At 40.4% G+C, this 57,671-nt stretch carries 49 protein-coding genes, 1 tRNA gene and 1 pseudogene (2 of these 51 running past the window's edge); 30 read left to right on the forward strand and 21 right to left on the reverse strand.

The window, feature by feature from the left end:
- The 5 genes from ACYVBM_RS05460 to ACYVBM_RS05480 form a co-directional block, all read left to right on the forward strand.
- Positions 1 to 1,401, forward strand: partial view of a glycoside hydrolase family 2 protein gene (locus tag ACYVBM_RS05460; RefSeq protein ID WP_460684617.1) — the 3' portion only. 1,368 nt of this gene lie to the left of the window's left edge; 1,401 of the gene's 2,769 nt are visible here — the last part of the coding sequence; its start codon lies off the left edge, out of view; the stop codon is at positions 1,399 to 1,401.
- A gap of 10 nt (positions 1,402 to 1,411) precedes the next feature.
- Positions 1,412 to 2,434 carry a DUF1016 N-terminal domain-containing protein gene (locus ACYVBM_RS05465; RefSeq protein WP_460684618.1) on the forward strand — a complete coding sequence of 341 codons (1,023 nt, stop codon included), beginning with the start codon at positions 1,412 to 1,414 and terminating at the stop codon, positions 2,432 to 2,434.
- Positions 2,435 to 2,496: 62 nt separating this feature from the next.
- Positions 2,497 to 5,247: a glycoside hydrolase family 78 protein gene (locus ACYVBM_RS05470; protein WP_460684619.1), complete on the forward strand. Its 2,751-nt coding sequence runs from the start codon at positions 2,497 to 2,499 to the stop codon at positions 5,245 to 5,247.
- Positions 5,248 to 5,785: 538 nt separating this feature from the next.
- Positions 5,786 to 6,817: a sulfatase/phosphatase domain-containing protein gene (locus ACYVBM_RS05475; protein WP_460684698.1), complete on the forward strand. Its 1,032-nt coding sequence runs from the start codon at positions 5,786 to 5,788 to the stop codon at positions 6,815 to 6,817.
- Positions 6,818 to 6,892: 75 nt separating this feature from the next.
- The gene (locus tag ACYVBM_RS05480) at positions 6,893 to 7,228 is read left to right on the forward strand and encodes a two-component regulator propeller domain-containing protein (protein WP_460684620.1); all 336 of its coding nucleotides are present in this window, start codon (positions 6,893 to 6,895) and stop codon (positions 7,226 to 7,228) included.
- A gap of 24 nt (positions 7,229 to 7,252) precedes the next feature.
- On the opposite strand, the gene ACYVBM_RS05485 is transcribed toward ACYVBM_RS05480, so the two are convergent.
- From ACYVBM_RS05485 to ACYVBM_RS05495, 3 genes are all read right to left on the reverse strand, one after another.
- A complete protein-coding gene (locus ACYVBM_RS05485) occupies positions 7,253 to 7,783 on the reverse strand; it encodes a threonine/serine exporter family protein (RefSeq protein WP_460684621.1) in 531 nt (176 codons plus the stop codon).
- 4 nt (positions 7,784 to 7,787) lie between these two features.
- Positions 7,788 to 8,573 carry a threonine/serine exporter family protein gene (locus tag ACYVBM_RS05490; protein ID WP_460684622.1) on the reverse strand — a complete coding sequence of 262 codons (786 nt, stop codon included), beginning with the start codon at positions 8,571 to 8,573 and terminating at the stop codon, positions 7,788 to 7,790.
- A 188-nt stretch (positions 8,574 to 8,761) separates the two neighbouring features.
- Positions 8,762 to 10,435 (reverse strand): putative transporter, encoded by a 1,674-nt coding sequence (locus tag ACYVBM_RS05495; RefSeq protein ID WP_460684623.1) that lies wholly within the window; start codon positions 10,433 to 10,435, stop codon positions 8,762 to 8,764.
- Positions 10,436 to 11,112: 677 nt separating this feature from the next.
- Between ACYVBM_RS05495 and ACYVBM_RS05500 the strand changes: the two genes are divergently transcribed.
- The 4 genes from ACYVBM_RS05500 to ACYVBM_RS05515 all read left to right on the forward strand — a co-directional run bounded on the left by ACYVBM_RS05500 (position 11,113) and on the right by ACYVBM_RS05515 (position 18,509).
- On the forward strand, positions 11,113 to 12,240 hold the full coding sequence (locus tag ACYVBM_RS05500) for a sialidase family protein (protein WP_460684624.1): 1,128 nt from the start codon (positions 11,113 to 11,115) through the stop codon (positions 12,238 to 12,240).
- A gap of 161 nt (positions 12,241 to 12,401) precedes the next feature.
- Positions 12,402 to 12,716 carry a DUF6660 family protein gene (locus tag ACYVBM_RS05505; RefSeq protein ID WP_460684625.1) on the forward strand — a complete coding sequence of 105 codons (315 nt, stop codon included), beginning with the start codon at positions 12,402 to 12,404 and terminating at the stop codon, positions 12,714 to 12,716.
- A gap of 142 nt (positions 12,717 to 12,858) precedes the next feature.
- Complete coding sequence (locus ACYVBM_RS05510; RefSeq protein ID WP_460684626.1) at positions 12,859 to 17,178, forward strand: CusA/CzcA family heavy metal efflux RND transporter; 4,320 nt, start codon at positions 12,859 to 12,861, stop codon at positions 17,176 to 17,178.
- An 11-nt stretch (positions 17,179 to 17,189) separates the two neighbouring features.
- Positions 17,190 to 18,509: an efflux RND transporter periplasmic adaptor subunit gene (locus ACYVBM_RS05515; RefSeq protein WP_460684627.1), complete on the forward strand. Its 1,320-nt coding sequence runs from the start codon at positions 17,190 to 17,192 to the stop codon at positions 18,507 to 18,509.
- Between the two features lie 182 nt (positions 18,510 to 18,691).
- Here the strand turns inward: ACYVBM_RS05515 and ACYVBM_RS05520 are convergent, their stop codons facing one another.
- Both ACYVBM_RS05520 and ACYVBM_RS05525 read right to left on the reverse strand, forming a co-directional pair.
- Positions 18,692 to 18,967, reverse strand: coding sequence for a hypothetical protein (locus ACYVBM_RS05520; RefSeq protein WP_460684628.1), 276 nt, complete (start codon positions 18,965 to 18,967; stop codon positions 18,692 to 18,694).
- A gap of 3 nt (positions 18,968 to 18,970) precedes the next feature.
- The gene (locus ACYVBM_RS05525) at positions 18,971 to 20,098 is read right to left on the reverse strand and encodes a thioredoxin-like domain-containing protein (protein WP_460684629.1); all 1,128 of its coding nucleotides are present in this window, start codon (positions 20,096 to 20,098) and stop codon (positions 18,971 to 18,973) included.
- A 443-nt stretch (positions 20,099 to 20,541) separates the two neighbouring features.
- On the opposite strand from ACYVBM_RS05525, the gene ACYVBM_RS05530 reads away from it, so the two are divergent.
- Both ACYVBM_RS05530 and ACYVBM_RS05535 read left to right on the forward strand, forming a co-directional pair.
- Positions 20,542 to 20,919 (forward strand): ISAon1 family transposase N-terminal region protein, encoded by a 378-nt coding sequence (locus tag ACYVBM_RS05530; RefSeq protein WP_460684630.1) that lies wholly within the window; start codon positions 20,542 to 20,544, stop codon positions 20,917 to 20,919.
- 22 nt (positions 20,920 to 20,941) lie between these two features.
- On the forward strand, positions 20,942 to 21,883 hold the full coding sequence (locus tag ACYVBM_RS05535) for an ISAon1 family transposase (RefSeq protein WP_460684699.1): 942 nt from the start codon (positions 20,942 to 20,944) through the stop codon (positions 21,881 to 21,883).
- Between the two features lie 108 nt (positions 21,884 to 21,991).
- Here the strand turns inward: ACYVBM_RS05535 and ACYVBM_RS05540 are convergent.
- Positions 21,992 to 22,065 (reverse strand) — tRNA-Asp (locus tag ACYVBM_RS05540).
- A gap of 275 nt (positions 22,066 to 22,340) precedes the next feature.
- Here ACYVBM_RS05540 and ACYVBM_RS05545 point away from each other — a divergent pair.
- From ACYVBM_RS05545 to ACYVBM_RS05565, 5 genes and pseudogenes are all read left to right on the forward strand, one after another.
- On the forward strand, positions 22,341 to 23,648 hold the full coding sequence (locus tag ACYVBM_RS05545) for an endonuclease Q family protein (protein WP_460684631.1): 1,308 nt from the start codon (positions 22,341 to 22,343) through the stop codon (positions 23,646 to 23,648).
- A gap of 150 nt (positions 23,649 to 23,798) precedes the next feature.
- Positions 23,799 to 24,212 (forward strand): annotated as a pseudogene (locus ACYVBM_RS05550) (UvrD-helicase domain-containing protein); the annotation flags it as partial.
- Positions 24,213 to 24,346: 134 nt separating this feature from the next.
- A complete protein-coding gene (locus ACYVBM_RS05555) occupies positions 24,347 to 25,930 on the forward strand; it encodes a hypothetical protein (protein ID WP_460684632.1) in 1,584 nt (527 codons plus the stop codon).
- A gap of 44 nt (positions 25,931 to 25,974) precedes the next feature.
- Positions 25,975 to 26,211, forward strand: a complete 237-nt coding sequence (locus tag ACYVBM_RS05560) for a hypothetical protein (RefSeq protein WP_460684633.1) — start codon at positions 25,975 to 25,977, stop codon at positions 26,209 to 26,211.
- Between the two features lie 8 nt (positions 26,212 to 26,219).
- Entirely contained in the window at positions 26,220 to 28,511 is a 2,292-nt protein-coding gene (locus ACYVBM_RS05565) for a DUF2357 domain-containing protein (protein WP_460684634.1), read from the forward strand.
- A gap of 521 nt (positions 28,512 to 29,032) precedes the next feature.
- Here ACYVBM_RS05565 and ACYVBM_RS05570 read toward each other — a convergent pair.
- From ACYVBM_RS05570 to ACYVBM_RS05580, 3 genes are all read right to left on the reverse strand, one after another.
- Positions 29,033 to 29,335 (reverse strand): type II toxin-antitoxin system RelE/ParE family toxin, encoded by a 303-nt coding sequence (locus ACYVBM_RS05570; protein WP_460684635.1) that lies wholly within the window; start codon positions 29,333 to 29,335, stop codon positions 29,033 to 29,035.
- Positions 29,335 to 29,586, reverse strand: coding sequence for a hypothetical protein (locus tag ACYVBM_RS05575; RefSeq protein WP_460684636.1), 252 nt, complete (start codon positions 29,584 to 29,586; stop codon positions 29,335 to 29,337). Before ACYVBM_RS05575 ends, ACYVBM_RS05570 begins: the two co-directional genes overlap by 1 nt.
- 290 nt (positions 29,587 to 29,876) lie before the next feature.
- Positions 29,877 to 30,836: an HNH endonuclease gene (locus tag ACYVBM_RS05580; protein ID WP_460684637.1), complete on the reverse strand. Its 960-nt coding sequence runs from the start codon at positions 30,834 to 30,836 to the stop codon at positions 29,877 to 29,879.
- A 239-nt stretch (positions 30,837 to 31,075) separates the two neighbouring features.
- Between ACYVBM_RS05580 and ACYVBM_RS05585 the strand changes: the two genes are divergently transcribed.
- The 5 genes from ACYVBM_RS05585 to ACYVBM_RS05605 are packed head-to-tail and all read left to right on the forward strand — an operon-like array spanning position 31,076 to position 36,921.
- On the forward strand, positions 31,076 to 32,296 hold the full coding sequence (locus ACYVBM_RS05585; RefSeq protein WP_460684638.1) for a hypothetical protein: 1,221 nt from the start codon (positions 31,076 to 31,078) through the stop codon (positions 32,294 to 32,296).
- The gene (locus tag ACYVBM_RS05590; protein ID WP_460684639.1) at positions 32,293 to 33,312 is read left to right on the forward strand and encodes a hypothetical protein; all 1,020 of its coding nucleotides are present in this window, start codon (positions 32,293 to 32,295) and stop codon (positions 33,310 to 33,312) included. The genes ACYVBM_RS05585 and ACYVBM_RS05590 overlap by 4 nt, the downstream gene beginning before the upstream one ends.
- Complete coding sequence (locus tag ACYVBM_RS05595; protein ID WP_460684640.1) at positions 33,312 to 35,138, forward strand: metallophosphoesterase; 1,827 nt, start codon at positions 33,312 to 33,314, stop codon at positions 35,136 to 35,138. Before ACYVBM_RS05590 ends, ACYVBM_RS05595 begins: the two co-directional genes overlap by 1 nt.
- A gap of 60 nt (positions 35,139 to 35,198) precedes the next feature.
- Entirely contained in the window at positions 35,199 to 36,347 is a 1,149-nt protein-coding gene (locus tag ACYVBM_RS05600) for an ImmA/IrrE family metallo-endopeptidase (RefSeq protein ID WP_460684641.1), read from the forward strand.
- On the forward strand, positions 36,337 to 36,921 hold the full coding sequence (locus tag ACYVBM_RS05605) for a hypothetical protein (RefSeq protein WP_460684642.1): 585 nt from the start codon (positions 36,337 to 36,339) through the stop codon (positions 36,919 to 36,921). Before ACYVBM_RS05600 ends, ACYVBM_RS05605 begins: the two co-directional genes overlap by 11 nt.
- A 129-nt stretch (positions 36,922 to 37,050) precedes the next feature.
- On the opposite strand, the gene ACYVBM_RS05610 is transcribed toward ACYVBM_RS05605, so the two are convergent.
- The 4 genes from ACYVBM_RS05610 to ACYVBM_RS05625 form a co-directional block, all read right to left on the reverse strand.
- Complete coding sequence (locus ACYVBM_RS05610) at positions 37,051 to 37,404, reverse strand: hypothetical protein (RefSeq protein ID WP_460684643.1); 354 nt, start codon at positions 37,402 to 37,404, stop codon at positions 37,051 to 37,053.
- Between the two features lie 161 nt (positions 37,405 to 37,565).
- Complete coding sequence (locus ACYVBM_RS05615; protein ID WP_460684644.1) at positions 37,566 to 37,994, reverse strand: helix-turn-helix domain-containing protein; 429 nt, start codon at positions 37,992 to 37,994, stop codon at positions 37,566 to 37,568.
- Between the two features lie 19 nt (positions 37,995 to 38,013).
- Positions 38,014 to 38,565 (reverse strand): helix-turn-helix domain-containing protein, encoded by a 552-nt coding sequence (locus ACYVBM_RS05620; RefSeq protein ID WP_460684645.1) that lies wholly within the window; start codon positions 38,563 to 38,565, stop codon positions 38,014 to 38,016.
- Complete coding sequence (locus ACYVBM_RS05625) at positions 38,565 to 38,906, reverse strand: hypothetical protein (RefSeq protein WP_460684646.1); 342 nt, start codon at positions 38,904 to 38,906, stop codon at positions 38,565 to 38,567. Before ACYVBM_RS05625 ends, ACYVBM_RS05620 begins: the two co-directional genes overlap by 1 nt.
- Positions 38,907 to 39,181: 275 nt before the next feature.
- On the opposite strand from ACYVBM_RS05625, the gene ACYVBM_RS05630 reads away from it, so the two are divergent.
- Positions 39,182 to 39,832 carry a hypothetical protein gene (locus tag ACYVBM_RS05630; RefSeq protein WP_460684647.1) on the forward strand — a complete coding sequence of 217 codons (651 nt, stop codon included), beginning with the start codon at positions 39,182 to 39,184 and terminating at the stop codon, positions 39,830 to 39,832.
- A 430-nt stretch (positions 39,833 to 40,262) separates the two neighbouring features.
- Here ACYVBM_RS05630 and ACYVBM_RS05635 read toward each other — a convergent pair whose 3' ends face one another.
- Positions 40,263 to 40,571, reverse strand: a complete 309-nt coding sequence (locus ACYVBM_RS05635) for a type II toxin-antitoxin system RelE/ParE family toxin (protein ID WP_460684648.1) — start codon at positions 40,569 to 40,571, stop codon at positions 40,263 to 40,265.
- Positions 40,568 to 40,816, reverse strand: coding sequence for a hypothetical protein (locus ACYVBM_RS05640; RefSeq protein WP_460684649.1), 249 nt, complete (start codon positions 40,814 to 40,816; stop codon positions 40,568 to 40,570). Before ACYVBM_RS05640 ends, ACYVBM_RS05635 begins: the two co-directional genes overlap by 4 nt.
- 474 nt (positions 40,817 to 41,290) lie before the next feature.
- Between ACYVBM_RS05640 and ACYVBM_RS05645 the strand changes: the two genes are divergently transcribed.
- From ACYVBM_RS05645 to ACYVBM_RS05660, 4 genes are all read left to right on the forward strand, one after another.
- Positions 41,291 to 42,466 (forward strand): M48 family metalloprotease, encoded by a 1,176-nt coding sequence (locus ACYVBM_RS05645; protein WP_460684650.1) that lies wholly within the window; start codon positions 41,291 to 41,293, stop codon positions 42,464 to 42,466.
- Between the two features lie 26 nt (positions 42,467 to 42,492).
- Complete coding sequence (locus ACYVBM_RS05650; RefSeq protein WP_460684651.1) at positions 42,493 to 47,889, forward strand: AAA domain-containing protein; 5,397 nt, start codon at positions 42,493 to 42,495, stop codon at positions 47,887 to 47,889.
- Between the two features lie 809 nt (positions 47,890 to 48,698).
- Positions 48,699 to 48,884 (forward strand): hypothetical protein, encoded by a 186-nt coding sequence (locus tag ACYVBM_RS05655; RefSeq protein WP_460684652.1) that lies wholly within the window; start codon positions 48,699 to 48,701, stop codon positions 48,882 to 48,884.
- 118 nt (positions 48,885 to 49,002) lie between these two features.
- Positions 49,003 to 49,779: a DUF4262 domain-containing protein gene (locus ACYVBM_RS05660; protein ID WP_460684653.1), complete on the forward strand. Its 777-nt coding sequence runs from the start codon at positions 49,003 to 49,005 to the stop codon at positions 49,777 to 49,779.
- Between the two features lie 15 nt (positions 49,780 to 49,794).
- Here the strand turns inward: ACYVBM_RS05660 and ACYVBM_RS05665 are convergent, their stop codons facing one another.
- Complete coding sequence (locus ACYVBM_RS05665; protein WP_460684654.1) at positions 49,795 to 50,106, reverse strand: HNH endonuclease; 312 nt, start codon at positions 50,104 to 50,106, stop codon at positions 49,795 to 49,797.
- A complete protein-coding gene (locus ACYVBM_RS05670) occupies positions 50,046 to 50,567 on the reverse strand; it encodes a hypothetical protein (RefSeq protein WP_460684655.1) in 522 nt (173 codons plus the stop codon). The genes ACYVBM_RS05665 and ACYVBM_RS05670 overlap by 61 nt, the downstream gene beginning before the upstream one ends.
- Positions 50,568 to 50,594: 27 nt before the next feature.
- On the opposite strand from ACYVBM_RS05670, the gene ACYVBM_RS05675 reads away from it, so the two are divergent.
- The gene (locus ACYVBM_RS05675; protein ID WP_460684656.1) at positions 50,595 to 50,951 is read left to right on the forward strand and encodes a hypothetical protein; all 357 of its coding nucleotides are present in this window, start codon (positions 50,595 to 50,597) and stop codon (positions 50,949 to 50,951) included.
- Positions 50,952 to 50,959: 8 nt separating this feature from the next.
- Here ACYVBM_RS05675 and ACYVBM_RS05680 read toward each other — a convergent pair whose 3' ends face one another.
- From ACYVBM_RS05680 to ACYVBM_RS05695, 4 genes are all read right to left on the reverse strand, one after another.
- Entirely contained in the window at positions 50,960 to 51,760 is an 801-nt protein-coding gene (locus ACYVBM_RS05680) for a hypothetical protein (protein ID WP_460684657.1), read from the reverse strand.
- Positions 51,761 to 51,862: 102 nt separating this feature from the next.
- On the reverse strand, positions 51,863 to 52,357 hold the full coding sequence (locus tag ACYVBM_RS05685) for a hypothetical protein (RefSeq protein ID WP_460684658.1): 495 nt from the start codon (positions 52,355 to 52,357) through the stop codon (positions 51,863 to 51,865).
- Between the two features lie 46 nt (positions 52,358 to 52,403).
- A complete protein-coding gene (locus tag ACYVBM_RS05690; RefSeq protein WP_460684659.1) occupies positions 52,404 to 52,829 on the reverse strand; it encodes a hypothetical protein in 426 nt (141 codons plus the stop codon).
- Between the two features lie 26 nt (positions 52,830 to 52,855).
- Positions 52,856 to 54,073 carry an ROK family protein gene (locus ACYVBM_RS05695; RefSeq protein ID WP_460684660.1) on the reverse strand — a complete coding sequence of 406 codons (1,218 nt, stop codon included), beginning with the start codon at positions 54,071 to 54,073 and terminating at the stop codon, positions 52,856 to 52,858.
- 291 nt (positions 54,074 to 54,364) lie between these two features.
- Between ACYVBM_RS05695 and ACYVBM_RS05700 the strand changes: the two genes are divergently transcribed.
- From ACYVBM_RS05700 to ACYVBM_RS05710, 3 genes are all read left to right on the forward strand, one after another.
- Entirely contained in the window at positions 54,365 to 55,651 is a 1,287-nt protein-coding gene (locus ACYVBM_RS05700) for an MFS transporter (RefSeq protein ID WP_460684661.1), read from the forward strand.
- A gap of 168 nt (positions 55,652 to 55,819) precedes the next feature.
- Positions 55,820 to 56,992, forward strand: a complete 1,173-nt coding sequence (locus tag ACYVBM_RS05705; RefSeq protein ID WP_460684662.1) for a copper amine oxidase — start codon at positions 55,820 to 55,822, stop codon at positions 56,990 to 56,992.
- Positions 56,993 to 57,131: 139 nt separating this feature from the next.
- Positions 57,132 to 57,671: the 5' end (the start) of a SusC/RagA family TonB-linked outer membrane protein gene (locus ACYVBM_RS05710; protein ID WP_460684663.1), read on the forward strand. Its footprint extends 2,661 nt past the window's final position; the window shows 540 of its 3,201 coding nt (coding positions 1-540); the start codon lies at positions 57,132 to 57,134; the stop codon falls past the right edge of the window.

Here is a 57,671-nt window from a genome sequence, read left to right on the forward strand (position 1 = left end):
ATGCCTACCGAGTTCCTGCATGGCTGGTTTGATGGCGGTCATGGAGCAGGATTGGAAGATTACTGGAATAAAATGTGGAACAATCCTTTAAGCGCCGGAGGCTTTCTTTGGGATTTTGCAGACCAGGGCGTAGTAAGAAGAGATTTAAAAGACTCCATTGACACAGATAAAAGCCGCGGTGCAGATGGGATTGTAGGACCGCACCATGAAAAAGAAGGAAGCTTCTACACGATTAAAGAAATATGGAGCCCTGTCCATGTTGAACGCAGGGAGATAACACCTCTATTCGATGGTGTCTTCAATATTGAGAACCGGTATCATTTTACAAACCTGAACACCTGCACATTCACCTGGAAGCTGAAAAAATTTAATATCACCTATGAAAGTGAAAAGACCGGTGCTGCCCAGGCGCCGGATATTCTGCCAATGCAGAAAGGGCAGCTAAAAGTTTTATTGCCTGAAAACTGGAATAGCTACGATGTTCTGTACGTTACAGCAAAAGACAAATACAACAAAGAACTGTTTACCTGGAGCTTCCCGATTAGTAGTCCTGTAAAAACAACAGCAGCCCTGGTAAAGAACAGTACAAGAGCTAATGATGTTGTCATCACAGAATCGGGTAATGATTATAACGTAAAAGTTGCTGATGTAGCATTGAGATTCAGTAAGACAACCGGCCTGCTCAAAGAAGTGTCCAATAGTAAAGGTATTATTCCATTATCCAATGGCCCTGTCATCCAGGAAGGGGTTACCAATTTTGCAGGTATTACCTATAAATATGATGATAATAAAAATCTTGTCATCAGTTCTGCTTATGATAAAAAGAAAAGCTTTAATACCCTGCAATGGACCATTCACAGGAATGGATGGGTACAACTGAAGGTGAATTATTTTCCTGATTCACTTCATAACAAATTCCTGGGTATCAATTTTGATTTGCCTGAAAATAAAATACGTTCCGTTACCTACATGGGTATAGGGCCTTATCGTGTATGGAAAAACCGAATGAAAGGTGGCCGGTTTGGTGTCTGGAAAAAAGAATATAATGATACAGAAACAGGCGAGCAGTGGAAATACCCTGAATTTAAAGGCTATTATGCCGGGTTTTATGGTGGCTTTATCAATACTGCCGGTGATCAAAGTTTTACGGTTGCTACCGAAACGGAGGATCTGTTCCTGCGCCTGTACAGCGCCCGATGGAAAACAGACCAATGGCATAATTATGAGCCCTGGTTCCCCAAAGGTGATATTTCTTTTATGAACGCCATCCCATCTATTGGTTCACGTACGCAAACCCGCGAAACCACCGGGCCTATGGGGTTAGATAATATTTACTATGATTATGAAAAAGACCCGGTGAGAGCGCTGCGTATTGTGCTGTGGTTTAATTTTGGAGGATAAAAACACCATTATGTTAACCAAACACAAACAAACCATCAAAGAGTTGAAGTCAGTGATCCTTAGAAGCAGGTATCGTGCGGCTACTTTGGCAAATAAAGAATTATTATTGTTATATTTTTCAGTGGGCAGATTAATCGTTGAAAGATCTGAAACAGAATCCTGGGGATCTGGTGTCTTGGATAGAATTGCAACGGATTTACAGGCAGAGCTTCCCGGATTAAGAGGTTTTTCTACCACAAGCCTTAAAAAAATGCGCTTGTTTTATACAGAATGGATGAACTCAATTCTTCCGTCAGCAACGGACGAATTATCAAACTTGCAAAAAAAAACCAGACAAAAGAATATAAGTAAAATTGATAACCTGGAATTTAGTCCGTTGTTAACGGACCAATTTAAAAAGGCGTTTTTTTCAATTGGTTTTACACATCATTATGAAATACTAGTTAAAGCTAAGTCGGTTGATGAAAGAGTTTTTTATATCCACAAGACTTTTGAAGAATTTTTATCGGTTGACAACCTGATTAATAGTATAAAAAGCAACACATTCAAAAAACGGGGCACTCTTCTGAATAATTTTTCACAAACCATTATAGATGAAAGTTACAGGGAAAAAGCCCTGCTCTCCTTCAAAGACGAGTATCTGTTTGATTTTATGAATATTGAGGATGCGGATTTTGTTGATGAACGTGAGATCGAAAATGAGATTGTTCGTAACATACGAAAATTCATTTTATCTATTGGTAGTGATGGGCTTATTCCAGGTTATAGAGGTCGTCATGCCGTCCCGATTGCTATCGAGAGTAAGGAGGCATCTCCTGAATATAAGAGGATATCCCTCGCTTTGCTGCCAATGATATATTGTAAACATGATGATTACCAGTCGTCACCTCGACCGAAGGGAGAGGTCTTCTTCAAATTCAGAAGATTTCTCCCTCCACTGCCTGCCCGTTCCGTTCAGGCGGGTGTTCCGGTCGAAAAGACGATCCTTTTTGTCATCATCACAAAGGTGAGGTATTGCCTAATCAGTAACTAAGGATGACGTTCAATAAGGATTTTTTTTTCGTACTATCCTAAAGCATTAAAAGAATTATTATAATGAAATACTATTTTAACTATCCGGTTTTATTTTTTGTATTTATCTTTTCGTTACTGTGTCAACCAGTAAATGCGCAGAACGTAAAAGTAGTCAACCTGCTTTGTGAGCAGCAATCTCATCCCATTGGTATTGCAACCTTACAGCCTCGTTTCAGCTGGCAGTTAGAATCAGATCAGCGCAATGTAAAGCAAACATCTTATGAAATCATTGTGGCAAGTTCCAAAGCCAATGCAGAAAAAAATATCGGGGACGTATGGTCTTCCGGCGTGGTAAATACGGATGATGCCGTTTTGATCCCCTTTCAGGGGAAGGGACTCCTGCCCAACCGGTATTATTATACTAAAGTAAAAGTTACAACTAATAAAGGGGACGCGGTTTGGAGCAAGCCGGCATTTTTTACAGTAGGATTTGTAAACCCGTCATCCTGGAAAGCCAAATGGATAGGTTATGATAAAGCATTTCCCTGGGATAGCGTATCCCAATGGTCGCGCCTGTCTGCACGTTATTACCGGAAAGAATTTTCTGTCGCTAAAAAAATAAAGAAAGCATTTGTCAACATTGTAGGGCTGGGCATGTATGAGCTGATGATCAACGGCAAAAAAATGGGTGATGCTGTGCTGGCCCCTGCGCCAACCGACTATCGCAAATCTGTATTGAGCAATACTTTTGATGTTACCGAACATATCACTAATGGCGCTAATGCAGTAGGCGTGGTTTTAGGCAATGGCCGTTTCTTTACCATGCGCCAGGATTATAAACCGCATAAGATAAATAATTTTGGTTTTCCGAAATTGTTGTTTCAGCTGGACCTCATATATGAGGATGGTTCTTCGCAAACCATTGTGTCTGATCAAACCTGGAAGTTTACTGCTAACGGTCCCATACGTACCAATAATGAGTATGATGGTGAAGAATATGATGCCATTAAAGAATTAGGCAACTGGAGTGTCGCAGGATATGCCGATAACAAATGGATGAAAGCAGCGCTGGTAAAAGCACCTGAAGGTAAGATCACGCCTCAGCCTAATCAGCCTATGAAAGTGATGCAAAAGATTAAACCGGTTGCGCTTAAAAAACTCAACAGTGAAGTTTATATTCTTGATATGGGGCAGAACTTTTCCGGTTGGATCCAGATAAAAGTAAAAGGTAAAAAGGGGGATAAGGTAAAAATGCGCTTTGCCGAAAGCCTGCAGCCTGGAGGTGAACTATATGTAGCTAACCTGCGCGATGCAAGAGTAACCGATATATATACATTGAAAGGGGGAGGAGAAGAAACCTGGCACCCCGTATTTGTTTATCATGGGTTCAGGTATGTAGAAATAACAGGTTGGCCGGGAGAACCTGTTATTGATAATTTTGAAGGGCACATGGTGTATGATAAAATGCAAACTACCGGGCAGCTGGTAACGTCCAATACAACCATCAACCAGATCGTAAAGAATGCCTGGTGGGGGATAGCTTCAAACTACAAAGGCATGCCGGTTGATTGTCCGCAACGTAACGAACGCCAGCCCTGGCTGGGCGACAGGGCGCAGGGCGCCTACGGTGAAAGCTTCCTGTTCAGCAATGCCTCGCTTTATGCCAAATGGTTAGACGATATCCGGGAATCTCAAACAGCAGAGGGCGCCATTCCTGATGTGGCCCCTGCTTACTGGAATTATTACAGCGATAACATGACCTGGCCGGGCACTTACATATTGGTAGCAGATATGTTGCACCACCAGTTTGGCGATAAGCAGAGTATCATCAAACATTATCCATACATGAAAAAATGGATGATGTACATGAAAAATAAATACATAAAAAACTTTATCGTAACCAAAGATAAATATGGCGATTGGTGTGTACCGCCCGAAGATCTGAAGATGATTCGCTCGCAGGATAGTACACGTACAACCAAAGGTGAATTATTAGCGACGGCTTATTATTACCGGTTGCTGGAAATAATGGAACGCTTTGCCGTCATCGCCGGGAACACAAATGATACTGGTGTTTACGGAAATTTACGAAAATCGATCCGGACCGCCTTCAATAAAAAGTTTTACCATGAAAGTGCGGGCGGGTACGACAATGGCACGGTAACAGCCAACCTTTTGCCTTTATATTTTGGAATAGTAGAAGAGACCAACAAACAACGGGTTTTTGAAAGTATCATGAAAAAGCTGGAAGCAGACAACATGCATATCAGTACAGGCGTAATAGGCACGCAATGGCTGATGCGTGGATTGACCAGGTGTGGAAGACCCGATGCAGCGTTGACACTGGCCTCTAACAAAACCTATCCGAGCTGGGGATATATGATTGAGAACGGGGCTACCACTATATGGGAACTGTGGAATGGGAATACTGCCAACCCGCAAATGAACTCTCAAAACCATATCATGCTGTTGGGTGATCTGCTGATCTGGATGTTTGAGAGCCTGGGTGGTATTAAAGCAGCCGCTCCTGGTTTCCGGGAAATAGAAATGAATCCTTCTTTTGTAGAAGAGCTCGACAATGTAAAAGCGTCGTATCGGTCAGTGTACGGAGATATCAAAAGCGAATGGTCGCAAAAAAGCGGTAAGATAAAATGGAGTATAGAAGTGCCGGCTAATACCTCAGCCATCATCAGCCTGCCGGCTGGTAAAGCACAAACAATAACCGAGAATGGTAAAAAAGCCTCTATTGCAGAGGGAGTGACGTTTTTACAATACCAAAACGGTATTGCAACTTTTAGTGTAGCAAGCGGTGCTTATCAATTTGAAAACTAGCTTTATAAGAAATGAGTAACAGAACTATAGCTTGGTAATTAAGTAATCCATTGGGGTACGCTCTACCAGGGATGGTGGGCCGATGGTTTTGGATTCTATTGGTATACTGTTACGACAGGATATGTCTTCGGGTTTCTTATGGCCCAATCATACCTCTCCCGTAAACACGACGATAAGAAAGATTGGGTACGTCCCAGAAATCTGCAGTTTATAAGACACAACAGCGGCAAACCACAAGTACTGGTATTTTCACCAGCAATAAAATTCGGCTATATATAAAATGTTAGGCGCCTTGAAGACAGGGTATCCAGCTTTAAATAAAACGTATCATTATTGTATAATTAAACAAGTCAGAAGATTGCAAGATCTTTTGCCAGGGCAGGTTCTACTCCTCTTCCTGAGGGAGGTGGGCTGAGGCGATTAACCAAATTTTAAATTTATTAATATTAGTCGGATAATAGTGATGCAGCATTATTAATCTAAAAAAATATTAGTCTATTAAATAAATAGACTAATATTTTTTACTATTTTTGCCCCCCTGGATACAAAATTCAGCAATCCTGCCGGGAATCCGCAGCAGCACGGATTTGATGAAGTAATCGGTTCCGAAACCAAATACATTGCAGATGGAGATTATTTTTATCCCTATGATAAAATAGCAACATACACTACGGGGGCGGAAGATGAGTATTTAACAGACAGACAGTGCAAAGAGGCTTCGGATTTTATCGAAAGAAATAAAAAAGCCCCCTTCTTTTTATACCTGCCTTTTTACGCTGTGCATACACGGTTAGATGCTCCCGGATCGCTGGTAAAAAAATACAGGCAGAAGTTTGATGCAAAATATGGCGCCGGCGCAGCAGCTAAAATGTACGACGATCCTGAAAACAAACGGCATGAGGGAAAGCATATAGATAATCCTTACCTGGCGGCAATGATAGAAAGCATTTACAACGGAATAGGAAGAATTATGGCAACATTAAAGAAAAATGGTTTGGAGAAAAATACGTTGGTGATATTTTTCTCTGATAATGGCGGTGTTACCGGTTTTGCAAATAATGGAATCCTGCGTCTTGGAAAATCGTGGCTGTATGAAGGAGGTATCAGGGAAAATTTAATTGCAAGATGGCCTGCAGTTATAAAACAGGGAAGCGTTTCGGATGACATGGTTTGCGGTATTGATTTTTATCCTACTTTCATTGAAATGGCCGGTATTAAAAACAAACCCGGTAATATCATTGACGGGAAAAGTATTTTAGATGTTTTTAACGGTAACAAATGGGACAGGGAAGATGCGCTGTTCTGGCATTATCCTTCAGAAACAGGCAGGTGGGTGCCACGTATGTGCAGCGCAGTAAGAAAGGGTGATTACAAATTGCTTTATTTTTATGCTGATAAGCGGATAGAGTTATATGATTTATCAAAAGATCCGTCTGAAGAAAATAATATAGTAGCCGCTTATCCGCAAAAATTCAAAGAGCTGAAAGCCGTTTTAGATAAGTGGAAGAAAGACGTGAACGCCGAAGAACCTGATGTAAATGCAGATGCTAAAAAGAGAAGTAAGAAATAATACAATATAAGAATTTTAAAATATCAGGAGACTATATTTTCTTGCCGGGCTAAACGATTACTGCTGGCTGTTTGTATGCAATTACTCATTACAGCAGTATATAACGTAGCCATAACACAGCAGGTGCTTATCAGAAATTATAGCGTAAATGAAGGTATGTCTTCACTGTATGGAATATTATACAGGACGATCACTCGTCCTATTTCGAATAACCAGGTGCGCAGGCTACAGCAGGATAATGACGGCAATATATGGGTGGGCACTTTTGGCGAAGGTGTTGATATATTAAACGTTGTTACAGGAGCTGCAAGGCATATTAAAGCCAGAACAACCAGCCAGTTTAGAAACCTGTACAGGAGAGCTGGTATACAATCTGTTGCGTTTCAGGGGCGTGCAGCAGCGCGGGTATAATCAATGAATGATCAAAAAAGCATTTTATCTTTTATCTCTGGGCCTGATAACCCTGCGTTTCAGCTTAAATGTAATATGCTTGGCGCTTTTTTGCCTGAATAAAAGTACGCCTACACAAATGCCCATTGCCAGGCAGAACAATAACGAAGAGGCTAATACAAAATTATGCACTGTGTCTAGCATTATATTATTGGCATCCTGTTTGGCAGCGTCCAGGTCGGTAATTTTTAGTAAACCCAGCATGGTCCGGTAAGCGTACAGACCGGGTATCATAGTAATACAGGCGGGCACGGTAAATACTACGGGAGGTGTATGTACTTTATGTGCTAAATAAATACCTGCAATGCCTATGAATAATGCAGCAAGCAAGGTAGAGATTACGATGCCCGACCCTATTTGAAAGTGCAGCAGGTAACGTAGCAAATGTCCTGATCCTCCTAATAAACCTGCAACCCACAATACAGAACGGGGAGTTCTGAATAGTACCGCAAAACCTATAGCCACAACTGCAGCTAATAAAAAATCTTTTATCGACAAGAAAAATATTTCGTTCATGATTTTAAAAGTTGCTAAGGCCAATAAACATAATACTTAAGGTAATGCCTACCGCGATCCATAATACAATATAGCTGCTGAATGCCCCCCTGGCAAGGGCCATGGGGTAATATCCCTCAATGAGGTCAATAACGCTGTTGATCATTTGTACACCAGGTATAAGATACAGTACGCAGGTAGCTGCTGTTATTTCCGGTTTGTTACCAATTTTAAAAATAGCATCGGTACTGGCGATCATTGAACTTACAAATGAAGCGCCCATTATAGTGATCACAGACAGAAACCCTCTTTTTTCCAGTTCCTGCCTCACATACATACCGGTAAAGCCGGCTACTCCTGCAATACCGGCGCTTTTCAGGTTCCCGCCGGCAATAAAGCACAAGGCAAAACAGGCAAGTCCAACGGCAATCAGTATTTCCCAGCGGGAATAAGTAGGTTCTGTTTTTATTTCTTCCAGGGCTTCTTCTATTTCAGCTACCTCCATGTTATCTTCCTTCACTTTCCACGACAGCAGGCTAATATCTTTAAGAATATTAAAATTTGCATGATGTTTGGTGAGCTTTTTATGGCGTGTGGCATAGATCGTGGGGTCAGATTTTAATTGTATGGTAATAATAAGACCTGTGTAATCAAAGAAAATGTCTACATCGTATCCTAACTGGTTACCTATGCGCTGTACATTTCTGTTGATACGCTCGCTCGTGGCGCCGGATGCCAGCAAGGTAGAGCCAATATCTAGTAATAAATCGGTATGAGTTCCTGCGAGATGTTTGATTTCGGAACGGTCCATTGATATAGTTTTTTGCAAAAATAGCTGCTATGAGCTTTTAATAAAGATTATTGAATGATTTATTCAGTAATGGCTACCCAGAAACTGTGCCATTTCCTCTGGTAGCCAATACGCGATGCTATAAATAATGCAAGAGCGGAGTTGGAAATTCAGAAGAGGTTGGTATAATATGCAGATCCAATGTTTTTTTATGAACTTAACAATAAGATCAGTAATTGTGCACCAACAATTCTCAGGATCATAGTTAACGGATATACTGTTGCATAAGATATGGACGGTATATCGTTGCCCGCTAGTTTGGTAGCAAAGGCTAAGGCCGGGGGATCTGTAGAAGCACCCGACAGCAGCCCACAGATCTCGAAATAAGTTTTTTTAAAGACCCGTTTAGCTAAAATGCCAATGACCAAAAGCGGTATTACCGTAATGATAACGCCTAACATTACCCATATAAATCCCTGTCCGCCGGCAAACGCAGTAGACAGGTTTTTGCCGCTGCCCAAACCCACACTGGCCAGGAACAGGCAAATACCCAGTTCGCGTATCATTTGATTGGCACTATTGGTAGTATAGTTATTCAAGTAAAAAACATTTCCAAACCGGCTCAACAATAATGAAATGATAAGCGGTCCTCCCGCCATTCCGATTTTTACAGGCACCGGCATGCCCGGGAAACTGATTGGAATACTGCCAAAGATCACTCCTAATACAATACCGATAAAAATGGGAGCCAGGTCGGGCGCTTCCAGTTTTTTTAGAGAATTGCCTACTGCATCAGCAGCCCGTTGTACAGACTCTTCGGTTCCTACTACTTTTATAACATCCCCCAGTTGCAGCAGCATGTTTCCATGAGGTACCATTTCAATTCCTGCTCTTTTTAAACGGGTAAGCGTAAAATTGGCGTGGGCCAGTTCAGAAAGATCTCCCAGCCTTTTATGTGTTACCGATTTTTTGGTTACCACGATTCTCCTGGAGATCAGTTTACTTTCAGATACATCTTTCAGGTTATGTTCTGTAAAGGGGCCCACGATCAGCTTTAACTGAAGTATTTCTTTTTTGGAGGCTACAATAAGCAGTACATCATTTTCCAAAAGAATGGTTTCAGGAGTAGGAGTTATAATTTCTCCATGCTGCAGCATACGGGAAACAATAATTTTTTCCTTAAGCATGTCGAATAGCTTTTTCAGGGGTTGCCCGTACAGCAGCTTATTCTCCAGCCTGAAATGATGAGAAACAGGTTTGTTGGAACGGAATATATCCAGCTTTCGGTGCAATTCCTGTTCATGGGTAATATTCACCCTGAATATTTTTTTCAGCAACAGAAGAGAGCCAATGATACCAAAAACGCCCAGCGGATAAGTACAGGCATAGGCAAGAGTAATAAATGACCTGTCTGTGTTGCTTAAGTTAAATTCTGAAGCGGCAGCCTGTGCTGCAGCCAGCCCCGGTGTATTGGTAACTGCGCCGCTCATGATACCTACCATAGTAGATATATTGTATTTGCTGGCATAAAAAATAATAATAGTAATAGCGATCCCTGTTATCACTGTTAATCCGGCTATAAGATTGCTGTTGAGGGCATTCTTTTTTAAGCTGGCAAAAAAACTGGGCCCCACCTGCAGTCCGATAGCATACACAAAAAGGATCAGCCCGAATTCCTTAAGAAAGTGTTCGGTAGGTTCATCAACAGTAATACCCATGTAGGAAAGAAACATTCCTGTAAAAAGCACAAAGGTGGTGCCCAGCGAAATACCTCCAAATTTAATTCTACCAAGCCATAACCCCACTGAAATTGAAAGTCCGAAAACCAGTATAGTCTGAGCTATAGAATTAGTTGTAAAAAGGTTTACGAACCAATCGATCATACGCATAATTTTAATATGCAGGTGGCAGTTTTAATACCGCCACCCACATCAGTTTACAAAAAGGGCAGGCAATATAGAGGTCGTACTTTTTAATAAGCTTCAGTAACGCTGCCGCATGCTGTTTGAGGAAAAAGGCTGTTTATAAAAGATTTATTTTAAACATTTTACATCATCCGTCGTTCTGGCCGGTACCATAATATTTTATGGCCGTTATAGCCGGAAAGAGAACTTTACTTAATATAATTCCAGGGTTCATAACAAACAGTATAAATGGTTCCTTAATTACACGTCGAAATTACTTTGGTCCATAATGCCCTTTACTGTTTTTAGTCATGTCGGTATATGATATTGATTAGGTGACAGATATCAGCAAATACATATTATTTACTGTATTTTAGTTATATTTTCCAGTTAATTATCAAGCTGGTTCCTGGTTAATTATTTTATTTTAGGTGCCATAAAAACTGTAGCAGGTTTATGTGAAAACCGGCTTTTACCCGGGGCAATCGTGTTATTATTTATATGTGCCGTATTGTGATCTAAAATCAGCACAATAACAGGAAAATTATGATTATTGCTGGTTTTCGGAACTCATACTGCCAGCTCCGGATTGATTTCACTAACCTGTTTTAACCCAAAAGCCTGTAAGAATGCAGGATTAGGTAAAAAATATAGGAATGAAAAAAAATATTTATCTGTATTTACTTCTTTACATAACATTGCCTGTTGTGGCAGTAAAGGCACAAAATCAACGGTGGAAACAGGGAATTCTGGCAGATGAGTTTATTTATGCGCACGCACCTTTTCCTCAGGCTCATTCTGCTACCATTGCAGAAACAGAGGAAGGACTGATTGCTGCCTGGTTTGGCGGAACGAAGGAAGGCAATAGAGATGTGTGCATCTGGACAAGCCATCTTAAAGAGGGAAAGTGGACTGTCCCGGTAATGGTTGCCGATGGTGTGCTGAACGATACTTTACGATATGCCTGTTATAACCCGGTTTTATATCAGGTACCCAACGGAGAGCTGATCCTGTTTTATAAGATAGGACCCAATGTGGCCGGCTGGACAGGCTGGCTGAAGCGTTCGAAAGACAACGGGCACACCTGGAGCGAGCGTGAGGCCCTGCCGGATGGCTACCTGGGACCGATCAAAAATAAGCCGGAACTGATAAATGAGGTATTGATTTGCCCATCGAGCACAGAAAAGAATGGCTGGAAAGTGCATTTTGAATATACAAAAGACTGGGGCAAAACCTGGACGAAATCCGGACCTGTCAATGACGGTAAAAAGTTTTCAGCCATCCAGCCTTCTGTTTTAAAGCACCGGAATGGCGATCTACAGGCGCTGGGCCGTACCCGAAATATGGTCATTTTTCAAAGCTGGAGCAGAGATGGTGGTAAAACGTGGAGTGAAATAACAGCGCTGGATCTGCCTAATAATAATTCCGGAACGGATGCCGTAAGTTTAAAAGACGGGCGGCACCTGTTGGTATATAACCATGTACTGCCTGACAGCAGTTGGGTAAAAGGCAAAGGACCGCGAACGCCTTTAAACGTCGCCGTTTCTAAAGATGGTAAAAAATGGTATGCAGCGCTGGTGCTGGAAGATTCACCTGTTAGCCAGTATTCTTACCCTTCCGTTATACAAAGCAGGGATGGAATGATACATATCGTATACACCTGGAGACGGGAGAAGATCAAATATGTAAAAATCGATCCTGCCAAATTGAAGTTAAGCAGGATAAAAAATAAAAAATGGCCGGGAAAGTCCCTAGCTAAAAAAGGGATGATTACCGATGATTAACAGCCTGCTTAAATGTAGTGATGGAATTGATGATGCAGCTAAAATAATCCATAAGGAATCATTGAGTAGCTGTTAAATAGCTATAGGATGATTTAACTATTTTGCAATATAGTTACAGTAATAATTTTGAAACCTTTTTATAAATCCTTTAGTTTCGCAATGTGAGGTTTTTTGCATTTATAATGACGGTCTATCTTTTTACCTTATCCTGCATGCCGTGTGCAGATCGGGATGAATATGTTATGAATGCCGAAATCAAAGCTTTAAATACAAGTACTGCCAATAGCCATGAGCATGAAAATGATCATTGTACACCAATATGTGTTTGCTCCTGCTGCTCTGTTTTTATAACGTTTCAACAGGCATTTTCTTCTGCCAAACCTGTTTTTTTTATAAGAAAACATCAAATCTGCAAAAGTACTTTTTCATTTCTCTTTATTAACAATATCTGGCAACCGCCAAAAACCAATACCTGATCTTTTATAGCTAGCCGGTGTGTGTTCAATTGTTCTGTTATTTCAGGGCTGTTGTAATGTTATGCAGCACCTGTAGCTTGTTTTATTGTAAGCCGAGATGGATGATCCCATTCATTATTGTTAAGTATTAATTCTGTGTATAGTGTTAGATCTCATCATAAAATTCAGTATCAAAAATAAACTGGTTATTTGTGTTCTGACTTTACTGCTAATGGTATGGGGCGTTTGGAGTGCTTCCCGTTTACCTATTGATGCAGTTCCTGATATTACTAATAACCAGGTACAAATCATTACCGTTTGCCCTACTTTAGCAGGACAGGAAGTGGAGCAGTTGGTCACTTTTCCTATAGAGCAAAGCATCGCTAATATTCCCGATCTTGAAGAAACGCGTAGTATATCGCGATTTGGCCTTTCGGTGATTACAGTCGTTTTTAAAGAAAAGGTAGATATCTATTTTGCCCGCCAGCTCATCAACGAAAGGCTTAAAGAGGCCGAAGAAAAAATTCCTAAAGGGATAGGCACACCCGAGCTGGCCCCTGTGAGTACCGGCCTGGGAGAAGTATATCAATACATCCTTCACCCTAAAAAAGGAAGCGAGCAAAAATATAATGCTAAAGACCTGCGCACGATGCAGGATTGGATCGTAGCCCGTCAGTTATATGGTACTCCCGGGATTGCTGAAGTAAACAGCTTTGGAGGAGAACTGAAGCAGTACGAAGTGGCCGTTAATCCCAATCGGCTCAAAGCAATGGGTGTGAGTATTACCGATATTTTCAATATTCTTGAAAAGAATAATCAGAATACGGGCGGCGCTTATATTGATAAAAAGCCCAACGCCTATTTTATTCGTGGTATTGGTTTGGCAACCTCCTTGGAGGATATAAAAAATATAGCAGTCAAAAACAACACCGGTACTGTTCCTGTTTTTATTAAGGATGTGGCAGAGGTGCGGCTGGGGCATGCTATACGTTATGGAGCAATGACCTATAACGGAGAAGTGGATGCTGTAGGTGGCGTTGTGATGATGCTCAAGGGCGCTAACAGCAACGAAGTCGTAACCCGAATAAAAAATAAAATTCCGACCATTCAAAAATCATTACCTGAAGATGTCATTATTGAGCCTTTTCTCGACAGGACCAATCTCGTAGACAGAGCCATCCATACAGTTGAAAAGAACCTGATTGAAGGAGCATTAATCGTGATTTTTGTTTTGGTTATTTTTCTTGGGAACCTGCGTGCTGGGTTGATTGTGGCATCTGCTATCCCTTTATCCCTGTTGTTTGCTTTAGGTATGATGAACGTTTTTGGCGTGAGTGCGAACCTGATGAGCCTCGGTGCTATTGACTTTGGCTTGATAGTAGATGGAGCAGTGATTATAGTAGAAGCTACCTTACATCATTTAGGTTTGCGTAAATCTGTAAATAAACTTACTCAGGCAGAAATGGACCATGAAGTATTTCAGTCAGCTTCCAAAATACGGAACAGTGCCGCTTTTGGTGAAGTTATCATCCTGATTGTATATATTCCTGTACTTACGCTGGCAGGTATTGAAGGTAAAATGTTCACCCCTATGGCTAAAACGGTAGGCTTTGCTATATTGGGCGCTTTGATTTTATCACTTACTTACATCCCTGTAATGTGTACGTTGTTTTTGTCTAAAAAAATACAACATAGGGAAACTTTTTCAGACAGGCTCATGACAAAACTGCAAAGGCTCTATCAGCCATTGTTGCAAAAAGCTATTGAAATAAAATATTGGTTAGTAGGGGTAACAATAATTTTATTTGTGTTTTGCCTTTTGCTGTTCAGGAATATGGGCGGAGAGTTTATTCCTCAATTGCAGGAAGGAGATTTTGCTTTTCACTGTATACTGCCGCAGGGGAGTTCGCTTAGTCAGAGTATTGAAACGTCAATGCAGGCATCCCGTATCATCAGGCAGTTTGATGAGGTCAAAATGGTGGTGGGTAAAACAGGATCTGCTGAAGTGCCTACCGATCCTATGCCACCTGAAGCTACCGATTTGATTATTGTTCTGAAGCCGGTAAAAGACTGGCGGTCCGGCAGGTCTTACGATGAATTATCTGGAGCAATGATGAAGGAGCTGGAGCGTATCCCCGGTGTGTTCTTCGAAGAAAATCAACCCATACAAATGCGCTTCAATGAGTTGATGACCGGTATCAGACAAGATGTGGCTGTGAAAATTTTTGGTGAAAATATGGATACGCTTGCCTTGTATGCAGAAAAGGCAGGCAAGGTTATTCAGGATGTGAACGGTACTACTGGTCCGCAAATAGAACGTGTAAGCGGCTTACCTCAAATTAATGTAGTCTACGATCGTACCCGTTTGGCAAACTACGGGTTGAATGTAGAAGAAGTGAACAATGTATTAAGCACTGCTTTTGCTGGAAAATCAGCCGGACAGATATTTGAAAATGAAAGGAGGTTTGATTTAGTGGTACGTTTAGACAGTACCCATCGGTCCGATATAGATGATGTACGTAATCTCATGATTCCTGTTAATACAGATATTCAAGTTCCTTTATCACAGGTTGCTGATGTTAGCTACAAGCTGGGTCCGGCTCAAATAAGCCGAGAGGAGAGCAAGCGCAGGATCGTTATAGGCTTTAATGTATCGGGCAGAGATGTGCAAAGTGTGGTAGAGGACATCCGGCAACAGCTGGAACAAAAAGTAAAATTGCCTGCAGGATATTATTTCACTTATGGCGGCCAGTTTGAAAACCTGCGCGCAGCAACTAACCGGTTAATGATAGCTGTTCCTGTTTCGTTATTGCTGATTTTTGTGCTGCTCTATTTTACATTTCATTCTGTAAAGCAGGCCGCATTAATTTTTACGGCTATTCCTATGAGTGCAATAGGTGGAGTATTTGCATTGATTCTACGGGATATGCCTTTCAGCATTAGCGCAGGTGTAGGATTTATTGCCCTGTTTGGCGTGGCTGTGCTAAATGGCATCGTATTAATTGGAACCTTTAACCAATTAGAAAAAGAGGGTGTTTCCAGCATCCTGAAACGGGTAATGGAGGGAACAAAAATAAGGTTACGTCCTGTATTGATGACTGCTGCAGTAGCATCCTTAGGATTTTTGCCAATGGCAATAAGCACCGGTGCGGGGGCAGAGGTTCAAAAACCTTTGGCAACGGTTGTTATTGGAGGATTGGTAACAGCCACTTTCCTTACGCTTTTTGTATTGCCAATTCTTTACATCATTTTCAATTCAAAAATTAATTTTAAAAGAAGGGGACGTATGAAACTCATTATTTCCGGGTTATTTTTTTGCTTAAGCATAATATCTGTAACACAGGCACAGGAAAGAATAACTATAGATGCCGCTCTGGCTATCGCCTTAAAAAATAATTTACAATATGCTGTTAACGAGGCTGAAGTTCAGCGTGCTGCGATAAATATAAAAACAGCCGGAGAGATACCTAAAACCGGTGTGTTTGCCGAAAACGAGGATCTGAGTCCGGCAGACAGGGCAGGTATTCTTAAAATCGGTTTGTCGCAAAACATTGCATGGCCGGGATTGTACACTGCCCGGAGAAACTACCTGAAAGAGCAGTTAAAGTATGAAGAGCTCAATGCCGATATGCTGAATACTACACTCAAACGAGATGTAAGGATGGCCTATTATCAGCTGTGGTATTTGCAGGATAAGCATTCGTTATTACAAAAATTAGATAGCATTTATACCGTGTTATTCAATACTACGGAATTACGGGTAAAAACCGGAGATGTAGCAAAGCTGGATCAAATAGCGGCTGGTGCCAAACTACAGGAATTGCATGCTGTATTGGAGCAAAATAAAAAGGATATGTTGGCACAGCAGCAGCAGCTAATGATATTGCTAAATCAGGATGAATGGATACTTCCTGTTGAAGGTGCTTTAGAAAAACTAAAGATCGCCGAACCCGCAGCCGGCAATATACATCCGTTGTTGGGGCTTCAGCAACAAAATGTAAACATAGCCTCCTCCAATATATCGGTTCAAAAAAATACGAATAAACCAGAGTTTTCCGGCAGAGTATTCAGTCAAGCACTTTGGGGCGCAAAGAACCCGCTTACCGGCTTTTCGGTCACTGCAGCTTTTCCTTTATTTGGTGTGAATGCTTATCGCAGTAAAATAAAAGCAGCAACCGCGGAAAAGAATGTGCAGGAGACAATGCTGACGTATCAAACACAGTTGCTGAAAACTCAAAAAGCAGTGTCTGTAACATCTCTTGAAAAAAATCTGTCGCTCCTGAACTTTTACGAAACAACAGGACTGAGACAGTCAGAAGAAATTATCAGCGCTGCGCTGCTCAGCTATAAAACCGGGGAAATAAACTTTGCAGGATTAAGCCAGTTCTTAAGCCAGGCCATAACTATCAGACAAAACTATTTGGATATACTCAATCAGTATAACCAGTCGGTAATTCAATATCATTATTTTAACAATCAATAAGAAGACATAAAATGAAGATAATAATCAATATCCTTTTTTTAATTACTATAACGGTACTATTTAATAGTTGTGTAGACAGGCATACAGAAATTGACAGCCATGCGCATGATGATAGCGAAAGCCGGAAAGGCAAGGCTTCCACGGAAGAGCACTCTGAAGATACACGGGTGGTTGCTGCCCTTACCGGAGAGCAAATGAAAGCAATTGGTTTGGAGTTGGGAGTAATTCAAAGAAAAGAGCTTACAGATGCCATAAGGGTGAACGGAATATTAAAAGTACCTAACAATAATAAGGGGAATGCCACTTCTTTATATGGAGGCGTAATACAAAAGATGAATGTAGAGATAGGCGACTATGTCCGCAAAGGCCAGGTAGTAGCTACTATTGTAAACCCTCAGTTCATACAAATGCAGGAAGAGTATCTTTCTGTTAATAGTAAAATTATGTTTGCCGATCAGGAGCTTCAGCGTCAGCAGGAGCTAAACGAAGGTAATGCAGGCGCTAAAAGAAATCTGCAGTCTGCTATAGCTGAACTCAGTGCGTTACGCACCCGCAGGGCATCTCTGTATCGGCAATTACAGATGATGGGCTTCCATCCTGGCAGCATCACTAATTCCAATATGCGCACTGCGCTGGCAGTTAAAAGCCCGGTTAGCGGTACCGTAAGTAATGTATTCACAAAAATTGGCAGCTATGTAGACGTTTCGTCTCCCGTAATTGAAGTGGTAGATAATAGCTCATTACACCTGGATTTGCAGGTGTTTGAAAAAGATCTGCCTAAAATGAAAGTAGGACAGGTTATTCACTTTACTATTACCAACAATCCGGTAAGAGAATACGATGCCAAAGTATTCAGTATTGGGTCTACCTTTGAAAACGAAAGCAAAACCATAGCAGTTCATTGTGCTGTTACCGGAAACAAAGCGGGGTTAATTGATGGAATGAACGTAACCGGTCTGGTAAGCCTTGATAATATAACATCGCCGGCTGTACCCAGTGATGCGATTGTAGAAGCGGATGGGAAGTATTACATTTTTATCCAGACAAATAAGATGCACCCGGCTGAACGTGAAAAAGCACCCGGCCATAATGATCATGCAAATGATAAAAACGGAGCTGAATATAAAGATGAAAAGAAAACAGGACAGTACGTCAAGGAGCGGGAAAAGGTGATGCATTTTGAGAAGATCGAAATAATTAAAGGCGTGTCTGATTTAGGATATACAGCTATCACTTTTGTGGATGAAGTACCTGACAAGGCTAAGGTAGTAACCAAGGGAGCATTCTTCATAAATGCAAAATTGTCCAATACAGGCGGTCACGAGCATTAAAATAAAACTATTGTAAATGAGCTTAAAGGCTGAACGACTCAAAATACATCCTGCCCGTTGAAATAAAAATCTTTGATACTTTTTTAAGTTTGCGCACTGCTGATTTCATTAGAAGCTTTAAAGAATAGTGTCCAAAATTCATTCCTCTTCTGAAGAAATTCACTTAGAATACTCCCAATTGCTTATCCTGTAAAAATATTAGAATATCCTACCACTTGCATTTGGTCAAAAAATGGTGTAATACTTGATAGAAATTGAGTAACTGTTATATCCGCAACATTTTTCAAATGGTGAGGCACAAATTCAATGTATAAACTTACTGCACCTACTTCACGTGTAATAGGGTTAACAATTTGTATCTTAAACTCTATTTTGTCCTTGAATTGGTTAGTAATAAAAGTAAATCTGTCTTTTCGTTCCTTTTTATTTACAATAAAGGTTGGGATTGGCCCATCCATAAATTATAGATGCTCTTTTATGTATTTAAGTAAAACGTCTAACGAATAGTTTCCAGTTTGATTTAGAAGAATCTTTCCGCTTGTATCAATAAGCACATAATTAGGATAAGCATTTACACCTAATTTTTTAATAATTCCATCATTTGTGCCTTTCAGGTCAGATAAATTTATCCATGTCATATTATCTTCAACAATAGCCTTCTTCCAGCCAACCTCACTATTGTCAGCTGAGATGCTTATGATTTCAATATCCTTCTTGTGTTTCTGGTAAAACTGCAATAGCATTTTTGAATTTGCCCTGCAAGGTTGACACCAACTGGCCCAAAAATCAATAATGGTGAATTTTTTAGATTGAATTAGCGGATATACTTCTTTTAATATAGCGTTTGTATCGTTGGCGGATATTACAGGAAATTGGTTCCCCACTACTATCTGTTTACGGTATTGTAAGAATGATTTTAAAGAAATATAAATTGGATTCTGATAATAATATTCTGAAATCTTACTTAGATAGTTTTCAGCCTCCTCAAATGTTATAACCATGTAACCGGATTTAATTCTGTCAATTAGCTCTAAAGCATAATATGAGTGAATGCTATCTCTAATAAATGTCCTGGCCAAATCATCTCTAATTGAGGTCAAAGAATCTGCCTGCTTTTTATAAAGGTTTATTTCTGTCCAATTTCGAACTTTGGCGGACTCTCTTAGTTTTTCATATTTCTCAGAAATAAGACTTTGATAATAGTAATCCTTTAATCCAAAACTCGCCATTATATCGTTCTCCTTAGAACCATTCACGCTACTAACAAATAAATTTGAAGCATTGCCATTAATGATTGTAGCAGTTGTATCTAGAAAGAACGGCCTTGCTACTTTTACTGTTTTTAAAAACAGTGTGTATACTCCTGGATACGGCAAAATGCCTTCTAGCTTAAAGAATCCATCACAGTTAATTATAACACTATCTATTGTTCTTTTTTGATCATTTGGCATATTACGGTCCGGAGACAAAAACAATACTTTATTCTCTCCATTTTCAATCGTACCGGAAATGCTATATTTCAGCTGCTGTGCATTTAGAATACCATCAATAAGGAAAACAGTAACTACAAAACTTATAACTTTTTTCATACCCGATATCTACTTAAGACTTCCGTAAAATACCAAGCAATTTAAAAGATTCTACATTGAAAAGGAATTCTAACTTCTGTGCCGAACAAAGGTTTATGATTTTCATTGCAGCGATACTGAATGTAAACCGGGCAGTTTCATCAGTGAGCGCTTTGTTTTTTCGACAAATTAGCTTAATTGGAAGAGACATAACCTGAACAATTTTAATCGACTTGAGTATCCTGAAATCAGGTCTACTTTTTTAAATTGTTAAGCTGTTTTAAAGGTAGTAAGGATTCTCACTGTGTTCTGTTATTTGAATTTGAAAATCAGGCCCTATTTCAACTTCTTCCTTTTCAGATTAGTTAAAATTTATGCTTGAACCTGATCCCCAATCCCCCAATTTTAAACGGATCAAGCCGAAAAGTTGTGGAGTAGAATTAAAAATTTAGTTTTGAGTCCTGATGAATAAGAAGATACAGGACAGTCACATTGGTTTGTTAGAGTTACTACTCCCCGATTATATTTTAGCTTATTTTGATTTAAAGGGAGTTCGTAAAGAGCAGGATGTATATCATTTGGATCTGGAAGAGATTAATACTTCTCCTTTAGACAGCAATACAGGCAAGCTACTATCCAAAGGATTTTTTCCATCAATAACAGTTCAGGATTTTCCGATTCGCGGTCACCATTTTTTTTTACACATCAAACGACGACGGTGGTTGGACCAGCAATCGGGTAAGGTAATTTTCAGAGATTGGACTATGGTAGCTACGGGGACACGCATAACCAGCGAGTTCGCCGCTTTTTTAAAAGAAATCAGTCGATACAGCCCCTACTGATATTCAGACTGCCGGAACTTTTCTGGGCGTTAAAGGCCGTAACCTCAATCGACAATACAAGGAAGTTTTAAGTGATTTTAAGACCTGGAATCAAAGGTCCCATGCCAGCCAGTGGGTGCTTTATCCAGAGAATGTTGGACAACAGTTATCAATTGATGAGACCAGCTTAACTCATGATGAACTCTATACGATTATAACCAATAAAACAGCCAAAGGACGTAAGGGCAGTATTGTAGCGATCATTGCAGGAACCAGGGCTGAAAAAGTAATAGAGATAGTAAATAAAATACCAGAAAGCCAGCGGACTAAGGTTAGAGAGATTACATTAGACATGGCTGGCAATATGGAACTTATTGCTAAACGTTGCTTCCCATTAGCAGTACGTGTTACAGATCGTTTCCATGTTCAGAAGCTGGCAAGTGAAGCATTACAGGAGCTGAGAATTAAACACAGATGGGAGGCCCTGGATACAGAAAACGAGGCGATCGAAAAGGCCAGGCAAACAGGTATAGCATTCAAACCTGAAATTCTTGAAAATGGCGATACACTTAAGCAACTGTTGGCACGTAGCAGATATGTATTATACAAGAAAGCTGCGGACTGGACATCAAGTCAAAGTCAGAGAGCGACGCTACTGTTCAAACAATATCCTGATTTACAAAAGGCTTATAATCTGACGACAGAATTGAGCAGTGTATACGATAAAACCACCGATAAGCTTTATGGCTTAACAAGGCTGGCTAAGTGGCATGAAAAAGTACGGCAGGCAGGATTTAAAGCCTTTAACACCATATCAAGATCAATACAGCTGCACTATAAAACTATTGTAAACTATTTTGATAATCGATCCACCAATGCATCTGCCGAATCGTTCAATGCTAAAATAAAAGCCTTTAGAAGTCAGTTCAGAGGTGTAAGATCCATTGAATTTTTCTTATTCAGATTAACCAACTTGTATGCATAAATCTATTTACTCCACAACTTTTTGACTTGATCCTTTTAAACCTGATCTCTTAAAAGTAAAGTGGGGTAAAAAGCAAAAAGGACCATCATTGCTGATGATCCTTTTTTGCGGACCGGACGGGACTCGAACCCGCGACCTCCGCCGTGACAGGGCGGCATTCTAACCAACTGAACTACCGATCCTTTCAAATTGGGAGTGCAAATATACAGGCTTTTTTATTTCTGCCAAATAAATCCATAGAAAGTTTAAAATTATTTAGTTGCATTATAAATACACTGCATTTTAATCGGTTGCCATAAAAGAAGAAACCAGATATGCCCTTATTACACGGGGTTATTTTATAATACCCTTGCTATGCAGGACTGGTAAATGGTATTGGCATATCGGTGTATGCATACTATTCTTTCACGGTTTACTTACCCGGTTTTAATTAAATTTGGTCAAAAGCCTGAGCACTATGTTCTATATAGCCGACCTTCATTTACATTCGCATTATTCCCGTGCTACCAGTAAAGATCTGAATCTCGAAACGCTTTACCAGTGGGCGCGTATCAAAGGCATTCATGTGGTAGGGACGGGCGATTTTACACATCCGCTCTGGTTTAAAGAATTAAGAGAAAAATTAGAACCGGACGGAACAGGCTTCTTTCGCCTTAAAAACCCGCCAAAGGACGTACCCGGCTTTAAATGCACAGACATTGACGTGCGCTTCTGCCTTACTTCCGAGATCAGCTCTATTTATAAGCATGGTGATAAAGTACGAAAAAATCACAACTGCGTGTATGCGCCCGATTTTGAAACTGTTGCCCGCATCAATGCAAAGCTGGCGCAGATCGGGAACCTGAATGCGGACGGGCGTCCTATCCTGGGATTACCATCCCGCGATTTGCTGGAGATTGTTTTGGAAACCTCTGGCGATGCGCATTTGATCCCGGCACATATCTGGACACCCTGGTTTTCGATGTTCGGCTCCAGGTCTGGTTACGACAGCGTTCAGGAGTGTTTCCGCGATTTGTCCAATCACATTTTTGCTTTGGAAACAGGCTTATCCTCTGATCCTGAAATGAACTGGCGGCTAAGTATATTAGATAAATACACACTGGTATCTAATTCCGATGCGCATTCTCCGCAGAAGCTGGGAAGGGAAGCCAACCTTTTCGACACAGAACAAAGCTATTACGCTTTATTCGATGCGCTAAAAAACAAAAAAGGATTTTTGGGTACCTATGAATTTTTTCCCGAAGAAGGAAAATATCACCTGGATGGTCATCGTAAATGTGATGTATGCTTTGAACCGGAAGAAAGTATCCGGCATAAAAATATCTGTCCTAAATGTGGACAGCCGCTTACTATTGGTGTGCTGCATCGTGTTAATGAGTTATCGGACAGGGAGCAACCCCAAAAGCCCGAAGATGCAGCGGATTTCGATTATATCATTCCTTTACCGGAAATTATTGCTGAAATAAAAAACGTTTCGGCCTCCAGCAAGGCTGTACAACAATCTTTTCAGCAAATCATTTCTTCGTTCGGCAACGAGTTTACTTTACTGAAACAGGCACCTGTGGAGGATATTGAGCAAAAGGCAGGCGTGGTAGTGGCAGAAGCAATTAGGCGGATGCGCACACAGCAGGTCAATCCGCAAGGAGGCTATGATGGGGAATATGGCGTGATAAAAATTTTTAAAGAAGGAGAGCCGGCACATCTTACCGGGCAATTGCATTTTTTTGGCATGGGAGTGAACACCACCACCAAGCGAAAAAAGTAAAGAGCGTATAATAGCGAAAAAATATTTACAGTCAGATGCTGCAGCAGAGAACAGACCATCTGCACTTAATGCAGAACAGCGGGCTGCCTGCGAAACGCAAGGTGCCGTACTGGTCACAGCAGGTCCGGGAACCGGTAAACTAAAACTCTTCTCAGTTGGATGGCTCATTGTATCCAACAAAAGAATGGGCAACCACAGGAGGTGCTGACGGTTACCTTCACCAATAAGGCGGCTGATGCAATGAAAGATCGCCTTGCTGTTATGCTTGGACATAAATCGCGAGATATCACATTAGGCACATTTCACTCCGTTTGCTTTGCCTTATGCTGTTCATTACTCATGCCGCACAAAGAAAAATTATACTGTAGTAGAAGAAAAAAGCATTTCGGAATTCGTGAAGGAAATCCCCGCCTCACTGATCGAGATCGTGCAAATACAAAAAAAACAATCAAAGTCAGACCAGATGAAGTTGTTAAATCAAAACTGAACTTCAGCTTTAAATTTTTAACAGATAGAGAAACTAAAGAAGGCATGCTCCTCTTCCCTGTGATAGGAGGAAAATAGAAATTATTTCCTATCTTGCTCTACTGCCCAACAGCGCCGTAAAAAATCTTTAAAAATCAAAGCCATCTGGTGAAATTTTTTTTTAATTAATTGAATAATATATAGTTGAGTCGAATTAAAAGAATAAAAACTTAATGTCCATCCCCTTAAATATTACCGAAAATGACATCCTCAAAGCCGTGCGGGACATCAACCCTTCTGCCATACCTCCAAGGCGGTTCTATACCAAGTATTACCTGGTGGTAGATGGCAACAAATACCCGCCCAAATATGTACTCAGCAACGCCAATCAATACGCCAACGGGCAGGCGCTGGCCCTGGATGGCTTCACGGCCCGGCAGGCGGTGGACTACCTAAATAAACTGGGTTTCCAGGTGGAAAAGAGGGAAGAAGTACCCAGTTATTTTGATGAGCTCAAGCGCTTCCTGGAGCAGACAAAAACAGAGGATCTCAAATACAGCAGCTACCAGAAAAACTTTATCAACCTGGAAGTGCATGTAGGCTTTGGGCGTGCCAATAAAGCAAAAGTGCCGCGGATCGCTTTTTTTAATCAGGCCAATAGTGTCAATGAATTTATTTTCCCGGCCTATTTTTTCTATAAGGACCTGGGGCTGCTGATACTGGCCTATGGCGAGACGGATACCGGCAAACCAAAAAATAACTGGAAGCTGCATAACCCCACCAGCATCTCCAAATATTTTGCTGAAAATCACCTGGGCAGGCCCCGCAACTATGGCAGCTCCTATGTGTACAAGGTTTACAATACCAACAACCCATTAAACCGGGATGAAATTGAGGAGGACTTGCTGGACATTATTGATATTTATAACGAAATGCAGGAGGACATGCCTACCAACACCAACGCAACCGCGAAACAGGAGTTCCGCCTACCCGCTTTTATAGAAGCGCTCAACGCCACCGGGCTTAGCTTTCATCCTTCGCTGGTCACCCGGTTTGTAGGATCGCTGTTGGCCAAACCCTTCGTCATCCTTACCGGGCTTTCGGGTTCTGGCAAGACCAGGCTGGCACAGGCTTTTGTACAATGGATCTGTAAGGACGCACAGCAATCCAGCGTGGTGCCGGTGGGGGCCGACTGGACGAACCGGGAACCACTGCTGGGCTATCCCAACGCACTGGACGCGCAGGACTATGTAAAGCCGGACAATGGCGCGCTGGATCTGCTGTTGAATGCCAATGCGCATCCCGCCCGGCCTTATTTCCTGATCCTGGATGAAATGAACCTCAGCCATGTGGAGCGTTACTTTGCGGACTTCCTCAGCGTGATGGAATCGCAGGAGGCCATTCCCCTGCATGCGGGTAGTGCTCAAAAAAGATCGGGTGTGCCTGCTGCCATCAAATGGCCATCCAATTTGTTCATCATCGGCACGGTGAATATCGACGAAACCACCAATATGTTCAGTCCAAAAGTACTGGACCGGGCCCATACCATTGAGTTCCGGGTAACGGAGCAGGAGATGGCGGCGTTTCTCAACAACCCGTCCGGACCGGATAAACAGCCGCTGAACGCCGCGGGTGCTTCCATGGCGGAAAGCTTTCTGAAACTGGCAGGCATCAAAGCTATCTCCAACGATCCTGCAGACCGGCTGCTGATCAATACCACCCTTATCAGCTTTTTTAAAGAACTCAAAAAAGCCGGGGCGGAGTTTGGCTCCGTACCGCTACGGAGATCTTACAGCTCACGCATCAACTGGGAGTAATAGACAACACACTGTCTTTAAATAAAAAGCTGGACATTGCCCTGATGCAAAAGCTATTGCCCAAATTGCACGGATCGCGTCGCAAATTAACACCCGTGCTCAGCACTTTAGGATCGCTTTGTTTGAAAGGCAATGGCAATATCGAACAGGAAGTTTTTGAAGCCACCGGTTTTGATTTTGAAAAGGACGACCGCGTGCTGTACCCGTTGTCGCTGGAAAAAATAACCCGCATGTACAAAGACGCTATCGATAACGGGTTCACCAGTTTTGCCGAAGCGTAGGAAAACACATGAAGGCAGAAACCTCCATAGAGATCAATTTAGATACCATCGCAACAGGCCTGCGCCTGTACATCGATGCCCGCAAGCCGCATACCCTGTTTGATGCGGAGGAGAGCGCTGCGGAAAACAACGAGGCACGATATCAGCTGGTGGAAGGTGCTTTTTATGATTATGCGTTCAATAACCCGGATTACCAGTTGGGCGATGTGGGGGAGAACATCATCACTCCGCATAAAAGGAACCCACATACCGGCACCCTGGCGCCTAATATTTTTACCGGCACGCTTTCCATCCCGGTTTTGCATGCACACCACCCGGAGCCGTTGACGCGGATCGAGCTGGAAGTGCAATCCGTAAAAACCAGCTACCGTACGGATTACCGGGATATGCTGGAGTTTATTACGGAACAATGTACGGACCTCATCTTACAGTCCAACGCGCCGGTGGCACACGCGCTGGAGGTGGATCATTCAACCGACAGCCACACGCTTTACCAGCAATTTGCCTTTATACAATCCGTTATTGGTACGGGCGATTTTGCGGAGGCCATCCACCGCATTGTTACCGCGCCCGTTACCCAATGGGCAGATGCGCCGGAGCAAAAGGACATACGCCGGGTACGCCGCTTTTCCAATGCGCAGGTACAGGAGTTGCTAAAAGGCAGCAACCGTACAGAGCTGCCGGCAGATCATGCACTGCGTAAAGCAGGTCTTACTACGGTACCCCAAAAAATTACTGCAGTTGCTAAAACCGACACGGTGGATACACCGGAGAACCGTTTTGTAAAGCAAGCGCTGGAAGTGTTTTTAAAATTCTGTACAGATGTACACAATGCCGCTGCCGCACAAAGCAAGCTGTATAAGGAATCGCTGCTGCTCATCCGCACGCTGGAAGGTTTTTTGCACCATAGTTTTTTCACCAGCATTTCCGCGCCCACCACGCTCAGGCTCAACAGCCCGGTATTGCAGCGCAAGGAGGGCTATAGGGAAGTGCTGCGCACCTGGCTGCTGTTCCAGGTAGCGGCTAAGCTGGTATGGCAGGGTGGGGATGATGTGTACCGCGGTGGTAAAAAAGATGTAGCTACTTTGTACGAATACTGGTTGTTCTTTAAGCTGCTGTCCCTCTTTCAATCCGTCTTCAAATTAAACGCGGAGGATATCCACCAGCTCATTGAAAAAACGGAGGACGGGTTAAACCTGCGGTTAAAGCAAGGACGGCATTATCCCATTCATGGTGTGTATGATGCCGGTTCCCGCAAGCTGTCCATCCGCTTTAGCTACAACCGCACGTTTAGCGGGGTAAAGGATTATCCCCATGCCGGCAGCTGGACCTCCCTCATGCGGCCGGATTATACGCTTTCCTTCTGGCCCGCAGGCATTACGGAGGCAGAGGCAGAGCAGCAGGAGCTCATCACCCATATTCATTTTGATGCCAAGTATAAAATTGATCACCTCAATCAGTTTTTAGAGCCTTCCTCAGCCGCCGCTCTCATGCAGGAGAAAAAGGAGAACAATAAGGGTATTTATAAAAATGCGGACCTGCTAAAGATGCATGCCTATAAGGATGCCATCCGGCGTACCGGCGGGGCCTATGTGTTGTACCCGGGTCATACCGCTTTAAGCCGGCAGGGCTTTCATGAAATTATACCCGGGTTGGGGGCTTTCCCGGTGCGACCTTCTAAAACGGACGATGGCATCGGCGCCTTAAAAGCGTTTATACTGGCCATTATCGATCATTTTATCAACCGTACTTCCCAGCGGGAAAAGCTGGCCTACCACACGTTTGATATTTTTAAAGACCAACCCGGGGCCGACAATATATTACAGGAACCCTTGCCGGAGCCTTATGGCGCCAACCGGGACCTGTTGCCGGACGATAGTTTTGTGCTCATCGGTTATTATAAATCGGCGGAGCAGTTGGAGTGGATCCAGAAACACCGGCTGTACAATTTCAGAACCGGCAGCGGGGCAGGGGCCCTGGTGCTGGACCGGCCAACCGTAAGCGCCCGGTACCTGCTGTTGCATACCGCGGGGCAGCAGCACTCCGGCCAGTTGTGGAAGATCGTCAGCAATGGTCCCCGCATTTTTTCAAGGCAGGAGCTGTTGAGCAGGGATTATCCTTCCCCCACGCAGGAGCATTACCTGGTCATAAACCTAGAGCCCGTAACCGATCCGGAGTTCCACGCCCTGCAATGGAATTTTAAAAACCTGCCCAACTATGCCACCGGCCGGCCCTCTGCTTTTCCCTTTACCGCCACCCTGGCCCAGCTCATGAAGGTGATCCACCACGGTAAGGACTAGCCCTCTATAATTATCGGGATGATCGTATGCTGTTTTTGGGCGTGCCCCCAGCCTGCTACGCATTAAGGCCTGCACACAGCTGGGGTCGGGCTATGCAGGGGTTCCGTGCTGCGCACCGGCCGCTGTTGGCGGCCGCCCTTTCTATCCCTCACGCGGGCGTCCGTATTATAAACCCGGTTTGCGTTTTAAGAATAAGGACCAATACCTCCTCACCGCGCCATCCTGAGCAGAACGTAGTGGAGCCGAAGGATCTCCCAATTGCCGGGCTGCCCGATATTACAGAGGTGTTTCGGCTGCGCGTTGCTCCGCTCAACACGACGAAAGCAGGGTTTGTGTACGTCATCCTGTCCCGATAGCTATCGGGAGCAACACAGTGCAGCCAAAGCCCGCCCGGCTGAACACCGTTCGGACGGGGATCTCCATAACTATAGCATAAAAGAAACGGAAAGCCTTTGTCATGGTGAGCCTGTCATAGAGAGCTTGACGAACTACGAACCGTTGACCAACGAATAGTTGCTTCCTTATTTAGAACTATATTTTTTATGGGGATTCCTGCTGGTATGAAATATCGATACTATGGTAACAACCTTTTTCCTTCGGGCTATTTTATAAATCAGCAAATATGGGAACACATCAATTTTTACTTCTCTAAATGACTTTTTCCGTTCAGGATAGCGATCAGGAGTTTTAACGAGTTGCTCTATTTTTTGATATACCTGGCTCTTAAACCGATCCCCTAAACCATCCTGCCTGTCTTCATACCACTCCCAGGCTTCCAGCAGTTCTTTTCGGGCTTTTAGTAAAATTTCATAGGTGTAGGTCATTAGTTTGAAGCGCGTTTTTTCTTAAGCTTTTCAATATCCCTGTCAATATCGGACATCGAGTATCCTTTTTCTTTGCCACTATCCCAGGCCTCATATCTTTTTTGAAGTTCTTCAACAACAGCCTGATTGTTCCACCATTCCAGGTCTTCAACTATAGTGTCTTCAAGCATTGCATAAATAGCCCTTACCTTTTTATCATCAGCCACCCTGATATAATCATAAAGACGCTCTCTTATAGTTGCTGTACTCATGCTATTGTTTTTATCTGATCCCATTTCATTATTGCTCCCGCACCTGATTCCAAAATTGATATTGATACAAATTTACTAATTTTCAGTAAGAAATTTATTACTAAAAGTTGCTAATATTTAAATCAGTATCAATGTATTACGAATGTTTCAATCTTCCGGCTGTGCCTGGCAGGTTTTATGTTCGCGTGAAGGAAGCGTGCATGTTCTGTTACGGTAAGCCTGACGAACCGTTGACCAACGAAACCGCGTTCGGTATAAATTTCGGAAGAATAGCAATATGGCGTCTCTACCTATATCAAGCTTTGCCTGTGCCGCTCCAAATACGCATGATTTTGCACCGAGAGGTTTTTAATAGCTTCCCGTCCGGTAACGCCTATTTTATCATAGGCGCTGGTGCGCAGCGCGGCAGATAGAATGATTTTTCCGTTATTTTCAAAACTAATCAGGTGTTGATCAAACAAGGCATCATAAACCGGGGATAGCAAAATGCCGTTGTGCACATCCAGCCGCTCCAAATTGTTAGCATCACGCCAGGGCACAATATGGGAGGCTATCAATATCTCGTGTTTCGTATAACCGGTAACGGCACAAGCAAACCGCCAGCGGTGGAGTACGCTTTTACGATAAGCACCCTGACCAATACGGGAGGTTACCAAGCCTTTGCGCTCGGTTTCATTGGGTGGGGTAGAATGTAGTTCTGCCGGCGGCTCATTTACCATTATACTCTCTAGTTCTGGTTCGTAGGGAAGGATAGTACCCTTTCTTTTAAAAAAGAATTTTATGGCCGCTCGCGGTTTACCGTCCCGATCCGGGGCATCAAAAAAATCATAATCCACCAATTCCAGCTCGCCCTTATATTGTACATAACCCCGCTGCACATACTCAAATAGAAAAACCCGCTTGCCGGTGTTTAGATGCTCTGCTAATGCCAAATTGCCTTTTGTTAATTGCATATCGCCCGTTTGGCCCTCACCGGTGTAGGAAAATACATCGTCGTTATCCCATTGGTCCTTATAGCCATGCCGCTGGCCGGTGGCCCCGGAAAAAATGAAGATAAACGGATACCCGGCCGGGGTAGAGATGCCCGCTTGCCTGTTGCCACCATACCGGTCATGCAGCGTAGCCCGTTGCAGGGTTTCGTTTAGTTTAAAATGGGGTAGTGGAGCTTGCTCCTGTATATGATCCGCCATAATAGTAGTGGTGTAAGTGCTTAAAGATACATAAAATAAGGCAGCGCCTCTAGTAGCCAATACAAGGCATTTACAATACGGTTTTTCGTAAAACCCATTTTTTCACATGCATATTTAATAACCTCTTTAATATAAATTCCAAATCTTTTTATATATTTAAAGCGCCAGAAAAAAAATTGACCAGATTAATGAAGTAATAACCAGCTAAATGCTGACAACAATGCAATTTGGAAAGCTGAGGCAACTAAAATATTTAGCGATTTTAATAAGAATGGATTTTAACGTTATTAGTGTGCTATATGGTAACTATTCTAAAAAATAATGAAAGTTTAACCCCATATGTGTTCTACACAAGTTTCTTAAGGGATGTTGCGCTATATATAAAGGATAATAATAATATTGAATTTAAACTCTTTGAGAATGGGGACAATTTTATTTATGAATCAAAATATAGAATTGATCCAATCACAATTCCTTTATTACTGAGTTTAATGGAGCAACTTAGCAAATTTTATGAGGAACCGCTAAAATTTCACTTGTTCAATAATAAAGCCACCAAAGATTCACTTAACTTTTTATTCAAGAGTGGTTTTTTCAACATAGCAGGTAGTAATAATTATTCACCATATGGAAGGAATATTTTAAATTTCGACATTAACTATTTAGGAGGATTTGGTCAAAAAGATCCGAGACCTGAACACAGGGTTAGATGTTATTCCTTATTTGATAACAGCTTAAAAAAAAGATTAACTAACTATAAATCGGAAGATGAACAGCGAGATTTTTTAATCTCTGAATATGTTTATTTAGTACGAGAGCATTTTCAAGAGCTACTATTTGACAACGATAATACTTATCTTAATTCGGATTATTATATTGAAATACTATCAGAACTGATTACAAATGGAGTCTTGCACTCCAAGTCCAATACATTTGCTTTAATGTTTGTGAATCAGTTTTCTACGAAATTCTCAATTTCAGATAATGGAATTGGTTTTGAGGAATCACTTAAACTAAAAAAGGAAGGGTTCCTATACAAACCTAATGAATTAAAATCATCACTCGATGAATTGAGATTATTAAATATTAATGATAGAATACTTCATAATTTGAATTATGTAGTTGAAACTCTATTTTTCTCATCGTTAAAAGATCGAAGAGGGCTCTTCGATCTAATGGTTTCAGTAGTGCTTAATTCTAATGGGTATTTTAGACTACATTCAGAAAACTCCCAAATTATCATCTCAAATAGAATGAGAAATGAGCTAGACGTTTTATATAAACTTAGAAATAGGTTGTATGATATTTATAAAGAAATTTTAATAACTAAAGTAGATCAGTCTGGTTTTAAAGATGAAATGATCCTGATTAAAAATCAATTGCTCGCCAACTTTAAGATTCTATACAAGAATTTATGTGACAAGTACAATAATGATTTCAAATATTCTTCCCTAAGGTTTTTTAATGTAAAATTTAGAGGAGTACATATTGAAGTGGAAATCCCTAATAGAATTTCATGATAATTTCTCACATAAATACGGAACATTATGCCTACTTTAAACTTCACGCTGAGGAGGTTATTTCGTCTAATTATTTAAACGATAATAATGAGGGTATTTATATACGCAGCCTTCAATTTGAAACGGTGAATAGAGTTTATGAGCATATTAAATCCATAGCTTTAAATAATAAATATATCGTTCTGGATTTTGAATTTATTGACTATCTGCAAGCTAACATACTTGATAAAATAGTGGACGTAAGAGATTTAGGGTATCATCTAGTTTTTATAAACTTAGCCCCATCAATCTTGACTTCATTATCTGTTAAAACAGTTGTTAATCATAAAAATGTAAAAAATACAATAAAAGGATTCGACATCTTCTATTTTTTTTCAGACGAGAGCTGTGAGATGTATGATGTAGAAATAAATAGCAGAAAAATATTTTATGAAGAGTTTAAATCGCGGTTAAAAAAAGGAAATTACATTGTAGAGTATAATAAAGTTCATACCTCTTCATTTGTTTATTTAAAGTCGTTTATTGATTTAAAAAAATTTATAAGCCACGAAACTCCTTTTATATATTTTTCGATCTATTACTTAGCAGTTAAGCTAAAAAAGAAGTGGAGTTCTTACTTAGACAAAAATCCGATTTTGGTAGGACAAAGCTTAACTAGCGCCTTTGTAGTTTCTATCCTGTCCAAGTTGCTAAAGTTGCAAATATTGATTTTTGATAAAATCGGGCCGATTACAAAATTGTACAATAAACTAGACAAACCCAATTTTGAAAACAAGAATTATATAATAGTATCAGATTTGGTTTGTTTAGGCACTGAAGTGAAAATTACTAAAAATTTAATTGAGTTTTCTGGAGGTAAATATCTAGGTAATATTTCTCTTGTTAAGGTTGAAACATTAACTAGGGATGATATGCGTTTAGATAACATTGATAGAACTATTTCGGTCTTTTCCGTAAGTGATAAGAATAATATAGAACTGAACTATAATATATATACAAACTTGAAGCCATCTTAATGGGTAGCATAATTTTACATATTTCAGATCTTCATGTTTCTCTGGACAAGAAAATTGGCGGTGAAAGTAATCCTCATGATTCATACCTGAGCACCTCTTTAGATAAAGAGCCTTCTTTTCAATTTATTGATAGATTTATCGATACCATTAAAAAGGATTTTCCAGCTTCAAGAATATATTTGTTAGTTACTGGCGATATTACAAATGCAGGGGAGAAAAAGGAATTTGAATTTGCATTGGAATTCCTTAATAGAATGATTTTAGGGCTCAGTATTAATACAGAAGATATACTTCTTCTACCTGGGGATCATGATCTTAATAGAAGATCCATGGAGATTTTACTGGTAAATAAGGAAGATAGCACTGAAGCCGAAATTAATATATGTAAGTACAAAAATTTTTCAGAATTTTATTACGGATTACTCCATAAAGAATTTGATCCAAACGCGGTTATTTGTAGTACTCTGATAGTTAATGATTCAATATTACTTCTTGGACTTAATTCGAGTATCCAAATAAACTTGGCGCAAAGATTAGGAATAATTCCTCTTCAAATGTTTGAAGAGGAATTGGCAAAAGTTCCAAGCCTAAAGGATTTTAAAGTTATCGCTTGTACACATCATAATTTGACGTCCTCGTATGAAGACAAAAACAATGGGCAATGGGAGCCTTCTAATAGAGATGTTTTTATAAGTAAATTAATTAGTTCTGGTATAGAGTTTTTGTTTACAGGAAATGAACATTCAAATAGTGCTAAAAGTATAAAAAATGGGCATCTTACCGCGAGCGATGCAGGCACAATAAGCTCAAAGCAATATGAATCTACATTTAAAGTTTATGAGGTGACTATTAATGATGACATCATTTTATCAAACAAGATTTATGTACTTCAAAAAATCAATAATAATGATTTGCCATATCAGTGGGATATAAGAACTAACGATCGATTCGATCAACCGGACTCATTTACGGTGTCACAAAAAAAGCCACCTGAAATAGATGAGCATATAACTGAGATGGTAGTTGATTTAGATGATAGAATAACGTTAGATTCTGAAGTTGTTGAAAATGATGGTAATAAAAATGAAGTTGCGGACTATTACTATGATCCCGAATTTTCTGATGTTTTATATGATCAAATGAGAAAGATAAATGTTTTTCACTCTGGGCATTTTCATTGGAGTGAAACTTCTCGAGCTCATAACTGGATTGATGTATCAAAACTAATTGAAGATAAAGAAACGCTTGATATATTAATGAATGCTATTGCAGACGTAATAAATGTAAAAGAAATCTACAAGGATTTAGATTTAATAATTGGGCTTGGTTATGAGGGTAATATAATTGCTTCAAAATCGGTATTGAAATATGGAATGCCATATTCTTTTCTGCCGTATTCATACAGGTATGAAGAGCATCACAAGTTTGAAAAAGAATTGAATTTTGGGAATGATGATGGTAAATTTCAAAATGTTCTTATAATTACAGATGTTGTCAATGATGGCAGAACTATAAGGAAATTAATAAAAAAGCGACATGGTGATTTTTTTTCAAATGTCAAAAATGTTTTTGTAGTGTCGTTGTTTTATACTGGGCAGGAAAGTATTAATAAAAATATACTCAATTTCAATTATCTATCTAACCAGCCATGGTTTGATAAGGAGAATGATGAAGAGGTTAATAATATTACTTTTTATACAATAAAGACTTTAAAAGTCGAAAAGTGCCCTTACGGAAAGGACTTTAGGCAGCAGTGTTTTATTTATAAAGATAGTTTAAGCTGTGTGAATTTGTTTTATGATGAGTCAAAATATCTTAAAAAGTAGTAGTAAATTTGTTGATAACAAAGGGAAAGTTCTTTAAACTTCCTTTTTACTATATTTTCAATGTCGTTTGATAGTAAAGCTTTCGGAGAAAAGATTAGTCGTTATAGGGAGCAACTTAAGCTCTCTATTGGTGAGGTCGTGGAAAGAACGGGAATAGAACCGTCTCGTTTAAAAGAACTTGAAGAAGGTAAAAGTATTCCAACTGGAGATGAAATATTGATTTTTTCTGATTTTTATAAACAGGACTATATTTATTTTATAAGCAACCAACAAAAAGCAGCTTCAGAACAAACCGATATTTTATATAGACATTATGGTAATGATTTTTCGAAGGAAGATAGATGGGCAATTCAAGAGTTCATGTTTTTGTGTGAATGCGAGGAGTTTGTTTTTAAGGCATGCGGATTTAAAATTATTGATTTTTCATTTACACCTTCTGGCAATTTTTATAAATCTCATGGTCGGGAAGCTGCAAAAAATCTGCGCAAAATACTAGGCTATGAACCCACAAAAACAATATTTAATCCATATCAAATATTGCGAAAATTGGGGATTCATATTTTCCGACGTAAATTAAATAATTCGAATATATCTGGTTTGTTTATTGATCACCCGGTAGCAGGAAAGTGTATTTTAGTTAATTATTCTGAAGATATTTATCGTCAAAATTTCACTCTTGCCCATGAATTAGCGCACGTTATTTTTGATTATAAAAATAGTGTAACTGTTTCTTATGAGAATTATGATGGTGGCCAAAAGTTTGATTTAAGAGAAGTTCGTGCTAATGAATTTGCATCGGCATTTCTTATTCCACAAGAAATATTTGATTTAATAAAAGACCGACTGTTGACCGATAATGGATTTCGTGAGTTGGCGAAACAATTGCAAGTTAATACAGAACCATTATCAATAGCGATGCTAAATGCCGGAGCTATATCGCGAGAAAAATATAACCATTTTAAAAATCTTCGCTTAACCCACTCCGATAAAATAGACCCTGAGCTAAAGGGCCTATCTGCAAAAATTTATGAGGCCAAATCTAATCTTTTGCAAAAGGGGCTTAGTGATTTTTATGTAAGAAAGTGTCATGAGGCGTATAGTAATGGGCATATTTCATCGGGTAGACTCGCAGAAATGCTTTTATGCGATGAATCAGAACTTGTTGATTTGCTTAAACTGTTTAGTTTGAAACTGGCTTATGACAATTGATATTACAATATGTCAGAAAGTAAATGTAATTGATAGTTGTTCAATATGGAATTTGCTTTCATCTCTTATTTTATATAACCGAGTTAAAATAAACGGTTTTTACTTTTCTATAACTCAGTTTGTTGAATATGAATGTCTGTTTAAGGTAAGAACAAGTCCTACAACTGAAGACAGAGAAATTCAAAAAAGACTAATTAAAGAAAAGAAATATGGTAGCTTTCCAACGCATTATTTATCAATAGATGATTTGCAAGATTCTGACATTCTTGAACACAGCCAACACCTAGGCAGAGGAGAACTCTCATCCATCGCATTTTGTAAAAAAACAAATCAAGTTTTTTTGACTGATGATCAAAATGCAAGGAAGATTGCAAAGTCCATTTTGGGAAGTGGAAGTGTACAAACTGTCCCTCATTTAGTAGGTTGGCTTTTTTATATAGGTATTTTAACTGATGGCGATTTAGAACCTTTGATAGAACAACATAATTCGTTTGCAAGACCATTAGAACCCTATTTTCGTATTATGCATAATGAAGCAATGCGAATTAAGCTAATGATAAACAAATCAAGTTAGTACATTATATAATTTGAAACAAATGTTAGATCTTGTAAACGGCTTTACTAAACTAGATCTTGAAACATGTGATTTTGTTCGTGCAGATTACGCCTATCTAGCTTATTGGATATTTGATGCTCCTTAAAATCAGCCTTCATACACATAGACCTTAGCCACCGCTCCATTATCATTAAAAGTTAGAGTAAGGCTGCCTGTGTTAATGCCCTTTTTTGAGTAACCCAGAAAATAGGAAATTTCGGTATTATCGTCGGAATCCGGATTGCCTAAAAGATCGATAATTTCCTGACGGGTCATACCTTCTAAATGATAGCGGTTTCGAAGATCGTTCATCATATCCCAACGAAGACTTATTGTTTCTTCTGAAGCGAAATTTGAATGCTTCCATTTTTCGGAATTGAATTTTTCATGGGTGAAGGTGCCGCAGGATGTAGTAACCAGAACCAAAATAAACAAGAACGCAGTTGTTATATGTCGGTTCATCTTTTTGAGATTTTATTTTTCCCCCCGCGTGAGGGATAGCAGCGGATACCCCGCTGAAGATGTTGTGCGTTGGCCTCGTGGCGGAGTAGCAGCGAATAGCCCGACCTCGGCCGTGCACTTGCCCCGCAGCACTGGCAGGGCCGGGGGCACGCCCTAAAAAATTACTTTGCCGGTATTAGCCTTTTTAACTCGGCCATCATCTCATCCTTCTCCTTCATCATTCGTTCATACAATGCAATCTTTTCCTCGTGCAGTTGAAGCAATTTATCAATAGGATGAACATGCATCGTTCCATAGTTAAAAGAATTTCCAAAAGCGTTATCACCAAATGTATTTGCAATCACATTCACTGCCTGTTCTTCGTCAAAATTCTGAAAAGCTTCCACGGGTATTTTTAATGCAGCGGAGATCTGCCGGAGCAGGGGCACATCAATGGTTTCTTTGGTTTCCAGTATGGATATTTTCTTTTGGTTCCAGTCATCGCCCAGCTCCAGGGCCAGGGTTTCCTGCTTTATGCCCAGCATTTCGCGGAAACGCTTTACATTACGGCCTTCGTGTATCTTTTTCTCCATAGCATTTGTATTTGTCATAGGTTCAAATTTAAGTTTTTTAAAGCGCCCAGGCTCTTTTTTCTAACCGGGGGTTATTCAATTGCTGCAGTGCCAACAGCACTTTGGTTCTGTCTGTAGCGGATAAAAAAGCAGGGATAAGCACTTTCATATCAATCTTCAGTAGTTTGCTGATCACCAGCAGATCGGTTAGCTGAAACGGTTTAACGCCATTGATGAGCTCCGACATGTGGGTTTTACTTTTATGACCCAAAACAGCAGCCAGTTGCTCTTGTGTAAGATCGAGCGCTTTTAGTTCCTTTTTTATCCGGGCCGTCCTGTTTTCAATAAAGAGTCGTTCAGATTCGGCCAGTTGCTCCGCCCGGCTGCTTTCTGCCAGCTTAGCAGCAGTGGCTACTGTGTGTTTGTTCCATTCCTTTTTTTCATACGCGGCAATGATGCTACGCAGCCGGCTGCGCCTTTTTTTTAAATGCGGGTTTTCTTTCGCCAGCAGGCGTAGCTTGCGATCGGCTATCATAGCCCGCTCGTAATCCAACTCATTGGTAATGGAACCCACATCTATCAGCTGTTCTATATCAAATGCTGTTTTCATTATTCGATGTATCCTTTATTCCTGAGCCATTTTTCAATGGTCAGTTTATTGTTTTTAAAAATCCGCTCGTAATCATCGTGCGATCCGGCCCATATAATAGTAGCTTCTCCTTCATCATCGTATTCCACCAGGATCAACCTACGGTGAATATGAATATCAAAAAAATAAAAACCATCACTATGTACACAATCGGCATCTTTCCGAACTTTCGTTATTGATGCAGTTCCTGGATCAAACTGTTCCAGGTCCCGAATAAGCTGATCGATAGCAGTGCATAGCTTTTTATTTCCAATGTTTTTCGATTGTAGCTTTACCAATATTTTTATACCGGTTATACGCATTGCAAAAGTAATTAAAAGTTCGGTTTTATTCCGAATTTTATAGATTGTTTTTCTAAAATTTATTAAAACCGGTGTTCTTGTATTTTCTCATCCATTATTGGGCATTTATCAATGGTTCAAACATAGGCTTTACGCTCAATAAGTTACTCCTATAAAGATAGCTAAAATATCCGGAAAATGGTATAAAATATACGGATGGGAACTTGAATATCCCTGTGTGGTGGCGGTACTTTGTGGTACTGTAAAATACCAAAATGTTCACTAAAATAGTAACCATGAAAAATAAAACACCTAAAGACCCTTTTGATGCGGCATGCTGGAGTAAGGACTGCATTATGAACCCGATGAAAGTGTTTGCCGAAGTTTTTTCTTATGCCGATATTGAGAACCTGCGCGGGGAGGTAAGGCGGATTGCCACCCATGCCGCTGCTGACAAAATATACCGGCGGAGCGCGCCCTGTGATGTGCTGCTGGATATGAAAGTGGTACGATCTGCCCTGTTGGCGGCGCATGCGCTAAGGAAGCGCACTGGCGCGGCGATTGATTCACCGGCTGTGCGGCTGGTGGCACCCTTTGCGGACTATTGCTGCGGTATAGGCAAGCCAAACCCCTGGGGCGATTTCCCGCGCAGTTTGTCCATTAAAGCATATTGCCATCCATACCGGGTGTTTGCAAAGCTGTTCCGTCAACAGGGTCTGGCCCTGTGGCTGTCGGATTGGGAGGCACTGGTAGAAGCGGCGCTAAGCCCGGACAATGCAGGGCTGCGGCTGAACGCTATGTCTATTTGTACGGGCCTGACCAGGCTATTGGAAGCCGCGCATTTGGTGTGGGTACGGGAGGGGGGCGGTGGCATAGAAGCGGCATCTGCCGGATCGGAAGTGACTGCCCCAAAGGCCGTGGGAGGGAAGGTGCTGGTAGTGGCGTGAGGACGTTTCCCCGTCGTTAAGACCATAGCGGAGGAACTTCTATGGGAGCATTGTCGTAAAACGAGGATTGAAAAATTTGACAAACAGGGCGGCATTATGTAGAGACGTCTCCCCGCCACAGTCGGGCAGGCACTACGGTCGGCGTGACGGTGCTTTTTTCTCGTTGACGTAGCGATGTATTGCCCGGACCGGATAGTTGAAGTACTGCTGTTCTTTTTTGAAAGCCGCTTTTAAGGAATATAGCAGAGGGAAACAACAAAATGAGTGTGCTGAATGCTGTACGTAAGAAACTTATACACAGAATACTTGCTGTGATCAAAAGACAAACGCCCCTATAAAATTAATTGGGTGTTGTGATAGAAAATCAGGACGACATTGATTTAAGCCACTTGTCAACAACAGCCTGTCGAACCGTTGACCAACGGGATAATTACATCTTTAATCCCGAATATTTTTTCTTTGGATCTTTCTTATAATGAAATATTTTCCAGATGATTACAGACTGAATGTCTTCTTCAATAGAATATATAATAACAAAAGGATATTTCCTTAACCCGATTTCGTAAAAGTACTTGTAGGTGTTTCTGTATCTAACCGGATAGTTGCAGATCTTATCGATGGCATCGTCTACGGCATTTATAAAGCCTAATGCCGCTTTCTCGCTTTGTTCAAGGTACCACAATAGTGTTGCTTCATAGTCTTTTTGGCCAGGCTCGTGAAAATGATATTTGTAACTCACTTTTGCTTTGCTTTGGACAAGAGTTTGTCAATACGCCGTTTACTCTCCGCCGCAGTTACCAGGTTAGTGGAGCCTTTTTTATAAGAAGCATAACGAGCGTCCAATTCCTTCTTTAATTCGCTGGTATACTCAAAAGAAGATTCTTTTATTTCATCCTCTACCATTACATAGATAGCTTTTAATTTTTTATCATCAGCTATCTCCAGATAATTATGTAATTGTTCTTTTATTGTTGCAGTATCCATAATAACTTTTTTCTTTAACGCTCACTATTTCTGCTACCTGGTAGCAAAAAAGATAGTAGTACAAATTTACTATTTTTTCAGTAAGAAAATTATTACTAAAAGGCGCCAATATGTGAATCAGTATCAATGTATTACAAGATATTGAAATTTTTTGGCTATGTCTGGCAACGAATAGGTGGAGACGTTACGGTTTTCCGTAAGAACCGTTTTTTATAAGTGAGTAGATTTATATAAAAATCAATGTATATAAGATGCAGGTTATTAAAGACCTAAGTTCCGGATTTTTCCTATATTTAAAGGACCGAACAAAAAATTGACTAGTTAATGGAACATCCGATTGCTGTACACAGCCCGCCTGCTACCTGGTTTTTGTACAGTATACAAGCACAGCGGGTTTAATAGTTAAATAAGAAGTTGGAGTTCTGTTGAATATATTCTAAAGTTACTTACCTATAAATTTATGAAAATAGCGTTATGATGAAATTTTTGCCCTATCATGAGCTTACTGCTAATTACTTTGAAAACAATAAACAGATTTGGGAGTTTTTCTCAAATACCATAAATAAAGAGGCACAGCTTAAAGAATTTAAACTAAATCTGCTCAAAAATACCTATCAATTCAGTAAAGAGGGAGAACCCGGGCTGTTTAATAAAGTATCCATAGCAAAGGAGAAGCTTGGATTGTTACTTCCTGTACACCTTTATCAGGCCCAGAATGCAGAAGAGGTGAATGCAAGTGTTTTGTATCTGAATAAAGAAGTGTATATTATTTTTAGTGGCAGATTATTGCAACTTTTGAATGATGCCGAGCTGCTTGCCGTTATCGGTCATGAGCTGAGCCACGTGTTACTGTATACACAATTAGATGGTAAAATTGAAATTGCAGACAGGATTATATATGCATTAGCCAATAACGCAGGAAGCTCTCCCGCTCATTTTGAATCTGCCAGGTTGTTTAAATTATATACAGAGATTTTTTGTGACAGAGGCGCATACTTAGTAGCCGGTAATTATCCTGATGTCATCACGTCACTGGTGAAAGTAGTAACCGGGCTCACTGCTGTTAATGCAGATGGCTACATTAAACAGGCCGAAGAAATTTTCTTAACGGATGCCCAAACAAAAACCACCGGGGTATCGCATCCTGAAAACTTTATAAGGGCCAGGGCTATTTGGCTCTGGCACAATAAAGGTGCTGAAGCCGAGTTGGAAATAAAGCAGATGATTCAGGGACACACGCCCATCGACGAATTAGACCTGTTTCAACAGCATCAAATGAACTTAATTACAAAAGAACTGGCACAGTTGCTTTTAAAGCCGGATTGGATGCAAACGCCGCATGTTTTGGCCTTAAGGCAGCAATATTTCAATGCAACTGAGGCAAAAGAACAACTCAGCAAAGAGCAAATGAAATTAGCGATAGCGCCTTTACACGCAAGCCTAAAAGATTATTTTTCCTATGTGCTCTATGATTTTTCGATGGCTGATAAGGAATTAGAAGATGCTCCGCTGGGCCTTTGTTTTTCTATTGCTGATGAATTGGCTTTGGAGGAGCAATTTTTAAATGTAGTAAAAAAAGAAAAGAAATTGACACAGAAAAAGACGCTTGCTTTAAAGAAACAGGCGCTTTCGGTTTTAGAAAAGTTATAACACTTATACAATACACAGCACCAGACATGATAAATACAACTTTTCAGCAATACCTGCAATCAGCTTTCCGGTCGGGCCCAATGAGTACCGATGAAACGGTTGAGTTTGTATTGGCTCTTTTTGAGGAAGTAAACAGTTTTCATGAAAACGGGCAGGTTGGATCGTTTGAAAAGCCGGATACCATTTTTTTGACAGCGGGAAGGCTTGATATTGATGAAAATTATACACATGACCCGGGCAATAATCTAAATGAGCTTAATGCATTATTGGCAAAGGAGGAAATAACAGGGTACCAAATTACGGGACAGATCCTGGTAGATCAGGATGTGAGCCAAAATACAGTTACCGTTAAGAATATGCAGGTTCAGACGGATAATGTTTCGGAACTTCATAGACCTGTGTACCTGCCAGGGTATCAATGCTACGAAATGAAATTGAACCATCATGATGCCCAAACTGATATTTTTTGCCTGGGCCTGATACTGGGGAGTGTTGTGATGGGCCTGGATTTATATGATGTGGATGACTTAAATCAGTTTGCATCCTATCGTCAACAACCCGCCGGCCTCAATCCAAGGATGCATCCAACACTCTGTTCTTTAGTTACAGAAATGACCGAGTTGGATAGAAGTAAACGGTTAAGGGATTTAAATGAAGCAATACAACGGTTAAAGTTTTATAGGGATTATGATCCGCAATTGCAAACAGACCTTTCTCTGGTGGCGGATTTGCAGGTTCAAAGTCCTGCGGATCGTAAAAGTTTTATTTTATCAAAGCTCCGGAACCGGCTTTTTGATAGCAGCAGGCGTAACCGGATGCTGTATTACAAACCCAATAGCCGGTTTGCAAACCTTACTATTAGCAGTGTTCCGATGGTATTGCATTATCAAAGTATTAATCCACAACTGCTTTTTACCTGGAACGGAGAAATTTCAAAAAAGATCATTGCTACGCAAGACCTGGAGTTGAACAGATATTTACGCTTTGAAGATCATCCCTATCTCAATAGCCAGTTAAATAGTATCCGGCAACAGAGCGAAAGCGACAAAAAAGAGTTTGGTTTTAGCCAGTTGAAATTGGTAGTGGCGTACCTGCACTGGCATAATCTTAAAGAAGGAACAAATGAGCGCATTCAAAGTCCTTTGTTGCTGCTGCCCGTGGCATTGGAACGCAGGAAATCGTTGAAAGAAGAGCGGTTTGTTCTAAAAATCCTGGATAATGCGGCGGTAATAAACCCGGTACTGAACAATCATCTCAAAGATCTGTATGGAATTGAATTGCCGGAAAGTATCGATTTTGATGATATTAGCATGGAAGGATTTTACAATGTGCTGCAATCAAAAATAAATGAAGCCAGGCAGGGTGTAAAGCTGAATTATATTGATAAGCCAAGAATAAAAATCATTCACAACATAGCAAAACAAACTATTAATAACTATCAAAAAAAACTGAGATCAGGGAATAGAGCGGCATTCAGCCAAATTGAGTATAGTTATAGTGAGGATAATTTTAAGCCACTGGGTTTAGAGCTGTTCAAACAAAAAATACAGCCGGTCTTAACTAATTTGGAATTTTTGCTGACAAGCGAAAATGCTACGGACCAACATTTGTCCAATCTGGCTGCTGTTAAAAGTACATTTGAAATTACCGAGGGGGAAAATAATCCGTATAGCTGGGATTTTGACATATGCAATATAGTGTTGGGCAATTTCAACTATAAAAAAATGAGCCTGGTAGGGGATTATAATACCATCTTGCAGGATAATATATATCATAATGTTTTTGAGAATATTTTTAGTAACAAACCTCGTAATCACAAGCCCGTAACCGTCTCCAACAATATCAAAGACTGGCATCACGTAATTGCTGCGGACCCCACGCAAAACAGCGCTGTTGCTCAAAGCAGGAGTGGAGAAAGTTACGTGATACAGGGGCCGCCGGGTACGGGTAAAAGCCAAACAATTACTAATTTAATTGCTGATTTATTAGTTAAGGATAAAAATATACTTTTTATATGCGAAAAAAGGGCCGCATTAGATGTGGTATATCATCGCCTTAATCAAAATAAGCTTGGAGAACTTTGTTGTTACATACATGACAGCCAGGGAGATAAAAAGGAGTTTTACAAAAATCTGAAACTGGTGTATGATGATTTTGTAAATAATAGAATGAATCTTTCCGAAATTGAAGAGCGCCGGAAAGCAGTTTTGTTAAGGATTGAAAATCATACAGCTCTTTTAAATGAGTTTCATCGTCAACTGAAATCTGATATAGACGGAGGTGTTAGCACCCGGTATTTAATGGAGCGGTTGTTAGCTTTAGGACAAGTGGTATTGCCGGAAATGGAGGATAAATCCATAGTGCCCGGATATGGAAAATGGAAGGAGTATGGGGAGGTGATATCAGAATTGAGTAAAGCATTGGGCTCATCCGGCGCAGATGAAGCATTGGCACATCATCCGTTTGCGAACCTCAATAACTATATTATTCACTCAGAAAATCCATTTACCCTTTTTGATAATATTGTGGCGCATGCTTATGAGTCCTTAGAGATGATAAAGGGGTTGATTAGCCAATATAACATTTCTGGAAGCTATACGGATAGTCTGCAACACATTAGAGCGTTGATAGAAGATGCCGTTTTATTGGAGCCTATTGCAAAAAGCGGTAATTTAAATTTAACAGAACCATCTGGTGAGGCTGCCACCCGTTTTGAAGCGGCCTGGCAACAGTATAATCAACTCTACCGCAGGAAGGAGGATGCTGCTGAAAATACTGCCAATTGGGTCAGTAAATTCTCAAGGCAGGATGTACTACAGGCAATTCCTATTTCGGAAAGGTACGAAAAGGCATTTTTAGGATTTCTAAATAGTAACTGGCGCCGGTTGAAAAAACGCGTAAATCAATCCTATAATTTTTCCTTACATGCGGTGAAGCCGTCCTACAGCAGTATTCTTAAGCAGTTGCAGGATGAATACAGCGCAGCGGATGCATTTGCAAGCAACAAGGCAGAGGTGGAGCAACGTTACCGGGTTGAGGATATAGCGCAGATGAAGAAAAATATAGATGCGCTAAGGAATAAAAAGGGGGATCGCGAAGTTGATTATTTGCTGGCACATGAAGAGCCGGATGAATTAGTGATCAAACTCAGTAAATTAAATAATGAACTGCAACAACTGGAGTTGCATTTGAAACAGTGTCTTTATAGTGTGGAAAACAAGTCTGTGGCTGAGTTGCGAAACGAATTGGCTACAATTAAAAGTAATGCTCCTGTTTTGCGACAATTATTGCCCTATTTACGGGAGTTTTCAGCATTGCCCTTAGAGGTTCAAAATTTTATAAGGAAGATTCCTGTAACACCCGCCCAGGCAGAGGCGGTAATGGCTTCGTGTACCCTGGATGCTCTTTATAAGAACAATCAAACTTTTGCAGCAACAAATTACGGGCTATTACAACGGGCTGTTGGCGAAATAGAAGCCGCATACAGGGAGTTATTAATGGTTAATGCAGATTATATACGTGCAAAAAGAAGAGCGAAGTTTTTAAAACATTATGAACTAAGCAATGCTGCTGCCACACCGTTAAGCCCGGATGAAAAACGCTTTAAAAAGTCTTATAGCGAGGGAAGGAAGGTATTGGAACATGAAATGAATAAGACCATGCGCTATCGTACTATTCGTGAAATTGCATCTAATGAAAGCGGACAGGTACTCAAAGACGTAAAGCCCGTATGGTTAATGAGCCCGCTTAGCGTAAGTGACAGTTTGCCGTTAGATACAAATTTCTTTGATGTGGTTATTTTTGATGAGGCTAGCCAGATTACATTAGAACAGGGCATTCCGGCATTATTTAGAGCACCTCAAACGATTATTGTTGGGGATGATAAACAAATGCCTCCAAGTAATTTTTTTAATGCAAAAGCAGAAGATCCTAATGATTTAGATACGTTTGAAGGAGAAAAAGAAGATGAAATTATAAGTGCCGATGCTGATAGTTTGCTAGTACAGGGGGCGCGCAAGCTGAATAATACCATGCTTAGCTGGCATTATCGCAGCAGGCATGAGGAATTAATTAGTTACTCCAACCATGCTTTTTATGAAGGGGGATTGTTAACAATTCCTGATAAGAAAACACGTCACCAGGTATCGCCTTTGTTAGAGGTAAAAGGCGCTGATGATGGCAAGCTGAATGCAGGCTTGCTTTTAAAAGGTGGTATCAGCTATCATTATATTCCCGGGGCGGTGTATGAAAATAGAAGCAATCTTACTGAAGCAAAATATATTGCTGAAATGCTGCGTAAATTGTTGTTGAATGAGGTGGGTGAATCTATTGGGATAGTAGCTTTTAGCCAGGAGCAGCAAAGTATAATAGAAACAGCTATAGAAGAGTTGGCCCTGACTGACAGAGATTTTGAAATGGCATTGGACAAGGCCTTCAATCGTAATGAAGACGGGCAGTTTACTGGTGTGTTTATTAAAAATCTGGAAAACGTGCAGGGCGACGAACGCGATATTATTATTATGAGTGTTTGTTATGGTTTTGATGCTAATAAAAAGATGCTGATGAATTTTGGCCCCATTAATAAAAAAGGCGGTGAAAAACGATTAAATGTGATTTTTAGCAGGGCAAAAAAGCATATGGCTGTTGTAAGCAGCATTCGGTATCATCATATTACCAACGACTATAATGCCGGAGCAAATTACTTTAAACGGTTTTTGCATTATGCCGAGCTGGTGAGCACGGGTGATTTGGGCGCCGCTCAAATGATACTGGATACACTTAACACAACAGAATCAAAAAAAGCAGCTACAACAAACGGTTATTTTTTGGTAGCCCATCAACTAAAAGACCTGCTGCAGAAGAAAGGCTTTTATGTAGATGAAAATGTGGGTCAGAGTACCTTCAAATGCGCTCTTGCAATAAAAAAGAATAAAGAGGATGAAGATTACAGTTTAGGAATTTTAATTGATGATGAACATCATTATAATAATGAAAACGTTATTGAACAATATTATCAGAAACCATCTGTTTTAAAAGCCTTTGGATGGCGGATAGTAAATATTTATGCTAAGGATTGGCTTGAAGATCCGGAGCTGGTAATGCAACGGGTGCTGAAGTTGTTGAATGGGGAAGCGTTGAACGTGCCTGAAACGCCCCGTGTAGAGGCGTCACGATTAGAACTAGCGGCTCCTATTGATAAAAATAGTATTTTTCTTGTAGCTCCGGAGCAAGAAAAATTTTGGCAGCTGACTATAGAAGGGAATACCATAACCACAAAGTTTGGTAAAACAGGAACGCCTGGTTTGTCGCAGGTGAAAATTTTTGATACGGAGGAACAAGCCGATGCAATGCGGCTGGAGATGATTAAAGCGTATAAAGAAAAAGGATATAAGGAGGATACTACAGGTTCAACTGCAACTTAAAAAATTGCTGATTATTATGCTGCATCAGGCCACTGTACAAGGTCTTAAACGGGGTACCCGCTGCTATCCCTGCCCAACTTCGTCATTCAGGCGGGCCTACCGCGGACATCCGTTAAAAAAGAGGGCAGATTCTTAAAACAAAATCCTGCAATAATGGGTTGTACCTCCGGCACACCTCAAACCCGCGCCGCTACGCGGCTACAAGAGGTAGTTCCTAACGGAACAAAGAATTAGGGAAAGGTGCTCTATAAATATGCCGTAGGCATTGCCTCCTTGTAACACCAAAATGCGCGGCAGCGCCCGGATGCCGCATAGCGGCTACCCTTGTATCCCTTTGGTGCTTCGTACGGATACAAGCCATATCAGCCTCTGTTACTGTCATACCGCCATCCCGACAAAAGTCGGGAGAAGCCGAAGCCCGCCCGGCTGAACACCGTTTGGACGGGGATCCCTCAATTATCGGACTGTTCGATATTACAGAGATGTTTCTGTTCCGTCGTACTCCTTACTACTATTACCGCATCCGGATGAAAACCAGGAAATTAAAAGATTTTTTTAGTGATGAGTCTTGACGAACCGCTATTCAGTCGGTAATTTACCGAATAATTGCACAAATTTTCTAAAGGCTAATAATTTATATATTGAAGTAATTAAATTTGGCTAATGAATCATATGATGAAGAATTAGGAAGTTTTAGGGTGACCGTAGTTTTTATTAAAAATTCCGGTTTTTCTATTCAGTCCTACCTGGGAGAAGAATTTAACGACAATATTCAGCATAATCCGACCTGGGACAAAATTGGATCCTTGATGTTTCTTAAGTACAAAAGTGATGCGGAGTCTGAAGATGATACCGTTATGCACTACTATGTAACAGGCAGCGGTAATCTTGTACTATATTGCTCCTATGCGTATGATGAAGAATTTGAGGGTAGTCCACAGGTTATAAGCGCATTGGAAGAGATAGAACGGTCATTGCAGTCGATAAATATCTAGTGCTGCATAGGCAAGGCAAAGGCTCTTTCGTGTTTACAATATAGCTATTTGTAAACGCATATACAATTTAAAAACAGGGAAGTCCCGTATATTCACGGGTAAAGCCAACCAACATACCATGACTTCAGAAAAGGGCCATCATTGCAGAGACGACAATAAAATAATTGCAGACATTGAAAAATATGGACTTGCAGTGATCATGCTGGACGCAACGGATTATTTGCCGTCATTTGCCTATAGCATCGGCCTGTGGCGTACATTTCAACACCCGGAAATTATTTGCTTCGGCTTAACAACAAAAACATTGGGCCAGCTTATAAATGAAGTAGCAGCTTTAATAAGGAATGGGCACACCATTGAAATAAACAGGGATTATGATGATTTCTTTGAAAAGGGACGGGTTCAGTTCGTCCCTGTTGATAAAAGAAATTTAGGTGATTATTTTGGTGCCGCAATGGATATTTACGACACCGATCATTTTCCTGCGCTGCAATTTGTTTGGACAGATCGCAATGATAAATTTCCATGGCAGGAAGATTTTGAAAAGGAATTCAGGTTTCGGCAACCATTGCTGGATCGAAATGCGGATTTTAAATTCCGGGAAGCCAAGAATCTTGCGATATTTACCACAAAGCAATGGATAGAGCAGAACAGGCCTATTATCCATGTAATTCATGATACAGACGGCGACTGGCAATTTTTAACAGATGATGAACACTCAACCGAAAACATCAGGATCGTGGCATTAGAGGAAATAATTTTAAGAGACAACACGTTGAACGCGATTTTTGATCTGGAGTATGGAGAACAGGCCGAACGGGGATTTATAGGCGATAAATGGATCCGGAATAAATTTGAATACGATGATGAGGAAACTGAAGCCGATAACCATTAGCCATTAAAGTATCATTTACCGCATCTCATTTCTATGCCTTTCTAAATAAGCATGATTTTCCACCGACAAGTTTTGAATAGCTTTCCGGCCGGTAACGCCTGTTTTATCATAGGCGCTGGCGCACAGCCGGGGGGAGATGATAATTTTTCCATTGTTTTCAAAACTAATCAGGTGTCGGTCAAACAGGGCATCATACACCGGGGATAGCAGTAGCACATCCAGCCGCTCCAGGTTGCTGGCATTACGCCAGGGCACAATATGGGAGGCTATGAGTATCTTGTGGTTGGTATAGCCGGTAACCGCGCAGGCAAACCGCCAGCGGTGCAATACGCTTTTACGAAAGCACCCTGACCAATACGGGAGGTTACCAAGCCCTTGCGCTCGGTTTCATTGGGTGGGGTAGAATGTAGTTCTGCCGGAGGTTCATTTACCATTATACCCTCTAGTTCTGGTTCGTAGGGGAGGGTAGCACCTTTTCTTTTAAAAAAGAATTTTATGGCTGCCCGCTGCTGGCCGTCCCGGTCCGGAGCGCCAAAAAAATCATAATCCACCAATTCCAGCTCGCCTTTATACTGTACATATCCTCGCTGCACGTACTCAAACAAAAACACTCTTTTGCCAGTGTTTAGATGCTCTGCCAGGGCCAGGTTGCCTTTTGTTAATTGCATATCGCCTGTTTGGCCCTCACCGGTGTAGGAAATACATCGTCGTTCTCTCATTGGCAGATACCCTGCTGAAGGCAACTGTGCAGTAGCCTTTGTGGCGGAGTAGCAGCGAATTATTCGCATCTTTTTTATTGTTTTTTGAAGATGCTCATGAGGGCTTCATCGTTGCCCGACCCGGCCGTGCATCTGGCCGCTGCGGTGTGGACAGTGGAGGGAGCGCGACCTAAAAAATTGCCTGGGTTCAGATGCCAAAGGGGCCTAACTTTACTTTTCATTTATTTAAATCCTGTAGAAGTAAAATCAGGAGCACAGGGAACACTCCGCTCGCTGCACCAGTTTATTGAAATGGCGGATCATCCGTATGCCGTCCGGATTTATGGCGGTGCATTGAAGGTTGAAAAAGCCATAACACCCAATAAAAAACCCTACCTGCTGCTGAACCTGCCTTATTATATGGGTACCTGTATTCCTGATTATGTTGAATGGTTAGTGCAACAGAAGGTGTAATATTTTTATTACATTATTTGATAGAATGTTTTAATATTTTTTCGTCTTCCTATGTGGATGCCATATTGTTTATCACATATCTTAATATTTCTATTACTATATTCAGAGTCCGTATTATTGTAATGTACAATCAGATCATCTTTAATTATGTCATCAATGATGATTTTAATGAAAGCTAATAGGTTTTCCCAGTGGTGTAAAAACTCGAATGTTACTATTTTCCCTTTTCGTGGTATTTGATAACCGTCAAGATGACCTATAACAATATGAATAAATTCTTTTGGTGTCAGGCGAATTGTAATTTCTTCATTTAATCGATAAGTTGTTCCATGAAAATTCTTAACTAATTCAAACAGCTCTCTATCTTTTTCCTCATTATATTTTGGAGCTTTATTTTTGGGATCGTCAAATGAAAAATCGACATTATATTTTAGTGCTTTTAAAAACTCCAGAAAAGCCGAATAATTTTTCCCTTTATCCGGATTATGTGCTTTTATCGCTCCTGCGCGAATTTCAGTATAAGATTCTTTGAGGATATTTTTTACTTCAATAAAGCCTTTTTCGTTTGGCGGAAGATAAAATTCCCGGTATCGTTCAATATTCAAAGAACCAAATAGACCAACAAGTCTTTGTTTATATCGGATTTCAATTGGGGAAAGTGTCTTTTTTTGATCCTCTTTTATCAGGATTTTTACATATAGACAAATAGGTAGTTGGGAGTTATATTTATCTTGACAAAACATACAGGTTTCGATAAATTCCTGTGGGTACAGTTTTGAAAATAAATTATGTTGTTCTGTAATGGTCATTTTACTAATTGTATACTATTTTAAAATCATAAATCATATTATGACAATTATAAAACAAAAAAATAATATATTTTCTGTAATACGAACCATAAAACTAAAGACCTATTTCCACGTAACCGGTATATCCTTAAATAAAACTTCTTTATTCACATAATGACCGGGAACAAAGTATTTCATGCTGATCAGCTTGAGCAGGGCTACAGAAGGATCTACTTTTGGAAACGAAAAAGAGAGTTTTAAGGGCACATCCTGGTAGATATCACTTGCATATTTTTCTGCACCAATTTTAATATTGTCCGGTGTATAGGCGTTGCCCTGTACATCTATTGCTCTTGCGTATTTATCCGGCGAAAATTGAATTTGCCTGTTTTGAGAGTGATTGGTTACCAGGATCTCCAGGTCAACTTGTTGTTTGGTTTTATTTCCTGTGCAGCGTATCAGGCTAAAGCTGAAACTGTCGCTTGTGGCCTGTTTCAGGGGGGCCAGTTTAATATTCAGCGACTTCATGAGGTATTCATTTTCCTGCTTCAGCTTGCTTAGCTCTTCCGATGTTTGAGCAGCTGTTTTAACCGTAAAAAAAAAGTAAAAAACAAGCAATACAGCGGTTGATCAAAAGGTTGGTCATAATCATCGGTTTTACTATTTAGCAATCAGTAATAAAATTACGAAAAGATTTTTTGGAGCACAAAATGCTTTGCATACTTATCGATCGGGGACAAGTTTCAATCTGGGCCCGTGCAGGGATGTTACCTGGTATCAAGCTACGTTGATATCCCGATACCAAATTTATAAGGTTCGTGTGGACACGAACCAAGGTGGCGGGCTGCATTTCAGCAGCCATTGTCTTCGGATAATCAGGAATATTCAACCCCAGGATAATATCATGCTCAGTAACCTGCAGGCCGTCTTTACGCCGCAGGCTTACAACACCGCTACCGCCGCGGTTTTTCTGCGGGTACTTTTTAAAATGGGCGGTCAGTAATGGATCATTGTCTAAATTGAGCTCATCGGTGTAATATTCGTTGGCAACATCCGGCTCTTTAACGGACAAATGAATATGTGCGGGCAAATCTGCAAGGTATGTTGTGGTAGATCTTACCTTGCTTCCAGTACCCTATCTCTAGCTAATAAACAGGCTCCGATTACACCAGCTCTTTCTTTTAAAGCTGACAGTTTGATTTGTGTATCGGTATTCACCAGGTTTAAGGAGTACTTGTTGATAGCGCTTTTAATGGGGAGCAAAATATATTCCGAAGTTTCAGAAAGAGCGCCTCCTAATACAATCAGTTCTGGATTGTAAAGGTTAATAAGCATAGCAATGCCTTTACCCAGCTTTTCTCCGATTTCGCCCACCAGTTCTATGGCAAGAACATCGTCGTTCTTAACTGCTTTAATAATATGTGATAGCATAATCTCATCAACAGGTACTTCTTTTGTTACCCGGCTGGTTTGGCCGTTTTTAACTTTTTCACGAAATAAATGCGTAAGTGCTCTGCCCGATGCTTCTGTTTCAAGGCAGCCTTTTTTACCGCATTGACATATAATTTCGTTGTCGAATAATGGTATATGGCCAAATTCGCCTGAAAAGCCAGACTTGCCATAGTAAATCTGCCCGTTGATAATGGTTCCCATACCTATACCGTAATCTAAATTGAGAAACAATATGTTCTTTTCATGCTTTACAATTCCTGCTATTAATTCTCCATATGCCATTGCGCGGGAGTCGTTTTCAATGTAGGTTTTTATTCCTATTATTTGCTCCAGGTGCTTACTTAAAGGCTCTTCGCTGAAATGGAAAAAACTGTAGCTGTATCCTGTAGTATGGTTGATGCGTCCGGATAGGTTTATACCCATTGAAAGAATCTTGTCGGCAGGAGCCGGCGCTTTGGAAACAAAAGTTTTAATAACAGTGCACAATTCATCAAGCGACTGTTTATCATTCGATAGCTTATATGGAATATTTTCAAGTGTGGATGTGAGGTTTTTGCTAAGATCTATCAGGCCTATATTGATATGATTTTGTTTAACATCTACTCGAAGAAAAAAGCCTGAATTGGCAACTAAACCATAAACGTTAGGCTTGCGGCCACTCGCAACTGTTGTTTTACCATAATCTCGAACCAGCCCGTCAGCTATAAGTTCATTGATTAAGTTGGTTATTTTGGGAACACTTAAAAAAAGTATCTTGCTAAGATCTGCTATCGTCAGGTTTCCTGAATAAGAGAGGATGCTTATAATTTCCTTTTTTATGGAACTATTTTTATAAGCAATTCCCGATTTATTCTCACTTCCTAAATCATCCCAAAATGTCATAATGGTGAATTTGATATTTGATCAAAAGTATACATATTATCTGAAAAATAAATTTTATGACGTAAAGGGTACCAGTTAGTATCTCATATGGGTTATTAATTCTATATTTATTAAATATTATTTCTAATAATTTAATTTTAATAAAAAAAATTATTAATCGTATTTGTATTTTGAAATTTATTTCCTAATTTGTGCCTTGTAATAGGGGAACAGAACGCGTCGAATTTGCAATGTGAGCGGACAATTGCCGAAAACCAGGACTTACACCAAAACTTCTTTAAAATTTAGAGATTGAAACAGAATACAAAAGCATTACATCCGTTGTTTTGGATATCTACTACCTGGTTTGCCATGGGATTACCGTTTGTAGCTCTGTCTGGTGCCAGTTCTATCATGTATAAAAACCTGGGTGTTTCAGATGCTTCAATCGCTTTCTGGACTTCTCTTGTTATGCTTCCTTGGTCGTTGAAACCATTTTGGGGACCGTTTTTGGAGCTTTATAAGACTAAAAAGTTTTTTGTTTATGTAACGCAAATTATAACGGGGGTTTTATTTGGCCTGGTAGGACTCTCCCTGCAGCTTGGTAACTTTTTCAGTATTTCAATTACCTTATTAATGATTATAGCTATCAGCGGTGCTACACATGATATTGCGGCGGATGGAGTATACCTGAACGAGTTAGATACTACGCAACAGGCGCGGTATGTAGGTTGGCAGGGCGCCTTTTATAACATAGCAAAGGTTTTTTCCGGTGGAGTACTTGTGTACTTGGCCGGCCTGCTTGAGCAGCGCATGCAGATAAAATTTGCGTGGATGATAATAATGTTCGCTTATGGAGTTATTATGGTTGCAATAGGATTATATACAATTCGGATACTTCCATCTGATGAAGAACGAAAACAAGCTGTAAGCCTAAAACACGGAATGGCTACTTTAAAGGATGTAATTATTACATTCTTCCAGAAAAAACATATTGCATACAGTTTATTATTTATTGTTTTTTATCGTTTTGCTGAAGGGCAGGCCATTAAAATTACCCCACTGTTTTTTAAAGCATCACCATCTGAAGGGGGACTGGGATTAAGTACCTCTGAAATAGGACTGCTTTATGGTACAATAGGAGCTATTGCTTTCGTTGCAGGATCCATTGTGGCTGGACATTTTGTTTCAAAAAAAGGATTAGACAGAAAGCGGCTTTTGATTTTGTGCGCTTTTTTTAATATCCCTTTTGTAGCCTATGCTTTACTTGCAGTATACCAGCCTCATCATTTATTGATCATTGCTTCAGCAGTTGCAGTGGAGTATTTGGGCTATGGATTTGGTTTTATAGGAATCATATTATTTATTATGCAAAATATTGCACCCGGTAAATATAAAATGGCACACTATGCATTTGCAAGCGGAATTGTCAACCTTGGATTTATGATTCCCTCCATGATCAGCGGGTTGCTTAGCGACTATTTAGGATATAAAGCTTTTTTTATTTGGGTCTTGTTTGCCACAATACCGGCCTTCGTGGTTACATGGCTGGTGCCCCTAAAAGCCATACCGGTTGAGGATGAGGGTAGTACCGGTTAGTTGTTAGTAAATGTGAGTGTAATGCAAAGCTTATTGGTAATTATTCTATTAATCCAGACTTTCAATCGTTTTGCTTAATGTTTTATATAAAAAATATTTTTTCATTTTATGTGTTTAGCTATAAAAATATAATAACATATATAAATAATAAACCCTTAACTATTTAATATGGTGAGACTATTTTCATTACTTTTTGTAGTAACTGTTTCAACACTTTGTGCAACTGCCCAAAACAGTTACAAAGCGATTTCAAAAAAGTTGACTAACGCACAACCGGGGGATATCGTTATTCTGGATGGTTTTTTAAATCAGGATTTTAAAAAAATAAAATACCAAAAGGTTATTCAGCCGAGCCCACAGTTTATCATATCAGACGATCCTGAATACATACGCCTGCCTGAGGCAATTGCTTTGCAGGAGGAGGTGCAACCCGGTTCGGTAAGGTTATATGTATATAATGTAAATGGCGTAACCACTCCTCAAAAGATGCCGAGGAAAATTTCCGCAGTTATTAAAAACCTTGGCAGGGAAAATATGCAAATCAGGATGTTGAAATATTCGTCGCAAAAGCCAAGCACCAATTATTTTCAAATTGGCAAGCAAGGACTTGAAGATTACTTTAAGTCCGTTGAAACCAGGAATGTGCGTACGATAAAGCCTGGCGAAGTGATTGCAATAGATGAAAAGTTAGAAAAACAGATTGTTAACTATGATGAGTTGGTTCATGGGTTTTATGAGTTTGTAATTGATCAGCCGGCATTGGTAAGTGTGCTTCAAACATCACCGCAAAAATCAGGGCCCAGGGCTTTTGCAACCATTGACACCATTATTCCTTTTAGTCATGTAAATGCCGGCAGAGGCGTATTCCCTGTGGCAAATTACAAAATAGCAAACAAGGGAATAATAGATACAAAAGATGGTGTTTCTCAGTTGATTGTTGCAGATGGAGAGGATGATCCATGGATAGCGGGTACAATAGGAGCTTCGAGGGACGAGGCGAAAAATGTTGGTAATTACGGTGTGCTATATAATACGAGGTTAAAGTGGAAAAGTACTGATGGCAAAGGCCTGGCTTTGATAACCTGGAACGCCAGATCCGATAATGGTCAGTGGTGTGGAGGTATGGGGCTCACCATGCAGCTATATGATAATGATATGAAAAAAACAGTGCTGCAATATCCCTCTCGTCAGTTAGTTACCAAGGGAGCGCCTGAAGCAATATTAATTGGCATTTACAAACCTGACCCGGATAAGGAAATTCAGGAAATAAATTTTACGTATTCTCCGCCAGGTGCATCTTGTTTACCTACTCCCTTGATATTTGTGCCTATTGACTTGTAGGTTTTTCGGGTAGGGGAAATAGGTTGAAACAATGTAAATCATCTACAATTGTTATCTACATCAATCATTTTTCTTGCTGATTTCCATAAAGGATATTTTTTATTGTTAACTCTCATTTTTAAATATTCAACCCAACATTATGTTATGTTTTAATTCATGTATCAATTATTCGGGCACACGCCGTTGGTTAATGGCGCTTGCATTGGTTATTGGGTGCTGTACAACCGTATTTGCCCAACAAAACGTGAAAGGAGTAGTGCGGGATGAGGCTGGTAAGCCACTATCTGGTGTAACGATCACTTTAAAAGGAGCTACTTTAAGTACTCTTACAAATGATTTGGGCGGATTTGAGCTTCAGGCGAACAAGGATGATGTATTGCTCTTCACTTACATTGGTCTAATCCCTCAGGAAATTACAGTAGGAGAAAAGCCTGTACTTGATGTTGTAATGTTGAGGGATGTGGCTGCACTAAATGAAGTAGTGGTAGTGGGGTATGGCACGCAAAAGCGTGGGAGTTTATCTGGAGCCGTATCTACTCTTAAAGGTGGTGAATTGTTGAAAGCACCTGCCACAAATGTGTCCAGCTTGCTGGGAGGAAGGTTGCCGGGCATTTCGTCCATTCAGGAATCTGGAGAACCGGGTAGTGATCAGGCTGGCCTTATCATCCGTGGATCAAGA

This window comes from Niabella aquatica (assembly GCF_054779315.1).

What these genes read in the sequence shown, in the direction of transcription:
- ACYVBM_RS05465 (WP_460684618.1), top strand. Translation starts at nt 1,412, where the DNA reads ATGTTAACCAAACACAAACAAACCATCAAAGAGTTGAAGTCAGTGATC.
- ACYVBM_RS05470 (WP_460684619.1), top strand. Translation starts at nt 2,497, where the DNA reads ATGAAATACTATTTTAACTATCCGGTTTTATTTTTTGTATTTATCTTT.
- ACYVBM_RS05480 (WP_460684620.1), top strand. Translation starts at nt 6,893, where the DNA reads ATGCAATTACTCATTACAGCAGTATATAACGTAGCCATAACACAGCAG.
- ACYVBM_RS05485 (WP_460684621.1), bottom strand. Translation starts at nt 7,783, where the DNA reads ATGAACGAAATATTTTTCTTGTCGATAAAAGATTTTTTATTAGCTGCA.
- ACYVBM_RS05490 (WP_460684622.1), bottom strand. Translation starts at nt 8,573, where the DNA reads ATGGACCGTTCCGAAATCAAACATCTCGCAGGAACTCATACCGATTTA.
- ACYVBM_RS05495 (WP_460684623.1), bottom strand. Translation starts at nt 10,435, where the DNA reads ATGATCGATTGGTTCGTAAACCTTTTTACAACTAATTCTATAGCTCAG.
- ACYVBM_RS05500 (WP_460684624.1), top strand. Translation starts at nt 11,113, where the DNA reads ATGAAAAAAAATATTTATCTGTATTTACTTCTTTACATAACATTGCCT.
- ACYVBM_RS05515 (WP_460684627.1), top strand. Translation starts at nt 17,190, where the DNA reads ATGAAGATAATAATCAATATCCTTTTTTTAATTACTATAACGGTACTA.
- ACYVBM_RS05520 (WP_460684628.1), bottom strand. Translation starts at nt 18,967, where the DNA reads ATGGATGGGCCAATCCCAACCTTTATTGTAAATAAAAAGGAACGAAAA.
- ACYVBM_RS05525 (WP_460684629.1), bottom strand. Translation starts at nt 20,098, where the DNA reads ATGAAAAAAGTTATAAGTTTTGTAGTTACTGTTTTCCTTATTGATGGT.
- ACYVBM_RS05530 (WP_460684630.1), top strand. Translation starts at nt 20,542, where the DNA reads ATGAATAAGAAGATACAGGACAGTCACATTGGTTTGTTAGAGTTACTA.
- ACYVBM_RS05545 (WP_460684631.1), top strand. Translation starts at nt 22,341, where the DNA reads ATGTTCTATATAGCCGACCTTCATTTACATTCGCATTATTCCCGTGCT.
- ACYVBM_RS05555 (WP_460684632.1), top strand. Translation starts at nt 24,347, where the DNA reads ATGTCCATCCCCTTAAATATTACCGAAAATGACATCCTCAAAGCCGTG.
- ACYVBM_RS05560 (WP_460684633.1), top strand. Translation starts at nt 25,975, where the DNA reads ATGCAAAAGCTATTGCCCAAATTGCACGGATCGCGTCGCAAATTAACA.
- ACYVBM_RS05565 (WP_460684634.1), top strand. Translation starts at nt 26,220, where the DNA reads ATGAAGGCAGAAACCTCCATAGAGATCAATTTAGATACCATCGCAACA.
- ACYVBM_RS05570 (WP_460684635.1), bottom strand. Translation starts at nt 29,335, where the DNA reads ATGACCTACACCTATGAAATTTTACTAAAAGCCCGAAAAGAACTGCTG.
- ACYVBM_RS05575 (WP_460684636.1), bottom strand. Translation starts at nt 29,586, where the DNA reads ATGAGTACAGCAACTATAAGAGAGCGTCTTTATGATTATATCAGGGTG.
- ACYVBM_RS05585 (WP_460684638.1), top strand. Translation starts at nt 31,076, where the DNA reads ATGGTAACTATTCTAAAAAATAATGAAAGTTTAACCCCATATGTGTTC.
- ACYVBM_RS05590 (WP_460684639.1), top strand. Translation starts at nt 32,293, where the DNA reads ATGATAATTTCTCACATAAATACGGAACATTATGCCTACTTTAAACTT.
- ACYVBM_RS05595 (WP_460684640.1), top strand. Translation starts at nt 33,312, where the DNA reads ATGGGTAGCATAATTTTACATATTTCAGATCTTCATGTTTCTCTGGAC.
- ACYVBM_RS05600 (WP_460684641.1), top strand. Translation starts at nt 35,199, where the DNA reads ATGTCGTTTGATAGTAAAGCTTTCGGAGAAAAGATTAGTCGTTATAGG.
- ACYVBM_RS05605 (WP_460684642.1), top strand. Translation starts at nt 36,337, where the DNA reads ATGACAATTGATATTACAATATGTCAGAAAGTAAATGTAATTGATAGT.
- ACYVBM_RS05610 (WP_460684643.1), bottom strand. Translation starts at nt 37,404, where the DNA reads ATGAACCGACATATAACAACTGCGTTCTTGTTTATTTTGGTTCTGGTT.
- ACYVBM_RS05615 (WP_460684644.1), bottom strand. Translation starts at nt 37,994, where the DNA reads ATGACAAATACAAATGCTATGGAGAAAAAGATACACGAAGGCCGTAAT.
- ACYVBM_RS05620 (WP_460684645.1), bottom strand. Translation starts at nt 38,565, where the DNA reads ATGAAAACAGCATTTGATATAGAACAGCTGATAGATGTGGGTTCCATT.
- ACYVBM_RS05625 (WP_460684646.1), bottom strand. Translation starts at nt 38,906, where the DNA reads ATGCGTATAACCGGTATAAAAATATTGGTAAAGCTACAATCGAAAAAC.
- ACYVBM_RS05630 (WP_460684647.1), top strand. Translation starts at nt 39,182, where the DNA reads ATGAAAAATAAAACACCTAAAGACCCTTTTGATGCGGCATGCTGGAGT.
- ACYVBM_RS05640 (WP_460684649.1), bottom strand. Translation starts at nt 40,816, where the DNA reads ATGGATACTGCAACAATAAAAGAACAATTACATAATTATCTGGAGATA.
- ACYVBM_RS05645 (WP_460684650.1), top strand. Translation starts at nt 41,291, where the DNA reads ATGATGAAATTTTTGCCCTATCATGAGCTTACTGCTAATTACTTTGAA.
- ACYVBM_RS05650 (WP_460684651.1), top strand. Translation starts at nt 42,493, where the DNA reads ATGATAAATACAACTTTTCAGCAATACCTGCAATCAGCTTTCCGGTCG.
- ACYVBM_RS05655 (WP_460684652.1), top strand. Translation starts at nt 48,699, where the DNA reads ATGTTTCTTAAGTACAAAAGTGATGCGGAGTCTGAAGATGATACCGTT.
- ACYVBM_RS05660 (WP_460684653.1), top strand. Translation starts at nt 49,003, where the DNA reads ATGACTTCAGAAAAGGGCCATCATTGCAGAGACGACAATAAAATAATT.
- ACYVBM_RS05670 (WP_460684655.1), bottom strand. Translation starts at nt 50,567, where the DNA reads ATGCGAATAATTCGCTGCTACTCCGCCACAAAGGCTACTGCACAGTTG.
- ACYVBM_RS05675 (WP_460684656.1), top strand. Translation starts at nt 50,595, where the DNA reads ATGAGGGCTTCATCGTTGCCCGACCCGGCCGTGCATCTGGCCGCTGCG.
- ACYVBM_RS05680 (WP_460684657.1), bottom strand. Translation starts at nt 51,760, where the DNA reads ATGACCATTACAGAACAACATAATTTATTTTCAAAACTGTACCCACAG.
- ACYVBM_RS05695 (WP_460684660.1), bottom strand. Translation starts at nt 54,073, where the DNA reads ATGACATTTTGGGATGATTTAGGAAGTGAGAATAAATCGGGAATTGCT.
- ACYVBM_RS05705 (WP_460684662.1), top strand. Translation starts at nt 55,820, where the DNA reads ATGGTGAGACTATTTTCATTACTTTTTGTAGTAACTGTTTCAACACTT.